This window comes from Martinezella sp. CNPSo 3732 (genome assembly GCF_057784515.1).
The window spans coordinates 57,672-114,005 of record NZ_JBXSOO010000001.1; the positions used below are offsets into that span (position 1 = coordinate 57,672).

Genomic DNA, 56,334 nt, shown 5'->3' on the forward strand with positions numbered 1-56,334 from the left:
GTGGCACCTGCGCCACCTCTGTTCCCGTGCGGGTTTCGTAGATCGACAGCCCGAGCGACAGTGCGCCCGCCAGAAGCCCGCCGATACCGGCGATGATCCGTGTATAGAGCGCCTTGTTCGCTTTGCTGATGGCAGACTGGTTCATTGCCTGGTGCGATCGGGTGGTGACTTTCGCCGCCTGCATCTGAAGGACGAGCGGCAATCTCTATTTGGTTCAGCGGGTCGATACGGCAAGGGTGGGTGGTGTCTGAGCGCAGGAATTATGTGCTGATACTGCCGGAAAAATATGTCGTAAATCGATTTGCAAAAGCATTTGCAAATCGATTTACAATGCCGTAACCTACTCCCATGACCACAATCGCCAAAGTTGCCAAGCGTGCCGGAGTGTCGCCGACCACTGTGTCGCATGTGCTGAATCACGCCGACCGTGTCTCGGCGGACTTGCGCAAGCGCGTTCAGGAAGCGATCGCCGAGCTTGGTTATGTGCCGAACCCGCTCGCTCAAAGCCTCAGGACCGGCCGTACCAATCTCGTTGCCATGCTGATCCCGGATATCCGCAACCCCTTCTATCCGGAAATGGTGCAGGCGGCGCAGTCCGATCTCGAGGCGATCGGGATCGATCTCCTGATCTTCAATACCGATGTTCCCGGCGGCCATTCACAGGAGCACGGCAAGCACTATCTCCGCCAGATCCGCAGCCGGCGCATCGATGGCCTCATCGTCGGCGATTTCGCTCTCCACGGCATGCATGACGCGCTGCTCGAAATCGATCTTCCCACAGTGTTTATCGGCGACCTGCCGAACAAGGCGGTCGACAGCGTCAAGATCGACGATTTTGGTGGCGGCCATCAGATGGGAACCTATCTGGCCCAGAAGGGCCATCGCCGGATCGCACATCTGACCGGCCCTTCCTTCTTCGCCGAAGCCATGGTGCGCGCTTCCGGATTCGAGCAGGGCCTGCGTGACAACGGCGTCGAGCCGATTGCCGAACTGCGGCGGGAAGGAAGCTATCTTGGTCCGTCAGGGGAAGAGGCGGTCGATTGGCTCCTGGCGAACTATGGCGACAACCTGCCCTCGGTGATCTTCTTTGGAAACTACCTGATGGCCGCGGGAGCGCTTGCCGCCTTCTTCGACCGCGGCATCAATGTTCCGAAGGATATCGGCATTGCCGTCTTCGGCGATCAGCCGCAGCTCGAATATATCAGGCCGCGGATTACAAGGGTCGGCAACACGCCGTCGCTGCTGGCCCATCGCGCAACCGAGATGCTGCTCGAGAGGCTTTCGGGAGCTTATGCCGGACCTGCGCGTTCGGACGTGATTCCCTGCAATCTACACGCCTTCGATACCGCATGAATTGAAGCTCCGTCACCCTGTAGGAGAGTGGTGGCGGTAACGCAAAATGGGAGGAAGTCATGACCGGTAAGGATAAGTTCATCACCCCCGCAACCCGTCGCAGCGTGCTCAAGGGCGGCGCGATCCTCGCCGCCGGCGCGGCTGCCGGGTTGAGCGGTTTTCCCTATATATCGCGTATGGCCGTCCGTGCGCAAAGCGCGCCATTGAAGTTCTGGCAGTTCTATGCGCCAGGCGGCCCGGTCCAGAGCCAGATCGACTGGTTCGAGAAGGCGGTCGCGGCTTGGAACGACAACCATCCGCAAAAGGTCGAACTCGAATATGTACCGAACGCGGAATATATCAACGGACCGAAGCTCGCGACCGCATTCGCCTCCGGCGAAGGGCCGGACATCTTCCTGATCTCGCCGGGCGATTTCCTGCGTTATTACAATGGCGGCGTCCTGCAGGACCTCACGCCCCATATCGATGCCAAGGAGGATTTTCCGGAGAGTGTGATCGCCAACCGCATGGTCGATGGCAAGATCTACGGCATTCCGATGGAAGTCGAGCCGATGGCGATGTACTATTCGATCAAGGCTTTTGAAGAGGCGAAGCTGAACGAGAACGACGTTCCGAAGACCTGGGACGATCTGCTGGAACTCGCGAAGAAGCTGACGACGCCGAAGCGTTTCGGCGTGCTGTTCGAGACCCAGCCGGGCTACTATCAGAATTTCACCTGGTATCCTTTCCTCTGGCAGGGCGGCGGCGAATTTCAGGGCAAGGACGGCAAGAGCGCGTTCGATTCTCCCGCCACGGTGCAGGCTCTGAAGTTCTGGCAGGATGCCGTCAATTCGGGAGCGGCACCCCGCCAGGTCATGGGCAGCGGCGCGAACGACACGGTCGCGAACCTCGCATCGGGTTACTGTGCCATCCAGAATGTCGGCATCTGGGGCATCTCGCAATTGCAGAGTAATGCGAAGGATTTCAAATATGGCGTCTTCCGCCTGCCGACACCGCCAAACGGCAAATACGTGACAGTCGGTGGCGGCTGGGCCTTCGTCGCCAATGCCAAGAGCAAGAACCCGGACGCAGCCGCGCAGTTCTGCGCCTGGGCGCTGGCTTCCAAGGACAAAGGTTCCGTACAGCGCGTCGCTGACTGGTGCACCAAGGGCAAGTCGGACATGCCACCGCGCGAAAGCGCGCTTGCGGCCGGCGGAGATGCTTTCAAGACCGGCATGATCGGCAAATTCGCCTCCGATGTCTATCCGGGCGCCCGCGCCGAACCGCGTGTGCCGCCGGAGGTCTACAAGATCATCTCCGATGCGATCCAGCAGACGCAGCTCGGAGGCGCCGACCCTCAAGCGACGGCAACCTCGGCCTCGCAGCAGCTCGACGCGTTCCTTGGTTCCTATAGCGGCGCGCCGATCCTTTAAGAAGAAACGTCGGCCGCTGCGGCAATCAGCCCAAGCGGCCGTCTCTCTTTCCGGGACGAGATCATGACGACAATTGCAGATGTGACGACAAGCCATGCGAATGGCGGACGCAAAGGCCTTTCCGCCCGGCATCGAGAGTGGATCGCGGGCTACCTCTTCGTGCTGCCCGATGCACTCGGCCTCTTCCTGTTTCTCGGCGTGCCGATGCTTCTTTCGCTCGTGCTGAGCGTCTACGAAGTCAACGGCTTCGGCGGCTACAATTTCGTCGGCGCCAAGAATTATATCCGCATGTGGCATGATCCCCTGTTCTGGAAAGGGGCGAGAGTAACCGCCCTTTATGCCGTCATGCTCGTGCCGTCGCTCTATGTCACGGGCCTGGGGCTGGCGCTTCTCGTACTGCAGACCAATCGCTTCAATGCGGTCGTCCGTTCGATGTTCTTTGCACCGAATATGGTGAGCCTCGTCGTCGTCGCGCTTGTCTGGCAATTCATGGTGATCGACAAGATCGGCGTCGTTGGTCAGACCATGGCGAACCTCGGTCTTCCCGCTATTTCATTTCTCGGCGATCCGAATTTCGCTTTGATCACCGTCGTGCTTGTCAGTGTCTGGTTCCTGATGGGCTTCTATATGCTGATCTTCCTGGGTGGCCTGCAGGACATACCGAAGGAGTATTATGAGGCGGCGATGATCGATGGTGCCGGCCCTGTCAAGCGCTTCCGCTACATCACGCTGCCGCTGCTGAAACCCACGAGTTTCTTCGTTGTCATGGTCTCGATGGTTGCCGCCGTTGCCGGTGCCCAGGCCTTCGATATCATTTATGTGATGACCAAGGGTGGTCCGGCCAATTCGACGGCGGTGCTGATCGTCTACATCTATCAGCAGGCCTTTTCCTTCGGTGCCTTCGGTTATGCGGCCGCAATGTCGTCGATCCTGGTTGCCGCGCTCATGGCCGTCACCGCGATTTTCTTTGCCGTCACGCGCGGAGGACGTTTCGATCATGCGGAATGATGCTTCCAATGCCTATTTCGCGCGATCGCAGGTCACGCTGGTCCGCTGTCTGTGGATGCTGATATCAGCGACCCTGGCACTGATGACGCTGTTTCCGCTGCTCTGGATGGTCTCGATCGCCTTCAAGCCGGCAACCGAATCCTTCTCCTCATCGCTGATACCGGAAGCACCGACGCTCGACAATTTCATCTATGTGCTGACCGGCATTCCCTTCATCCGCTACATGCTCAACAGCTTCTTCGTCTCGGCGACGGTGACGATCGTCGCGCTGTTCTTCCATACCATGGCGGGTTATGCGCTGGCGCGTCTGCGCTTTCCCGGGCGCGAGATCATCTTCCTTGCGATCTTCTCGACCTTTCTCGTTTCGCTGCCGGTCGTGATCGTGCCGCTTTTCATCATCGTCAAGGCGATGGGCATGATCAATTCCTATGCGGGGCTCATCATTCCCGCGATCTTCAATGCCTTCGGCATCTTCCTGTTGCGGCAATATTATCTTTCATTGCCGCGCGAGATCGAGGAGGCAGCGGTGATCGACGGCGCCGGCTATTGGCGCATCTATTGGAGCGTCATTCTGCCCTTGAGCCGGCCGATCATGTCGGCGCTCGCTATTCTGTTCTTCCTCGCCAACTGGAATTCCTTCCTCTGGCCGTTGACGATTACCTCCAATCCGAACCTCTGGATGGTGCAGGTCGGCATCGCCAACTTCAAAAGCCAGTATTCGGCATCCTGGAACTACATGATGGCTGCCTCCACCATCGTCGCCATTCCTACTCTCATCCTCTTCGTGATTTTCCAGCGGCAGATCATGGATTCGCTGAAGACCAGCGGCCTGAAATAGCCGCCTTCATTCAAGACAGGAGACACTTATGAGCAATCTCGGCCTTTCACCCCTGCGCGGGCTTGCGAAGCTGCGCGAAGCAAGAACGCGCCGCTTTTCGAGCTATGATCGCACCGGTGGCAACGACGATCGCTTCCATATCGAGCCGGGAAAGACGGAGGTGATCGCCGAGCACTCGGGCGCCGGCATTATCACCCATATCTGGGCAACGCTTGCCTGCGAGAGCGAGAATTTCCTGCGCAAGATCGTGTTGCGCGCCTATTGGGATGGCGAGACGGAGCCGAGCGTCGAAGCGCCGATTGGCGATTTCTTCGGCATGGGCCATGGCCGCACGGCAAACTACGCCAGCCTGCCGATGCAGGCGAGCCCTGAGGACGGCAAGGCGTTCAACTGCTACTTTCCCATGCCCTTCGGCTCGCACATGACGCTGACGGTGACGAACGAAGCCGAACACGACCTGCTGTTCTACTACTATGTCGATCTCGAGCTTCATCAGACGCTTGAAGAGGACATGGGACGTTTCCACGCGCAGTATCGCCAGTCGCAGCCCCAGGGCATGAGCGATACGGGTCTCACCAACGAGGAATATCTCTTCGGCGGCGAGAATGTCGACGGCAAAGAGAATTATACGATCCTGGAGGCAGAGGGCCGCGGTCATTATGTCGGCGTTCTCTACAGTGTCTATTCCCGCCGCCGTTCCGAGGTATGGGACTGGTACGGCGAAGGCGACGACATGATCTTCATCGACGGCGAGCAGGGGCTTTCCGTGCCTGATACCGTGCGCAAGCCCGATCCGCGCATCGGGCCGAAGGCAGCGCTGATCGAACCTCGGCCGGAATCTGCGCCTGGTGCCAATGACGCCTGGCCGCCGACGCTGCACGGCACCGGCACGGAGGATTATTTCAATACGGCGTGGTGCCCGACACAGGAATATAGCGCGCCCTATCATGGCATCATCGCCGCCGGTGGTCCGAACTGGACCGAGCCCGTCACGCTCTACCGCTGGCATATTGAAGATCCGGCGATCTTCCAGAAAAGCATCCGGGTGACGATCGAGCACGGCCACGCCAACCGCCGTTCAGACGATATTTCCTCGGTCGCCTTTTGGTATCAGGCCGAGCCACACAAGCCGTTCGGCGCGTTTCCTTCTGTTGCCGAGCGCGTGCCCACCTTTCGCCGTCCGTTCAAGGAAATGGAGATAGCGGTCAAGAAGGCGAGGGGATGAGTGGCGGGTTTCTTTGCTCCGCGTCGATGGCAGCGATGTGAACGTCACGGCAACCCATGTTCCTCGCCTTGATTTTATACAAATACGCTCCTAAAAGTAGTCATAAGTAACCTCTTTTAGGAGCTTACCATGACAACGATCAGCTTAAAGGATGCCAAGGCATCGTTCTCTCATATCGTCGATCAGGCTGCGGCCGGCGAGTTCGTGACGATTACGCGCCACGGGCGTGCTGCCGCCGTCGTTGTCAGTGTGGGGGTGGCCGAGGCGGCAAGAAAGGCGATTCGGAGCGGCCGGCCGAGCCTGGTACAGTACCTGAAGACTTTTCCGGCCGATTTCGATCCTACCGACGATGTTTTCTCAAGAAATCCTGCTCCCTCTCGTGAGGTCGATTTGTGAGCTTTCTTCTCGACACCAACGCGATCTCCATGTTCGCCCCGTCCAAGGCAAGTGCATCGAACACTTTTGCCGAATGGGTGGATGAACAGGATCGACGAGACGCAATCTATCTTTCCGCGTTGACTATCCACGAGATCGAAAAGGGCATTCGGTTGTTGGAGGCAAAAGGTGCGAAGGCAAAGGCAGCGGGGATTCATACCTGGCTACAAGGGCTAATTGCCGGGTATGGTGATCACATCCTGCCCGTCGACAAGGATGTTGCGCTTGAATCCGGGAGGCTGGAGGCGAAAGCGGTCATCGCCGGGCATAATCCAGGCGCGGCAGATGCAGTCATCGCAGGAACGGCAAGTATCCATAAGCTCATCGTGATTACAGCCAGTCTCAAACACTTCCTGCCGTTTGACATTCCCGTCCAATCGCCGGACCAAATCGCGCGCTAATGCTCCGGTTTGAATAGAGCGCCCTGGTGGTTGCGCAAACAGCAAGCTGGAGCACATGGCTTTGGTAAGCATGCGCTACCGGCATTTCCCCCTCCTGCATCGATGAGACCCTGTGGATTCAACCTGAAAGCGGGATGCTTTCGTGCGAATGGATGAATTGAAAAGCTGATGTGTTAGGGCGCTTTATGTATCGGGCGCGAAACGTAAGAGGACGGTTTCTTTCGCCGCGCCCGGTTAATGCCATAGGCGAGTTGCTGTTCTCATGCGTCTCATACTTGTCAATGATGTTTCGACCGTTCGCGGTGGCGCAACCAAGGTGGCGCTGCAATGTCTTGAGGCAAGCAGAGATGCCGGGCTGACATGCGCCATACTGGTCGGCGATGATGGCGAAGGTCTCAAGCCGCGCTTTGCCGGTATCCGGACGGTTGCCTTGGGCGAGCGTGCCCTTCGAGAGGGGCCGGCGACCGCCGATATCCTTGCGAAGAACTACAATCGGCGGGCTTATGAGGCGATGGAAGGCCTGCTTCGGGAATCGGATGAGGAAACCGTTGTCCATGTGCATGGCTGGTCACAGATCCTCTCGCCCTCGATTTTCTATGCGCTTGCCAGGCATCGGGTCAAAGTCATCGTCACGGCGCATGATTTCTTCCTGACCTGCCCGAATGGCGGCCTTATCAATTTCCGCAGCGGCGAGGTTTGTGACATCAAGCCGCTATCTCTCGTCTGTCTGACGACCAATTGCGACAAGCGCAGTTATCTCCATAAGCTTTGGCGCTTCCGTCGCACCCTGACACAGCAGGGAGTCGGCGAGGGATTTTGGAGCCGGGTGGGCATCGTCCTGGCGCATGAGAGCATGGAAGCGTTTCTGCGCACCGGCCCCTTCCAGCATTTCACGACACTGCGCACGCCGACGCAGCCATTGACGCCGGCGCCTGTCGAGGCGTGGCGCAACCGCCGCACTGTTTTCCTCGGCCGCATGTGCTGGGAAAAGGGGGTTCATACACTGGCGGATGCGCTCAACAAGACGGGCAGGACGGCAACGCTGATCGGGCGCGGGCCATTGCTTGCCGAGATGCAGCGGCTGTTGCCGCATTGCTATGTGCCTGGCTGGCTAAGCGACGAGGAGGTGACCGAGATCGCCGGCACAGCGCGCGTTTTCGTCATGCCGTCGCGCATGCCCGAGCCTTATGGCCTGGTCGCCGCCGAAGCATTGATGTCCGGCATTCCGGTCATCGTCAGCAGCAATGCGCTGATTGCGACGGAGGTCGAGGAGAATGGCGCCGGTCTGATATTCGATAGCGGCGATGCGGATTCGCTGGCCGAGAAATTGATGGCGACGGATGACGACCGATTGATGCGGCGGCTGAGCGAAGGGGCGCTGGCCCTTGGCCGCCGCATCGCGCCGAGCAGAGCGGAATGGGGGCGCCGCATGGTGGATATCTATCTGGGACGGAGCGATTTTTCTGCATAGTGGTTGGGGGAGACGATGGCACGCGCATTGGTGACTGGTGGTTGCGGTTTCGTGGGCCGGCATCTTGTCCGGCGACTTCTTGCCGAGGGCTTGGATATCGTTTGCGTCGATTCACTGGTCGCGGGAACGGGCGCGCTGCATCCGGAACTGTGGCAGCGGCTTCAGCGTTCCCGCTTCACCTTTTGGGAAGAGGATTGCCGGACGTTCTTCGCACGGCCTCCCGAGCATTTCGACTATGTCTTCCATCTTGCCGCGCTCGTTGGCGGTCGCTTGACGCTCGAGACGCGCGCGCTCGACGTTGCCGAGGATCTGGCAGTCGATGCGGAACTGTGGCAGTGGGCATCACGCGCCAAACCCGGTTCAGTCATATTCTTCAGTTCCAGTGCGGCCTATCCGGTGTCGTTGCAGACTATCGCCAATCATCGGCTGCTGTCGGAGGAGATGATCAATTTCGACGCCGCCGTCGGTGTTCCCGATCTCAGCTATGGCTGGGCAAAATTGACCGGCGAATATCTGATGAAACTCTATGTCGAACGCTATGGCCGGCGGGCCATCGCCTACAGGCCGTTCAGCGGCTATGGCGAGGATCAGGATCTTGCCTATCCTTTCCCGGCGATCTGCCGTCGCTTGCTTGCGGAAAAGGGTGCGCCGGAAGTCTTCGTCTGGGGCTCGGGCCATCAGTGTCGGGACTTTATCCACATCTCGGACTGCATCGACTTCATCTGGCAGACGAGGGAGCTGCTTCCCGACGGGGCAAGCCTCAATCTATCGACCGGCACCGCGACTTCCTTCATCGCGTTGGCCGAGGCGATCAGTCGGCAGATTGGCTGGCAGCCGGCCGTCACCGGGCGATCGAACCACCCGGAAGGTGTCTTTTACCGCTGCGGCGACACGGCCCTGCAACGCTCCTACGGACTGACCCCCTCGGTCGGTCTGGAGGAGGGGATTGCACGGACGCTCGCATATCTTCAGGCCGAGCGGGCGTCATACGCGCTCGCCATGTAACCCATCACCAAACATACCTGTCGCGTCCCGTCGATGAGGTCCGAGGCCGACCGGCTCCGCCCATCTGAATTCGGCGACCCTGCTGCAATCGTTCAGGTCATGAGTTGGCGCGGGTCAATTCAGTATCGAGATCATCCACAGATCCGAGAGTACGAAATAATGCTTGCGCGTCTCCTATAATTAGGTAAGTTACCTAACAAATGGATTGGGACGCATGATTGCTGGAATTGATATTGGCGGAACCAAAACGCAGCTTATCGCCGAGATGAATGGCGAGACGGTCGGCGAAAGGACCGTCCACACAGCCGAATGGCGCGCTCGCGTCGACCATGATGTGGATGCGCAAGCCCTCGTTTCGCTGCTTGTCGCAACGACCGCAGCGGCACCGAAGATCACGGTCGTCGGCGCGCATGGCTGCGATAGCGACGAGGATCGGCTTGCGCTGCAAACAAGGCTTGCCCGGCACTTGCCCGGCGCCGTGCTCGTTCTCAACGACTCCGAGCTGTTGCTGCCGGCGGCGGGCAAGTCGAGCGGCATTTCCGTTATCAGCGGCACCGGTTCGATTGCGGTCTCGCGCGACGCTGCGCGCAGGATGATCGCATCCGGCGGCTGGGGTTGGTATCTGGGCGACGAAGGAAGTGCGAGCGGTCTTGTGCGGGAAGCAGCCCGAACAATCCGCTTTGCGCTTGACCAGGGACAACCGCTTGATCTTCTTGGTCGCAACCTCATCGAAGCGCTCGGCATATCGTCGCCGATCGAGATTGGGCGGGCGTTGGGCGAGATCGGATCGGCAGCCGGCATTGGCCGGCTCGCACCCTTGGTATTCGACGCAGCGAATGCAGGTTCGCGATATGCCGACAAGGTCATCACGGAGGCGGGTGCCTCACTTGCCGTGCTCACAGCGCAATTGCTGGAACGCGGCGCGCCGCGTGGCGATGTCGTCACTGGCGGCGGCGTCATTGCCCGTCAGCCGCGGCTTCTCGCGGCTTTCAAGACCGCCCTCGGCGACCGTCTGCCTGATCTGACGCTGACCCTTCTCAACGAGGCGCCGGTGGCGGGGGCGATGGTGCTCGCCCGCAAGCTCAGCCGTGGTGACCTGCCGGCCACCTTGCCGCCGCCGCATATCGACGGCGAGTTGAAAACTGCCGATGATTGGAGAGCCGCATGACCTCCCAAAAAATCATTCCCGCACGAAACTGGGGGCAGCGCGTGATCGCGGTCGTGCTGATCGCTGTCGTCGTATTGCTGGTGTTCATGGTCGCCACCAGCCGCCACATCGCCTGGTCGGCCATACCTCAATATATCTTCGACGAGACGATCCTGGATGGGATCAAGCTGACTATCCTGTTCACCGTCTTGTCGATGATCATCAGCATCGTTGCCGGTGCCATCCTTGCCACGATGCGGCTCGCGTCCAATCCGGTGCTGTCCGGTTTCGCAAGCCTCTATATCTGGTTCTTCCGCGGCACGCCGCTGCTGGTCCAGATCATCTTCTGGTTCAATATCCAGCTTTTCATTCCGAGCATCGATATCGGTTCCATCCACATCGACACCAATTCGATCGTCACGGCTTTCGTCGCAGCGCTTCTTGCCCTCAGCCTCAATGAGGCGGCCTATATGGCGGAGATCATTCGGGGCGGACTGCTCGCTGTCGATAGCGGCCAAAATGAAGCCGCCAAGGCGCTCGGTTATACGCCCGCCCAATCGATGCTGCGCATCATCTTTCCCCAGGCGCTACGCGTCATCATCCCGCCGATCGGCAATCAGACGATCTCGATGCTGAAGACGACCTCGCTCGTTTCCGTCGTCGCAGCCCAGGACCTGCTGACGCGCGCGCAGAATATCTACGCCCGGAACTTCCTGATCATCGAACTGCTGATCGTTGCCAGCATCTGGTACCTCGTGATGACCACGATCGCCTCCGCGATCCAGCTCGTCATCGAAAGCCGGCTTGGAAAATCCACGAACCAGGCGCCCGGCCTCCTGCAAGGCGCCCTGCGCCTCATGGGCGCGGAAGGGAGAAACGGATGAGTGCTCCTGCAACATCGTCCTCGGCAAGAGCCCTCGTCCAGGCGATCGACGTCCACAAATCCTTCGGTTCGCTGGAAGTGCTGAAGGGCATCAATCTCTCCGTCGACAAGGGCGAGGTCGTCTGCCTGCTCGGTCCCTCGGGAAGTGGGAAATCGACCTTCCTCAGATGCATCAACCACCTGGAACGAATGACAGCGGGCCGCATTCTCGTCGACGGCCAGTTGATCGGCTATCACGAGCGGGGCGATGCCTTGCATGAGATGAGCGGCAAGGAGCTTGCCGTGCAGCGCCGCGACATCGGCATGGTGTTCCAGCGCTTCAATCTTTTCGCCCATCAGGACGTGCTGACGAACATTTCGCAGCCGCCGATGCTCAATCGCGGAAAGTCGCGCGAGGAGGCGGTAGCTAGAGCACGAGAGCTCCTGAAGATGGTGGATCTCGAAGGCCGCGGCAGCGCCTATCCTTATCAGCTCTCCGGCGGGCAGCAACAGCGCGTAGCGATCGCCCGGGCGCTGGCGATGAACCCGAAGCTGATGCTCTTCGACGAGCCGACATCCGCACTCGATCCCGAACTCGTTGGCGAGGTGCTGAACGTGATGCGCAAACTCGCGGCGGACGGAATGACGATGATCGTGGTGACGCACGAACTCTCCTTCGCCCGCGATGTCGCCGATCGAATCGTATTCATGGATCAGGGCGTCGTCGTCGAGGAAGGGCCGGCGCGCGACGTGCTCGACAATCCGCAACAGGAAAGAACGCAGGCGTTTTTGAGACGGATGCACTGACTGGCAGGCACCGCAATGAGGCCGCACGTCCTTCACGTGCACCAGGAAAAAAGGGGAATGACAATGACAGGGAAGATCAAACTGACAATCGCCTTCGCCTTGGCGACGATGCTCGCAACTCCCACGGCCTGGGCCGCGGGCGTCGACCAGAAACTGCACGCCATGCTGCCCGAAAAGATCCAGGCTTCGGGAGAGATCAAGGTGGGCACGGAACCGCAGACACCGCCTTACGATTTCTACGGCGAGGACAACAAGACGATTATCGGCCTCGAACGCGAGCTTCGCGACGAAATGGGTGCCCGTCTCGGCGTGAAATTTACCGACGTGCCGGCGCAGTTCGCCAGCATCATTCCCGGCATCCAAGCCGGCCGTTTCGATATGGGCATGTCCGCCTTCGGCGATTTTGCCGAGCGCGAGAAGATCGTCGATGTCGTCAACTACATGCTCGAGGGCACCAGCATCATCGTGCTGGAAGGCAACCCGAAGAGCGTGCACAAGCTGAAGGACGCCTGTGGGCTCAATGCCGGCGCGGTCCAGGGCTCGATCCCGCTTCAGCTCCTCGACAAGCAGAAGACGCTCTGCCCGGCCGATAAGCCGCTCAACGTCATGCAGTTCCCGTCGAACGACCAGATCAAGATCGCCTTGCAGAGCGGTCGCGTCGATCTCTCCATGGACACGACGGGGGTAGCGGCCTACAGCCTCCAGCATCAGCCGGCGGGTAACAAGAAGCTGGAACTTGTCACGGGCGCGCAATACGCCGTCGGCTACCAGGCAATGCTCGTCGGCAAGGACGATCCGAAGCTGCGCGATGCGTTGGCGGCCACCATGCAGTCGATGATCGACGATGGCTCCTATGCCAAGATTTTCGAGAAATGGGGCCTTGGCGAAAACAAGCTCGACAAGGTTACCATCAACGATGCCGCGCGATTTGCCGACTACATGAAGCTGGATTGAGATCGGCCAAACCTCGGGCGGCCGTTATTTGCGCGGCCGCCTTTCCTTACAAAGATACGGGAATGATCATGACAGACAGAGTGCCTTACCGCGAAGCGATCGCATTGCAGCCCGCTGCCCTCAACACCTGCTTCAGTGCCGTCTCCAGGCGGCTGGAAACGCTCGACCTGGAGCCGGTAAGGCGTGGACCGACGGTCCTCGTCGGGATCGGTGCCAGCCTCTATGCGGCCGTCGTCGCCGCGGCGCAGATGCGCACGCAGGGCCGGCGCGCCTTCGCCCTGGCGGGTACCGATCTCTATGACCCATCGGTCGATGCCGGCGAGGCCTATATCGCCTTTTCCGCCTCCGGCCGCAGCGAAGAGCCGGCGCGCGCGATGGAACTGCGTCCCAACGCCCATTCCTACGGTATCGCCAAGGCGGACGGCACGCCGATTTCGCGGGTCGTGAAGCATATGATCGCAACCGAGAGCGGCGCGGATAGCGGCCCGAACACGACAAGTTATCTCGGATCGCTGCTGACTGCGGCCTTGCTCATTGATACGGCCGGTCGCCCGTCCGGCACGAATTGGCAAGAGCTTTCAGGTCGCGCCGAGGCTGTATTGACCGAAACGCGCGCTCAGGCCGACAAGGCCGCCAAGTTGCTGGCCGGCAAGACGTCAATCGACTGCGTTGGCGCGGGCACGGCTCTCGGCACGGCCGGCTATGCCGCGCTCCTGATCCGCGAAGCCGCACGCGTCGCTGCCCAGGACTGGGATACGCTGAACTTTCTCCATGGGCCGATGGAGCCGAACGACAGGGATAGTGGCGTGCTGTTGTTCGGTAATGGCCGCGAGGTGAAGCTGGCGCAGGATCTCGCCGGCTTCGGTATTCCCTCGGTTCTCGTCACCGCGCGGACCGATATCGCGGATGCCGACAACCTCGTCGTCATCCATGTGCCAACCTTCTCCGAAGGCATCGGCGATGCCATTCTGCAGGCTATTCCCGCACAGTTGCTGATTGCGACGCTCTCGGAGGATGCCGGCCTGCCGGTCTGCGAGTTCCGCTACCGCCAGACCGATACCAAGCGCGACATCTGAGCCTTGCTCAGATGCTGATTTGGTTGACGGCGAGCGCGCTCGGATAGAGGAAGGCAGTCTTGCCTTCCTCTCCCAAAAGCCTCGCCATTGCAAAGTCGATGGCGAGGCGCACGGCGCCAAGAACGGTTGCCTGGTTCGATAGCTGGCCATTGACGACTTCCACCGGCCAGCACAATTCCTTCACGATATCCCTCACACCTGGCAGCAATTGCGGGTTTTGCCCGACGCCGCCGCCAAGCACGATCAGTTGCGGATCGAGCACGCTGACGCAGGCGGCAGCGAGGTTTCCGACATCGCGGGCATGCTGCTCGACAATGGCGCGCGCCGTCGGAGATTGTTCCACGCGGGCAAAAAGTTCGCTGGCACTCTTCGGTGGGGCGCCCTCACCGGCGGGCCATTTTGCTGCGGCGCGCTCTAGGAGGGCTGCAGATCCCATATAGGTTTCCACCTGTTGCCATTTCGGCCGTTCGTGTTCCGACCATGGAAAGGGCAGGTGGCCGATTTCGCCGGCGCCACCCTTGAAGCCCCGGAAAAGCCTGCCGTCCAGCACGATGCCCATGCCGGTCTTCACGCCGATCTGCATGTAGATTACGAAGGAATACTGCTTCGCCGATCCTTCGTGATATTCGGCAAGGGCAGCGCAGTTGACGTTGTTTTCAAGCAATACAGGCGCGCCGTAGGTGGCTTGCAAATGCTCCAGAACGGGTGTCAAGGTCTCGCGGCCGAACATTCGCTCCAGCGACGCGGAAATGATGTTCGGCAGGGCGATCGCGATTGCGCGCAACGGCGTCGATCGCGTTTCGAACTGGGAAAGCAACCTTGCGACAACATCTTCTATCAGAAGAAATCGCTCATCGGCGGATTTGTCGACAAGCGGCATTTCGACGGTTCCGAGTGTGGTGCCGTCGAGGCCGCGGGCAATGGCGTTGATATGGGTCGTGCCGCAATCGACGCCGATGACGAAGCCCGCCTTTGGCCCTAGGCCGTAGGTGACGGAGGTTCGTCCGACCGAGCCGCGATTGATGCCGGCCGGCGCGAGCAGGTCGTGCCGTTCAAGTTCGCTGACGGCCGCCGACATGGTGGGTTTCGAAAACATCAGCGACGCGCTCAATTGCGGTCTCGTCGCAGGGCCGCTGCTTGCGATGGTTCGCAGCACTGCCCGCGCACTCTCCGTCAGCGGCGGCGCCTCAATTCCGGTCTGTTGCCAAGCTGTACTCAAAGGACACCCGGGGCAGTGAAGTCATTCGTAAAGCTCCCTTACCATCGGAGTTACGAAATTGACAGCCATATCCTATTGAAAAATATCAATTTGCTCGGATGATCGCATGCGGATGCTTTTCTGTCAGATGGCGGTAAAGCCGTTGTCGACGAACAGGTGGATGCCGTTGACGAAGTTGGACTCGTCGGAGGCTAGATAGAGGGCGGCGCGGGCCACATCCTCGGGCTCGCCGATGCGCCCTTGCTGGGCCGCGATTGCCGCATCCGAGACATCGACGCCGAGAGCCTGCAGCTCGGCGACCTCGCGCAGTCCGTGCGGCGTGCGGATGAAGCCGGGGCAGACGGCGTTGCAGCGGATATTGCGATCGCGGAACTCGACTGCGATGGCGCGGGCAAACATATGCACCGCCCCCTTCGTCGTGTCATAGAGCACTTCCATCGGGGTTGCCGCAACGGCAGAAATCGACGAAGTGCAGACGATGGAACCGCCGCCGGCAGCGATCATGCCCGGCAGCACCGCCTTGGTCATGAGGAACATCGAGCGGACATTGACGCCGTGCAGCCACTCCCATTCCTCGAGCGTCGTTTCGAGGAACGGCTTGATGACGATGGTGCCGGCATGGTTGAAGAGCACGGTCACGGCGCCAAAGCGGCCCTCGATGTCCTTGACCGCGGCATTGACGGCCGCTTCATCCGAAACATCGGCAACCCAATGGTCGGCGATGCCGCCGGCATCGCGGATTTCGCGCACGGTCTCAGCCGCCGCATCGCCATTTCTGTCGATGATCGCGACCTTCGCGCCTTCGGCCGCAAACAGGCGCGAGGCCGCACCGCCCATGCCAGTGGCGCCGCCCGAAATGATTGCGATCTTGCCCTTGAGCCTGTCTGTCATGTCTTCCCCCATCCGCCGCATGCCAAAGACCGGCCTTGCGATCTTTTGCCGATGCCCTTCAAAATCCTCGAGCCTGTCGAGCTTATCGCGAAAGATGCGCTCCGTTCCATGGCGAGGCAAGGGCAATCAGGGGGCCGATTCCGGATGATCTCATCGTAGATAGTGGATATGCGGCCGGGAGTGGTGAGGAGAGGTTTCGACCCTTGCCTCGACAGCAAAGACGTTTCTCAGCAGATCTTCGGTCAATACGCCTTCCGGAGTGCCGGAGGCGACTATCCTGCCTTGCTGCATGACAATCAATTGATCGCAGAACATGGCGGCGTGATTGAGATCGTGAAGAGCGATGATGCTGGTGACCGGCAGGCCGGCGACTAGCCGCATCAGGCTGATCTGATGCTGGATATCGAGGTGGTTGGTCGGCTCGTCGAGGATCAGTTCCTTCGGCGCCTGTGCGAGGGCTCGCGCGATCTGGGCACGCTGCTTTTCGCCACCCGACAGGCTCTGCCATCGGTCGTTGCGCTTCTCTCTCATGCCGGCGCGTGCGAGAGCATCTTCGACCGCCTCGTCATCTGCCGACGTCCAGCCGGAAAACATCGATCGGTGCGGAAACCGGCCGAGCTTTGCGACATCGATGACCTTGAGATTGGCGTTGGTGGTGCTGTGCTGCTCGACGAAGGCGACGCGCCTTGCGATCGAACGGCGGGACATCCGCTGCAGATCCTTCTGTTCGAGCGTGATGCGACCGGAATTCGGCCGTTTCAAGCCGGCAAGCAGACGTAGGAGCGAGGTCTTGCCGGAGCCGTTCGGTCCAAGCAGGCCGAGCATTTTACCCGCGGGCGCCTCGAACGAGACGCCGTCGAGGACGGTCTTCGCGCCGATTTTCCAGGTGATGTTGTCGGCCTTGATGCTCATGATGCGCGCTGGAACCGGTAGAGAATAATGGAGAAGAAGGGAACGCCCACCAGCGCCGTGACCACGCCGATCGGCAGAACCTGCTGCGGAATGAGCGCGCGCGAGGCGATATCCGCCAGCACCATGAAGATCGCTCCGACAATGGCGCAGGCCGGCAGCAGCCGGATGTGTAGCGGACCGACGAAGAAGCGGGCCGCATGCGGCACGACGAGACCGACGAAGCCGATCGATCCGACCATGCTGACGATCGTCGCAGTCATCATCGCAGTCAGCGCGAAGAGCCAGATCCGCGCCTGCCCGACATTGACGCCGAGAGACGAGGCGGCCTCATCACCAAAGGCGAACGCATCCAGCACGCGCGCATAGAGCAGACAGACCGCGAGTCCGAAACCGACAATGGTCGCAACCAGCATGAATTCCGGCCAGCGGACGCCACCGAAACTGCCGAGCAGCCAGAACATCACATCCCGCGCCTGCTGTGCGTTTCCCGATGTCGTCACGATATAAGATGTCGCAGCGTTGAACAGCTGGGAGGCGGCAACACCGGCAAGGATCGTGCGGTCGGCGCCGCCTCGCGTGCCGTTTGAAAGCAGAGCGACGAAAAAGAAGGCCGCGAATGCGCCGGCAAAGGCACCAGCCGAAAGGGAAATCGCTCCGGCACCGATGTTGAGTATGACGATAGCGACCGCGCCGGTCGAAGCGCCCGCCGAGATGCCGAGCACATAGGGTTCGGCAAGAGGGTTGCGAAGGAGCGACTGCATGATCGCGCCTGAGAGCGCCAGGCCCGCTCCGCAGAAAGCGGCCACGAGCGCTCGGCTGAGGCGATAGTCCCAGATCACCGTTTCGTGGATGCGGTTAAGTTCGATCCCCGTCCATCCCAGCCTGTTGGTGATGGCGTAGAAGGTCGTTGAAAGCGGGATCGGCAGGTCGCCGATGCCGACGCTGACACCGATCGTCAGGCTGATCGCCGCGAGAGAGGCAAAAAGCAGCAGGCCGATGATGGCCAGCTGCCTCAGGGTTCGATATGTGTCGGTCACTTCAGAAGACCAAGCGCCTTGAGCTGCTGGGCGACCTGCTCGGCGCCATAGATCGTCCGGATGGTCGGGTTCATGGCCTGGCCGTCCATGACGACGATCGCCTTGTTCTTGACCGCGGCTAGCTGGCTGACGGCGGGATCTGTGGTGAGGAACTTGATCTTGGCTTCCGGCTTGTCGAGTTCCCAGCGATTGCGATCGAGGCTGGCAACGACGATGACATCGGGGTTGGCGGCGATGATGCTCTCCCAGCCGAGTGTCGGCCATTCCGCTTCAGTGGTAATGGCATTGCGGCCGCCAAGCAGGTCGGCGATATAACCCGAGGGGCTGTTTTTGCCGCCGACATAGGCATCCGCGGATGGCGATGGGCTGGAGAACCAGAAGACATAGGAGAGCTTCTTGCCATCCTTCGGCGCATTTGCGCGCAGTGCCTCTTCCCGCTTTTTGAAATCCGCGATCAGCGCCTGGCCCTTGTCGCGGACATCGAAAATCTGCGAGAGTTCGTCGATTTCCTGGTAGAGCGTGCTCATGTTCCAGATCTGGCTACGGGCGGCATTGCCATATTTGTCTTGAGAGGCGCCTTGGGCCGGGCAGATACTGGGGGAAACATAGGTGGGAATATTGAGCTTTTCGAAGTCCTCGCGCTTTGCCACCTTGCTGCTCGGTCCCATCAGGGTCGGTAGTGCGGCGGTGACAAAATCGGGATTTTCGGAGAGGATCGATTCAAAGGTCGGGAACTCGACCGTCAGCAGCTTGACCTTGGAATTGGCTTCCGCAAGCTGCGGCAGAACCTTGTTGGGCCAGAAGGCGGTGCCGACCATTTTGTTTTCGAGGCCAAGCAGTAGAAGAATTTCGGCGCTGTTCTGTCCGAGCCCTACCGCCCGTTCCGGAGCCTTCTGGAACGTGACCTTGGTGCCGCAATTGTCGATGGTCAACGGATAGCTGGTGGAGGCGGCGGAAGCTGCCGTTGCGGCAAAGCCGAGCGCCGCGCAAAGAGCTGAAATGGTCAAAACTGATTTCAATATGGTCACGAATATATCCCGGTGGCTATTGTCAGCGCGATCGGACGAAAGCGCCCGCGCGATATAGCCTTGTCACTCGGTCAAAAACAAGAGAAAAAAAGTCATATTTCTCTACGCCAAAAGCCTCTTGTCAGGCGATGTCTGGGGCAAGCATGTTGTACAAAGGCATGTAGCGGTTTCGCGGCATTGACATGCGCAAAAGACGATTTTGAAGTCGCGATGCGGTTTGACCGGCATCCGAAGGGCAGACGCCGGTCATTGCACGCCGAAATGGCGACGAAGAGGGTGGCGAAATGCGATCTCGCGCCTATTTCAGCAATTGGGAAACGGAGAGCAGGAGGATCAGAGTAATGGCGAAGAACACAATTTGCTTGTGGTACGACAAGGATGCAGAAGCCGCGGCCAACTTTTATGTCGAGACTTTTCCCGATAGCGCCATGGGTGCCGTCATCCGCGCGCCGGGAAACTACCCGGAAGGCAAGCAGGGCGACGTGCTGGTCGTCGAGTTTACGGTCGCGGGTGTTTCTTGCGTCGGCTTGAATGGCGGTCCGGTGTTCAAGCACAATGAAGCCTTTTCGTTTCAGATCTACACCGAAGACCAGGAAGAGACGGATCGCTATTGGAACGCCATTGTCGGCAATGGCGGCCTGGAAAGCGAATGCGGCTGGTGCAAGGATAGATGGGGCGTATCCTGGCAGATCACGCCGCGTGTTCTGATGGAAGCGCTGCGCGAGGGCGGCGATCCGGCAAAGCGGGCTTTCGACGCGATGATGACCATGAGGAAGATCGATGTGGCCGCGATCGAAGCGGCTCGGCGTGGCTGAGGACTGAAACGGCTTGCCCGGCGCGCATTCCCATCCCAAGGTCGCCGATGCCATGGTGATTTGGGATGGCTGTCGTGCGCGGGGCCATGATTGCTTTTATTCAAGACTCCATTAAATATGCATTCTCGCATATGAAATCGGCTGTTGTGGATCGGATAATAACAACTTATCCTTGATCGAATGCAGAGGCAGGCCAATGGCGGTTGACTGGTGAGGTTTGCAGAGTATGGCCGCACGGAACGCCGCCAGCTGGAATCATTGCAAGGTCACCGCCGTCCTCAGCGGGCGACGTGCACGATCGCGTTATGAACGCCTTGGCCAAGGAATTTGGCTGATCGAACCTGCTAGTCCCCACAAAAGTCGCTTTCCACGCAAAGATTGGCCGCAGGCTGCCATGTGCTTGCGACTGCCTCGGTGCGGGCGGGTTTCTGATAGAATTGCCGTTAAATCCCGTTGCGCCGACACCGATAGAATTTCTCCCGACCTGTTCCCGAAGAGTAGAGCTGACACTCATGATAAAACGCATGATCATCATGCTGATCGTCATAGGCCTGATCCTTGGCGGGATCTTCGGCTTCCAGGCATTCAAGAACCGCATGATTGCGGCCTACCTGGCTAATCTCAAGTCGCCACCGCAGACCGTCTCGACAATCACCGCGGCAATGAGCCCGTGGCAGACGACGCTGCAGTCGATCGGCAGCTTCAATGCCGTCGAAGGCGCCAATCTTTCGGCGCAGGTCCAGGGTATCGTCCAGAAGATCGGCTTCGAGGATGGTCAGGACGTCAAGAAGGGCGATCTCATCGTGCAGCTGCTTGCCGATCAGCAGATCGCGACGCTGGAACAATACAAGGCGACGATGGCGAATGCGCAGATCGCCTATGATCGCGATTCCAGGTTGATCAAGGCGAACACCATCGCGCAAAGCCAAGTCGATAGCGATCTGGCGACGTGGAAGGCGGCGCAGGCGCAGGTCGCGTCACAGCAGGCGTTGATCGATCAATATTCGATCCGCGCGCCCTTCGATGGCCATCTCGGCATCAGGCTGGTCAGCCTCGGCCAATATCTATCGGCGGGAACCGCCGTCGTGACCTTGCAATCGCTCGATCCGATCCAGTTCGATTTTTCGATGCCGCAACAGGCTCTGTCGCAACTGAAGGTCGGCCAAACGGTAACGGCGACGGTCGATGCCTACGGCAACCAGACTTTCGACGGCAAGATCACGGCGATCAGCCCTCTCGTCGATACACAGAGCCGCAACATCACCATTCGGGCAACCTTCCCCAATCCTGACCGCAAGCTGTTGCCCGGCATGTTCGGCAATATAACGGTGGTGGTCGGGGAGCCGAAGGATTATATCTCCCTGCCTCAGACCGCCGTCACCATCAATCCCTACGGCAATGTCGTCTATGTGGTGACTGACAAGGGCAATGGCGCGGACGGAAAGCCGCAGCTCGTCGCCAATCAGAAGTTCGTCAGCACCGGGCAGGCGCGGGGTGATCAGATCTCCGTGACCAAGGGCTTGAATGCGGGTGAAGTGGTGGTCACGTCAGGCCAGCTGAAACTCAACAACGGCTCGCCCGTCATCATCAACAACGAGGTGCAGCCGTCGAACGATCCTAATGCGAACCCGGCAAACCCCAACTGAGGTGTGGCGATGAATATCACCGATATCTTCATCAAGCGCCCCGTTCTTGCTCTCGTGGTCAGCGCGCTGATTATCGTGATCGGCTACCAGTCGTTCCGTTCGCTCACCGTGCGGCAGTATCCGCAGACCCAGAATGCCGTCGTCACGGTGACGACCACCTATCCCGGTGCGGCGCCCGACGTCATCGCCGGCTTCATCACGACGCCGCTTGAAAACGCCATCGCGCAGGCCAACGGCATTGATTACATGACCTCGACGAGCACCAGCGGCACGTCGACGATCACGGTAAATCTCCGGCTCAACTACAGTGCCGATGCGGCGATGACCGAAATCAACGCCAAGGTATCCTCCGTTCTCAACCAGCTGCCCACGGGCACGCAGCAGCCGATCATGACGGTTTCCATCGGCCAGTCGATCGATGCCATGTATATCGGCTTCCGCAGCGACGTTCTGGCCAGCAACCAGATCACCGATTATCTGACGCGCGTGGTCCAGCCGAAATTGCAGGCGGTCAACGGCGTTCAGACGGCCGAAATCCTCGGCGCGCGAACCTTTGCCTTGAGAGCCTGGCTGCAGCCGGACAAGCTTGCCGCCTATGGCCTGTCGGCCGGCGATGTCTGGACCGCGCTCAGCGCCAACAACTACATCTCCGGCATCGGCACCACGCGCGGCCAGATGACTCAGACGGTGTTGACGGCGCAGACCGACCTGCATTCAGCGGATGAATTCAAGGAAATGGTGGTCAAGCAGATCGGCAGCACGATCGTGCGGCTGAAGGATGTCGCGACCGTTGCCCTCGGATCCCAGAACCCCGACGTCCAGATCGGTTTCGATGGGCAAGACGGCGTGTTCATGGGTATCCAGATCGCCCCGACGGCCAACCTGCTCGACGTGATCGCCGGCGTGCGCGCAGTGTTTCCGAGTATTCAGGAGCAATTGCCGCAGGGGCTCGAAGGCTACATCGTCTATGATTCCAGCACCTTCGTTACCACCTCCATCGATGAGGTCGTAAAGAGCCTAGTCGAGGCTCTTGTGATCGTCATTTTCGTGGTCTTCGCCTTTCTCGGTTCGCCACGATCGGTCGCCATTCCCGTCGTCGCCATACCTCTGTCGCTGGTCGGCACTTTCGCGATGATGCTGATCTTCGGCTTCTCGATCAATCTTCTGACGCTGCTTGCCCTGGTTCTGGCGATCGGCCTCGTCGTCGACGATGCCATCATCGTGGTGGAGAACGTCAACCGTCACATCGAAGAGGGATCGACGCCCATGCGGGCGGCGCTCGATGCGGCGCATGAACTGGTGGGGCCGATCCTGGCCATGACGGTGGTGCTGATCGCCGTTTACGTGCCGATCGGTTTCCAGGGCGGCTTGACGGGCGCATTGTTCACGGAGTTCGCCTTCACGCTGGTCGGCGCCGTTACCGTGTCCATGATCATCGCGCTGACGCTGACGCCGATGATGTGCTCGCGCATCCTGAAGCCGCATTTGACCGATCGCAGCGGCTGGGAAGAGCGTATCTCCGACTTCATCGACCGCCGCTTTTCGGAAATCCATCGGCCCTATGTGCGCATGCTGCACGGCAGCCTGAACACCGTGCCGGTGGCGTTGGTCTTTGCCGTGATCGTGCTCGGCAGCATTTATTTCCTCTATACCAGCGCCAAGACCGAGCTGGCTCCCAACGAAGACCAGGGCTTCCTGGCAGCCCAGGTGACGAACCCTCCCAATGCAACGCTTCAACAGAAGCTGCTCAATTCCAACCAGGTCACCAAGATCTTCCGCAGTTTCCCCGAAACCGACAAGACCCTGCAGGTCGAGGTGCCGGGCACGTCCTTCGAGGGCATGGTGCTGAAGCCCTGGGACCAGCGCACGAGAACGGCGGACCAGCTGCAGCCACTGGTGCAGGCAGATCTGGCAAAGATCGCCGGCGGACAGTCCGTGGTCTTCCAGATACCGCCGCTGCCCGGCGCCAGCGGTCTGCCCGTGCAGTTCGCCATCGGCAGCACCAGCGGCTTCGAACAGCTCAACGAGGTTTCCACCGCCTTCCTGCAGGAAGCACAGAAGTCAGGCGAGTTCATCTTCCTGACGAAGGATCTTTACGTCGATAATCCGCAATATTCGATCCAGATCGACCGCAGCAAGGCTTCGGCTCTCGGCTTGTCCATGAACAATGTCGGTTCGGCGCTCGCCTCCATGCTGGGCGGTGGCTATGTCAACTACTTCAGTATCGACAACCGCTCGTATCAGGTCATTCCACAGGTCGAGCAGCGGTCGCGCCAGACCATCGACCAGATCATGAACTATCCGATCGCAAACGTGAACGGCAACAAGATCCCGCTTTCGGCGATCGCGACGGCGAAACTCCAGGCGACGCCACGCTCGGTTGCGCACTTCCAGCAATTGAATTCGGCCACCATCTCCGGCGTGCCGGCACCGGGCGTGGCGGTAGGCGATGCGCTGAATACGCTCAAGTCGATTGCAGCGCGGACATTGCCGCAAGGCTACTCAGTCGACTACGGCGGACAGTCGCGTCAATATGTGCAGGAATCGAGCGGCATGGCGACCACTTTCGCGCTCGCCCTGATCATCGTGTTCCTGGCGCTTTCGGCGCAGTTCAACAGCTTCCGAGACCCGTTCATCATCCTCGTGTCCGTGCCGATGTCGATCGCAGGCGCGCTCGCCTTCATCAGCCTCGGCATCGGCGGCGCGTCGATGAACATCTATACGCAGGTGGGATTGGTGACGCTGATGGGGCTGATCAGCAAGCACGGCATTCTGATCGTCGAGGTAGCGAACACGCTGCAGGCCGAAGGAAAGACCAAGCGCGAAGCGATCGAAGGCGCTTGCGCCATCCGCTTGCGGCCGATCCTGATGACGACGGGCGCCATGGTTCTCGGCGTCGTGCCGCTGATCCTGGCGACCGGAGCAGGGGCTGTCGCCCGCTTCAACATGGGCCTCGTGATTGCCGCCGGTCTTGCCATCGGAACGCTGTTCACGCTCTTCGTCGTGCCGGCGGTCTATATGCTGCTCGCAGCCGATCATCACAAGAAGGATGCACCCGAGGCAGAAGCAGAGCCGGCTCCCGCGCACTGAGTGCGCCGGCCGGCGGGCCGCGGGTTACAATCAAACCCGATCGGGTTCATTGGGAGTTCGTGTCGACCCTGGTATCTCTTGCGCGAGCGCTACTCTCGGAAAGTGCAAGCAGGCGCGCAAGCCCGGCTTGTTGTCTTCCAGCATGGCGGATGCACCATGGAGATCGGCGATTGCCTTTACGAGACTGAGTCCCAATCCATTCCCCGGCGTTGTGCGGCTTTTATCCAGGCGGTAGAGGCGCCTGAACACCAGCTCACGTTCTTCCTCGGGAATGCCGCTGCCGTTATCTGCTACGCATGCGCGATAATGTTGTTCTTCAGGCATCAGCGATAGGGTAATGATCGTGCCGGCCGGGCAGTGCGTGATTGCGTTTTCGATGAGATTGACGAAGAGCTGCGTGAGCAATTCCCGATCGCCATTTATCGTGTAGGAGCCCGCCGCCGATGGCTCCAATGAAAGGCTTTGCCCGTTATCTTCGGCGACATCAGCGTAGATTTCAGCGACCGCCGTCATGACGGCCTGGAGATCGACCGATTTGAAACGTGTCTTTCGGGCGCCTGCCTCGATCTGCGAGATGCGAAGCAGGGCTTCGAAGGTTGCGTTGATCCTGGCCGTCTCATCACTGGCGTCAAGAAGCAGGTCTTCTACATTTTCAGACCGCTCCAGACGCTGCAGCGCTCGTTCGATGGTCAATCCGAGCCGATTGAGGGGTGTCTTCAGATCGTGTGCTATATCCGTGCTGACCTGCCGCATGCCTTCGACGAGCGCGGAAAGCCGGGCAAGGGCCTGGTTCATATGCGTGGAAACGACGTCGATATCGTCGCCATTGCTGCGGATCGGAATTCGCCGTGCCAGGTTCCCCGCGGAGACGTCAATCAGAGTTCGCTCGATCGCTTCCAGTCGGCGCTGCGTACGCGTCGCAAGCACGGTTCCGCCCAGGACAATTGCCCCGACGATGATGACCGAGGCCCAGGCGAAGCTCATCAAAGCAATCTGCTCGATCCGATCGGTTTCGCGGTAGCTCTGGCCGACGATCAGGCTGTTGCCGCCGACATTGCCGGCGACGAGACGTACCGGATCGTCGTCACCAAGTCCGAACAGCGCTGCGGGAACGGTCGAAAGTCCGGGTTTGACAGTTGCGGCACGAACATTTCCGGCGAGCCTTGCTCCCTTGTCGTCGAGCAAAAGGAAAACCTGGTCTTCCGGGCGCTTGAGGATCGAATAGGTATCGACCGCCGCGATGAGGTCCTCCAGGTCGTTCGAGGAATAGGTCGAGGCGACGACCGAATATGTGTCCTTGATGGATACGTCGAGCGACCTCGCCAGTTCACGCGTCATCAGGCCGTAGGCGACAAAACCGGCGATGAGAAAGGCGACGATGAAGAAGAGCCCGAAGGATATCGCCAGCCTGAGCGGCGTGCTGCGCAACAACCTATCGCGGTGCATGTAGGCAATAGCCGGTGTTGCGAACCGTGTGGAGCAGAGAAACATCGAACGGCTTGTCGATCTTTGCTCGCAGCCGGCTGATATGGGTCTCCACCACGCTCGTCTTCGGATCGAAGTGAAAATCCCATACGCTTTCCAAAAGCATCGTGCGCGTCAGCACGCGGCCTTCGCCCCGCATGAGCGCCTCCAGCAAGGTGAACTCCCGCGGTTGCAGATCGATGGCAATTCCGCGCCTATGCACCTGGCGCTTCACCACATCGAGCTCGAGATCGGCGATCCTGAGTACCGTCTTCCGATCCTGGACCGGCGGCCGGCGTGCCAGGGCATTGACGCGCGCCAGAAGCTCGGAGAAGGCAAATGGCTTGGTCAGATAGTCGTCTCCGCCGGCTTCAAGCCCTTCGACCCTGTCGTCGACGCCGCTGACCGAAGTCAGGAACATTGCCGGCGTCTTGATCTTTGCCGCTCTTGCAGCCTTCACTAGGGAAAGGCCATCGAGCCCCGGAACCATCCGGTCGATAACCAGCACGTCATATTGCTCCCTGGTGACTTGAAAGAGCGCATCGGTCCCGTCTCTAAGGACGTTACAGATATGGCCGGCTTCGCTGAGCCCGCGCGCGATGTATTCGGCGGTCTTTAGATCATCTTCCACCACTAGGATCTTCATGCCAATCCAGGCTCCGTCAATTCACCACGACTGCCTAGATGCCTCAAGAAGGTGTCTGCAACCTGAACGGCTTCTTACAAATGCGTAAGGATGAGCGGTTGGCAGCGTCGGCATTTCTTACGAAACGGTATTGTTCGAGCAAAGGCCGCGTAAAGGCGACCGCATAGAACATGGAGGCGTTGGTTGCATGTTCGATGCGGCCGACGACCAACCCAAGCGGCAGTCCGGCCGCCTATCGGAGCCCCTCCCATGACCAAGCGTAACGTGATCCGCCTCTTGAACGCCGCCGTTTTCTCCTGTCTGGTCGCACTTCCCGTTGCCAGCCACGCCGCCGCCGCCCGCCCATGCGAGGACGCGCTCAAGGAGATGCGCACGGCGAAAGCATCCGCAAAATTGACGTCCGATGCCAAGTCGAAGGTCGATGCGCTGGAGGCGAAAGCCGTCGAGCGCTGCAATGCAGACGACGACAAGCGCGCCGATGCCTTTCTCCAAGAGGCAATGACGCTGATGGGCAAGTAAAACGGGGGTATGTCATGAACTCGCTGTCATATGCCATAGGAAGCAATGTCCTCAATCGGGTTCCGCGGGTCACCGGAGACTTCTGGTTGATCAAGCTGCTCGCCGTCACGATGGGAGAAACGGCCGCCGACTATCTTGCCGTCAACATGGGCCTCGGGCTGGTCGCCACATCCGCGATCATGACGGCGGTGCTCATCGGTGCGCTTACCCTGCAGTTTCTGCAGCGGCGCTACGTGCCATGGGCCTATTGGACCGCCGTCGTGATGATCAGCGTTGTCGGAACGCTTTTGACCGATAACCTGACCGACAATCTGGGGGTACCTCTTCAGGTGTCGACCATCGGCTTCACCATTGCGCTCGCGCTCACCTTCTTCATCTGGTGGAAGAAAGAAGGCACGCTGTCCATTCACTCGATCTTCACGGCAAGACGCGAGGGGTTCTACTGGCTGGCGATCCTCTTCACCTTCGCTTTGGGCACGGCGGTCGGCGATCTGATCGCGGAAGTCTTTGGCCTGGGATATGTCATGACCGGGTTGATCTTCCTCGGCATCATTGCCGTCATAGCGATCGGCCATTTCAACTTCGGCATGAACGCTATTCTGGCTTTCTGGCTGGCTTATATCTTCACGCGGCCGCTCGGTGCGTCTTTCGGAGACCTTCTTTCCCAGCCGCTGGAATATGGCGGCCTGGGATTCGGAACGATCTATACGAGCGCCTTGTTTCTGGGGGCAATCATATTGACCGTCATGTATATGACGGCCACTTACGAGCCCGAAACCGCATCGGACGCCGAACAGGATCGTTTCTAGAGCGGAACTCGTGAGGCACACCGTCGAAGGAGGGGCCGCTCGTATCTTCGTTGCGGCAAACGGCTTCAGGCAGGAAAACCTTTTGATGTTCCCCGGCTCCATTTGCCAGCGGATCGTCGGAGGTTTCCTGCCTGAATTTGCGCTGTCTGGGCAAACTTTGCCAGACGAAGACCAAAATCTCTACCGATGTCTAATTTGTAAGAATCCGGCAAAGTGCAGGGAAGGATCACTGCTTAGCTTTCCAAGCGGCCGACGATGTCGGCCAATGCCCAATCAGGCCCCAAACACGCTTGCAAATCAAAGGAGTGAATTATGCGGAAGAGATATTTGGCGATCGGCGTTCTTGCGACCTCGACCCTGGCTGCGGGTATGGCGCTTGCTCGTGATGAGACAGGAACCATCACCAATATCGATGCGAAAGCGGACCAGATCACGCTGTCCTCGGGAACAACGGTAAACTTGCCGGAAAATATCGAAGTCGAATCTTTCAAGGTCGGCGAGCGGGTTGCTGTCCATTACAGCGTCCAGAAATCCGGCGCGGCGCTTGCATCGAAAGTGAGCCCGGTGAAATAGCATGGCTCACCAGGGCCGTTGCCTCCCGGCATGGCCTCGACGGGACTGGGCGACATTCGCCCGGTCCCGGTCGCGCAAGTCGATCTGCCCCTTATGGTTTTCCAGTGCCGGGTGGTGGCGATCCGGGATTGCTCAGCATCGAGTGGCTCCAATCATCTATGAAGCGACGCCGTTGCGCCTCGTCCTGGGCGGCAAGCAATGCGGGGCCGATGCGGATCGGCTGAACGAAGCTCAGTTCACCGAGGGTCGACGGCCCGTCGACCCCTTCGGGAATATTGCCTTTCTCGGTAAAGAAAAAGGCCTTGCGCCGTGCCAGATCCTGGCCGCGTTTGGAGAGGAGATAATCGAGAAAGCGTCGGGCAAGGTCCGGCCGCCGTGCTGTTTTCGGTATCAGCACGCCACGGCTCAGGATCAGCGTATAGTCGCGTGGAATGATGACCCTCAGATCGGGGTTGGCCTGAGCAGCGGCATAGGAGTAGGACCCGATCATGTTGTAGGCGAGATAGATCCTTCCGCTGGCGATCTGCTGCAGGATGGTCCCGGTGCAACAGCTGACCTTCACATCGGCACGGCTCATGCTTTCGAGAAGACGGCCATAGGTCGCGGTCGCCTGACGGGCATCGCTGAAGGCGAGGAGATAACCGACGCCTGACGTCCTGATGTCGAAGGTACCCACTCGCCCCTCGTAATAGTCGAGCCTGCGCCGCAGCAGATCGGCAAGCTCGGCGCGGGTGCGCGGTACGTCGCTCGATGGTACGTAGCGCGCGTTGTAGACGAAGACCGCCGGTTCGAAGGTGAAGCCGAAGACCTCGTCGCGCCAATTGGCCCATTTGGGCACCTGGGCGGTTTCCGATGAACTATAGGCCGAGGCGCAGCCATTATTGGCCAGGCTGACCAGCTGATCGAGCGATGAGGAAAGCCAAAGGTCGCCAAGCGACGTGTTCTGCTCGCAGGCAGCGCTTGCCTTCCGATGCAGCTCATTCGTGACATAGTCGGAATAGTCGATCGTAATATCCGGCGCTATCTCCTGAAAATCCCGGATCAACGGCTCCATGGCCTGGAGATCGGCAGCGCCATGGATCGACAGGCGGGCCGTCTCGCCATTAACAGCTGGGAAGAGCTTTGTCGTGCCCTCGACAGCTGTTACCAGGGTCGGCGTAAAGACGAAGGCCGCAAAGCTCAGCCAGGAGGCGAAGAGGAGCCGCGGTTTCATTTTCCCTCCCTATGAATGCGCGGAAGAGCAAGAATGACGGTGAAGCCATGCGCATCCTCGTCCTTGGCGCGAAACTGCAGCGCGCCACCATGCGCGGCCGCGACTTCCGAGGCGATGGCAAAGCCAAGCCCCGCACTTCCTTCGCCGGCTTTCGATGTCTGAAAGCGCTGGGTGACACGCGGCCACTCTACGGAGGGAATGCCAGGACCATCATCCTCGACTTCGACATGGGCAAGGGGGCCTGCATCGCGCACGCGTACCTCCAGCCTGGAAAGGGTTCCGTGGCGAAGCGCATTGTCGATGACGTTGACGATCGCCTCCCGCAGGCTGACCGGATCGCCGAGAACCGCAAGCTCGACATCGGCCTCTTCGAAGGAGACGACGATATCGGGGTCGACCGTGATCGGCACGGCCACGCGGAAGGCACGCCTGGCGATTTCATTGAGATCGACGGGTTCGAGTTGCACGGATTCGGCGCGGTGGATGACCATGGCATGGCTCAGGAGCTGGTTGGTCAATCTCGCCAGCTCATCGGCGCGCTGCTGGACGCGTCCGAGATGCTGCCTGTCCGCCTCGTCCAGCTTGTCGTTGTTCAAGAGGTCGAGCTGTGCTGTCAGTGCCGTCAGCGGTGTCCGTATCTGGTGTGCCGCATCCGCGATGAAACGCTGCAGCAGCACGACGCGTTCGTTGAGGCGACCCATGAAGTGATTGATGGAGCCAACGAAGGGGCGAAGCTCACGCGGCACGGATACGGAAAGAGGCGTGAGATCCTGTGGATCGCGGCGGCGAAGAGCTCCGCCGAGCTGGTTGACCGGTCGCAGCGCCTGGCGGATGGAGAGGATCATGACCACCAGCGCTAGGAAACACATGATGACGATGGTGATCGCGGCGCCGAGCGTCAATTCATGCGTCAGTCCGCGGCGCGCTCCGACGGTCTGGGCGAGGATAACATGCGCCCAGCCCGAGGCCGCCGGGTCGGAGAGGGCTCGCCCGACGACCGCGATCCGCACGGCTTCACCCTTGTAGAGGCCGGAACTCAGGACCGGCTCTCGGCGAACCGTGCCGAGATCGACGTCGGTTTCCAGATCGCGATGACCGGTGAGTGTCTTTCCGGAGGGGTCGAGGATGCGATAGAAGATGCGGTCGCGGTCGGCGAGCCCCAGCATCTCGAATGCGGAAGCCCTCAGATCGACGATCAGCGCGCCTTCCTGAACCGCAAGACCATCGGCGATCTGCAATGCTGCGCCGACCAGAACCCGATCATAGGCATCATCGGCTGCGGTGCGTGCCGAATACCAGCTCGCGGTTATGAGTATTCCAGCGCCGGCAGTCAGAAGAACCGACATGACGACCGCCAGGCGGGCAAAAAGCGAGCGATCAAGCGTCATCGGAGACCAGCTGATAGCCGATGCCGTGAAGCGTGACGATGCGAGCCTTCGCCCCTTCCAGCTTCTTGCGCAGTCGCCCGACATAAAGCTCGATCGCGTTGGCGCTGACCGCTTCGTCGAAGCCGTAAAGCTGGTCGAGCAGCTCCTGCTTGCTGAAGACGCGTCCGGGCCGGGAAGCAAAGATTTCCAGTAGCGTCATCTCCCTGCGCTTCAGCTGCACCTCACGCTTGCCGACTTTGACCGAGCGGCTGGTGCGATCGAGCACGATGTCGCCACAGGTGACGAAGTTGGTGGCGTCCCCACTGCGCCTACGTAACAGCACCCGGGCGCGGGCTTCAAGCTCGCGAAAGTCGAAGGGTTTGACGAGATAGTCGTCGGCGCCGAGATCGAGGGCACCGACGCGATCGTCGACCTCGGAGCGTGCCGTCAGCATCAGGACGGGCGTCGTCACCCGGGCGCGCCGCAACCCTTTGAGGATTTCGAAGCCATTAAGACCGGGCAGCATCACGTCGAGGATGACGAGATCGTAGTCGGTGAAGGCAAGGATCTCGGCCGCGACGCCGCCATCCGTCTGCCAATCGACGGTGTGGCCGGTCGCCTGGAAGCGCCGGCAGATGGCTTCGCCGACATCCTGCGTATCCTCAACGAGCAGAATGCGCATGGCGTTCGTCTGGCCCGATCCTCATGAATTGCAGATGCAACGTTCCTCCCTTTCCGGAGCGGTCCGGCTCTTCACGGAAGCTCCGAACCGCTTTCCTATTGCTTTAGGCCGCTTCCGGGTACAGCCAAACGCTCTCGCGCGGTATCTCGGCCCAGACCGTGCCCGCCGCCATCATTTTCGGACCGAAGGCCTTGGCCTTGAATTCGCCGTAGGACAGGCGGTACTCCCAGCGGTCGCCGAGGAACAAGCATGCCTCCAGCTGCATCTCGATGCGGCCCGGTGCCGGCTGGTCGAAAACGGCCACCTGCTCGACGCGGATGACGGCCTTGCCCTCGCTTTCCGCCCCATCCCCCATCATCACGCCATCGAGCTGCCAGTTGCTACCATGGATGCTGGCGATAGCGCCATCGCGTTTGATGCGCCCGGAGGCAACGTTGTTCGCGCCGAGAAAATCGGCAACGTAGAAGCTTGAGGGCTTCGAATAAATATCCTGCGGCGGACCTTCCTGCGCCACCTTTCCGTTGCGCAGCAGTAGGATATTGTCGGAGGCTGCGAGCGCCTCGGCCTGGTCATGGGTGACGAGAACGCCGCAAATGCCGAGATCGAGAACGAGCTTGCGGATCCAGTAGCGGGCCTCTTCGCGCAGTTTCGCATCCAGATTGGACAGCGGTTCGTCCATGAGCAGGATCTTCGGCTCATAGACAAGGGCGCGGCAAATGGCGACACGCTGCTGTTGTCCGCCTGAAAGCTGATCCGGATAGCGCTCGGCGAGGTGGCCGAGACCGATCTTGCCGAGCGTGTCGAGGACGCGCTTTTCGGCATCCGCCTTGTTGACGCCTCTGAGCTTCAGGCCATAGGCGACATTTTCCGCGACGGAACGATGCGGCCACAGCGCATAGGATTGGAAGACCAGCCCGATATTGCGGTTTTCCGGCGCCATGGTCAGCCGTTTGTCGCCATCGAAAACAACCGATCCCGCGATATTGATCTGTCCGACCTCGGGTTGTTCGAGACCGGCAATGCAGCGCAGCAGGGTCGTCTTGCCACTGCCTGAGGCACCGAGCAGCGAGACGATCGAGCCGCGATTGGCGGTAAAGGAGGCGCCCTGGAGAATATGCAGGCCGCCGAGATATTTATGGACGTTTTGAACGATGAGATCAGTCATGGATCTTGGCTCCGAGACGAAGGGCAAGGGCAAGGCCGCTGCCGGTAAGAAAGATGCTGACAAAGGCGAGGGCGGCGATCGTATCCATGGCGCCGGACTGGAGTTGCGCCATCATGAGGGAACCGATGACCTCGGTGCCGGCACTCATCAGATAGATGCCGGTGGCGTAATCGCGCAGGAACACGATTATGATCAGCGCCCAGGCGCCGACCAGACCCGGCCGGATGATCGGGATGACGATGTCGCGCCAGCTCCGGCCGATGGTCGCGCCCGTGGTGCGCGCGGCCTCTTCCAGTTCGGGGCTAACCTGGATCAGCGTGCCCTGCAGCAGGCGCAGACCATAGGAAAGGCCGACGATCACATAGGCGGCGAACAGGCTGATCAGCGTCGTTCTGAGTGGAATGAGGAAGGGCACGAACAGGAACAGCCAGAAGAAGGCAAGGCCGATGATGAGGCTCGGCATGGCGCGGGGCAATAGCACCATATAGTCGAGCACGGTGTTCGAGAGGCCCCTGTGGCGGTGCCCGGCAAGCCCGATCAGGAGATAGATCGCGACCGCCGCCGCGCCACCCACCACGGACAGGATGACCGTGTTGATGATGCCGCGAAACAGCGTCGGCACTTCCAGGAGCGTGGCGAAATGCGCGACGGTCAGATGCGCCAGCGGATTGACGCCCTGGCCCCAGGCATCGACGAAGGCGCGAAGCACAATGCCGCCGATCGGCAGCAGCACCGACACGAAGAGCCAGAAGCCGATGAAGGAGAGCGCGATGATCTGGCCGGTCGGTCCAAGACGCATCACGGTCGTTCGCGGCCCCTTGCCCCCGAGCGCGGCATAGCGGCGGCTGTGGCGCAGCAGGCGGCGCTGATACCAGACGAGCGGCAGCGTCAACAGCACGAGCAGGACAACGACGACGGCCATCAGCTGATAGGTCGGCACGCCGAACAGCGTCGTGAGCTTGTAGACATAGGTTGTCAGCACGATAATGCCGCTCGGATCACCCAGGACATAAGGGACGCCGAACATCTCGAAGCCGATCAGCAGGTTGAGAGCGGTCGCAAAGACCAGTGCCGGCAGAACCATAGGCAATGTCACGTCCAGGCAGACCCGCCAGATCGGCGAGCCCATCGACCGTGCCGCCTCTTCCAGATCGGACGGCAGATTGCGCATGGCGGCTGAGACATAGAGATAGACATGCGGCACATGGGCAAGCCCGGTGACGATGACGATCCCGGTCAGCGAATAGAGGTTCCAAGGTGCTGCCCCGAAGAGATCGCGCGACAGCATGGTGAGGAAGCCCGCCGGGCCGACGGCGACCGTGTAGCCGAAGGCAAGCACGATGGCCGAGATGAACATCGGCACGAGGACGACGACTTCGAGCGCCTTGCGGAATTTGACGTCCGTTCTGGTGAGCAGGAAGGCGAGGGCGGCTCCGAGAGGCACCGCGATCGCCACCATGCCGACTGCCATGATGACCGTGTTCCAGAGCGCATCGTAGAACATTTCGTCGGTCAGAATATAGCGATAGGCCTCGATGGAGAGCTTGCTTTTCGATGCGAAGAACGGTCCGTCGAGCAGGCTCTGGTAGATGATGAGCGCGATCGGTGCCAGCACGACAACGGCAAGCAGACCGATGACGATGCGCCTGAAGCCGAGGGCATTGGCCGGCTGTGGGATCGGGGTGAATGTTGGGCTCGCATGAGCCGCTGGTCGCCCGGCGTGAGACAGGGTCGATACTGGCGTCGACGGTGCCGACATCGGCGCTCCTCCTTCTCGATGATTGCTGTTTGCGAGCATTCCCGCTTCCGCTCGGCCGCGGGAATGCTCTCAGGTGATTGGGTGTGGCGTCAGCTCTTGACCGATCCGCGCCACTTCTTCAGGAAATCGAGGCGCTTCATGGGATCCATGAACTCCAGGCGCGAGTCGTCGAGCGCGATGGGCTTGAGGTTGCCGCCGACCAACGCGTTGATGGTATTGAGGTTGTAGCCCTGGTCGACATCGGTGCGCAGCGACGGCATGCCCTTCGAGGCAATGGCGTTCTGACCTTCCTGGGACAGCATGAAATCGAGGAAGAGCTGCGAGGCGTTGGGGTGCGGTGCGTTCTTGATGACGGCGGCGACGCGCGAAAAGGCTGGCGTATAATCCTGGCCGAAGGCGACGCCGAGATTGGAGGCGCTCTTGACCCAATCGAGCGCATAGGAGCCGATCAGGTTGAAGGCGATGACGTTCTCGCCGGAGACCACCGTTTCGCGCATGGAGCCGGTCGAGGAATAGGTCTTGCCCTTGGCCATGCCGAAGGCTGCGACCAGATCCCAATAATCGCTACGCTGCTTGGAGTCGTTCGTCTGGATCATGAAGCCGACGCCGGACTTTTCCGGATCGAAGGTGGCGACCTTGCCGGCGACATCCGCCTTGCCGAGGAATTCGATCAGAGCTGCGCGGGTGCGGGGAACCTCGTCCTCCTTCAGGGCAAGCTTGTTGTAGATCATGCCGATCGGCTCGAGCGTGGTGGCATAGACCGTCTTGTCGTAGACCGCCCAGCTGGGCAGCGCGCCGATTTCCGTCGAGGCATAGGAAGCAAGATAGCCATCGGCTGCGAGCTTCACGGTCTGGTCCATCGCCGACGTCCAGACAAGATCGCCTCCAACCTGGCTGGCTGCGGCTTCGGAAATGATGCGGTTATAGACGCCGTTGGTGCCGATATCGTTGTAATCGATGCGAATGCCTGGATATTTCTTGGTGAAGGCATCGAGCAGGGCCTGGGCCTGCGACAGATCGGTCGCGGCATAGATGGCGATCACACCTTCCTTCTTAGCGGCTGCGATCAGATCTTCGCTTGCCGCGAAGGCCGCGCCGTTGATGCCGATGGCGAAAGTGGCTGCGATGCTGAGTTTCTTGAATAGCAGTGACATCTGAATCCCTCCCGTTGACTGCTGTATGGTTTTGGTAGCCGCCTGCATCCCCGAGGGACGCGTATAGACGGCGCGGCTCTCCTGGCGGAAAGCCGGCGAATAGGATGTGATTGGCTGATGGTTGCCGGCGCCGATTGCCGGATGGCAGGCGCTAGTCGCGGCCGAGCGCGGTTTTCATGATATCTCCTCCCCGATGGCTAGCCGGCTCACGAGCCGACCGTCTCTGTCCTCTACAGATTGCAGCCAAGGTGACATCGATTCCTGTCAGGGAACTGTCACGGCGGAAGAAGATGTATAATCAGGCTGCCGTGTTGGCGGCCGGCTTCCGGCAGAAGTAGCGATCCTTACGCAGGGATCGCCATATTGAGTTCTGTCTGACGTCCGAGATGCGTCATCCAGTCGACAAAGTCAGGCCGCCCCTTGATCTGCCGGCCATAATGACGGGCAAGTGCCACGTTCAAATCGCCCTTCCGGCCGAGCTGTTCGTCTGCAAAGCCGATCATCTGGGAGTTCGGCCAGGCCTGCGGGCGGATGGCTACCAGACGAGCAAACAGGCTCTCGCCGGGCTCGTCGGGGTTGGCTTGAGCCATCAATGACAGCATGGCGGCGGTGGAGCGCGATACGCCCATATGGCAATGCACCAGCAGATGACTTGAGGCCTCGAGATCTTGTTGCGCCTGAAACTCGGAGCCGAATTTCAGGATCGCTTCGACATGTTCCGGCTGGGGCATGACCCGCCCTGGAGCGGTCGCGATAATATCGTGGAAACGAAGCGTCGTGCGATGATGCTTGGCATAGGAGTGGAAGACATCGAGCTCGGGATATTCCGGGTCGAGAAGGGAAAGCACATGGGTGACGTTTCGTGCGCGTTGATCGGGCAACTCCTCAATGCCACAAACCGTGAGTTCCGGAGAGAGAAGCACGCTCATTGTCATATCCTTCAAATCAGCTGGCGATTCCGCAGTGCTCCGATACGATATTTGTCATCGCCCTGAAGTGAAAGTGCTTTTTCCCCCGTTGCCACGAAGTGGGGAGCCAAGGCATCCGCGCCGGCTAGCTCTTTGAAAACAAGACGACCTGCGTTTTGATCTCTTCTTCGTCAATCTCCAGAATGCGATAGCCGAATGCCCCGGTGTCGGCCTTCAGACGTTCGGATTGCTTGACGATCTGATAGGAGACCGCTGGCGAGACATATTGCCTGATGTTTGCCTCTCGGGCTTCGTCGATCATGTGATAGTGACCGCAGAACAGCGATATCCGGCAATCCATGCCGATCAGAAGCGACCTGACCTCATCCCGATCGCGCAGGGCTGCACCGGTTCGATCTATCGGCGTCTCGAGCGGCAGGATCGGATGATGCAGAAAGATTGCGGCCCGCTTCACACCCTTGAGTTCGCGGGCGAGCCACTTGCTCTGGCCGTCGCCGACGGCGTTGTCGGACGTATCGAGGAAAATCCGTTTCAGATGCGGATCTTGCTGCGAGTAGCACAGCTTCCCCGCCACGGTACTGCCGCCCATGTCGTAGTACGGCGCGACATTGCCGTATGTATCGTGGTTGCCGAGGATGAGCGACACATTGAAGGCATAAGCGCGCAGGAGTTCGAAAAAGCCGCCGACCGAATGTGCGGTGCCGATGTCGCCGCCGAAGACGACCTTGGAAATGCCCTTGCGAGCGATGTCGTCGAGGACCAAGCGGAGGTGGTGCTCGTGCTCTTGCGGCGTCTCTTCATAGCCCATTTTCTCGCCGGCAATTTCGTTCTTGCCGACCAACTTCTGGCCGAGATGCGTGTCGGTGAAAAAGGCGAGGATGGTCTTCGTCATGGGTCGGTTCCGTGGCCATTGCTTGAGCGTTCAGTCTAAGACGGCCATCTGCCCCAATGCTTCGATGCGTGTCGAAACATGCGAACTATTTCGGTGCTATGATGCTGCCTGACTTGAAGAGACCTAGACATGACGACCCAGCCGAACATAGCCGCCGTTGCCTTTCTGATTGCCGATCCTGCGCGGGCCGCCATGTTGTCGGCGCTCCTCGATGGCCGGGCGCGGCCAGCCGGCGAGCTTGCCTACGCGGCCGGCGTGACGGCACAGACGGCCAGTTCCCACCTGGGCAAATTGTTGGCCGGCGGGCTGCTGGTCGTGGAAACCGAGGGGCGGCACCGATACTATCGTCTCGCCGGTTCCCATGTCGCGCTGGCGCTCGAGACCCTGGCCTCGATCGGTCCGGCGGAGCCCGTGCGCAGAAAGCCGCTGACCCGGGATGCGCGGAAGCTTCGGTTCGCACGCTGCTGCTATGATCATCTGGCCGGCCGGGTCGCGATCGCCGTGACTCATGGGTTGTTGGAGAAGGGGTTCCTTGTCGCGGCCGAAAAGAAACGGTTCGAGCTTACGTCGGCCGGTGCAGAGTGGTTCGACCGCATGGGCATGAACACGGCCAGTATCAGACCCACGCGCTACGGGCTTGCCCGGCAATGCCTCGATTGGACGGAGAGAGAACATCATCTTGCCGGACCCCTTGGCGTTCATTTGACCAACCTCCTCTTCGCGGAGGGTTGCATACGGCGGGCGCCTTCGTCCCGCGCCGTTGACGTGACGCCGAAAGGCTGGAAGGTGTTGAAGGAGCATTTCGGCATTCAAGAACAAGCCTTGCTCTGACGGGCGCTCTGCTGCATTGACTTCATTTCGACAATAGATGATTTTGGTAGGCCATATTATGGTATCCGAAGATCGAGGGTGCGGAAATGAATGATGATGCGCAGGGCGCCGCAATTCGCGTGGAGCGTCCGACGAAGACGCTGCGGGAGCTCGCTCTCGACAAGGTGCGAGAGGCGATCATCAACGGCTATTTCCGCCCGGGCGACCGACTGGTCGAACGCGATCTTTGTGCCCAGCTCGGCGTCAGCCGCACGATCGTGCGCGAGGTCCTGCGCCATCTCGAATCCGAAGGCCTCGTCGCCAATCTTCCGAACAAGGGACCGATCGTCGCCCAGCTCAATCACGACGAAGCCAAGCAGATCTACGAGATCCGTGCCGCACTCGAAGGGATGGCGGCACGGCTTTGCGCCGAGCAGAACAATCCCGCGATCGCCGATGCCCTGGACAAGTCGCTCGAGGACATAAGACATAGCTACCGCGAGAAGGACATGGCCGGCGTGCTCGCTCACACATCGTCCTTCTATCAGACGCTGTTCAGCATGGTCGACCGCCATGTCGCCTGGGGCGTCGTCAACCTTCTGACCGTGCGCATCAACCACCTGCGCTCCATGACGATCAAGACGCAAAATCGCGATGTCCAGGGGCCTGCGCAGATGGCGCGTATCGTCGATGCTATCAGGCGTGGTGACGGCGATGGTGCCTATCAGGCGGCGATGGATCATGTCACCAGCGCAAGCGCCATTGCCCAGGCCGTGCTTTCCGGGCGGCAACCGATCGATTGATTTCTCGCCAAGGCTATGAAGATGACGGCTTCCTCTTCCTTTCTCGGCTTCCCGGACCGCTTTGACGAGGGTCGTCTGCCGCGTGTGGTGATCTTCGGCGCCGGTCACGGCAGCACCTATCCCGGCAAGGACAGCAGCGGCTATGCCCTGTCGGGCGGAGCGATCCGCGCTGCCAGCCAAGACGATGCCGGGCTGGTCGAACACTGGGATTTCGATCTCGGCGGCCCGCTGTTCGCAGGCAAGCCCGCTTGCTGCGTCGATGCCGGAAACATCGAGACTGTCATGCACGACAACGCCGGCAACCGGGACCGGATCGAGGCGAAGACGCGCGAGGTGCTGGCATTGCCGGTCGTGCCGATCCTGCTTGGCGGCGATTGTTCCGTCACGATCCCCTTCATCGCCGGCTTTGCGGATGAGGGGCCGGTCTGGATCTTGCAGATCGATGCCCATATCGACTGGCGCGACGAGTTGCATGGCGAGCGCTACGGTTATTCAAGCCCGATGCGGCGGGCAAGCGAGATGCCGCATGTCGCCGGAATGGTGCAGGTCGGTCTGCGCAGCGTCGGCAGCGCCCGTCCTTCGGATGTGGAGACGGCACTGCGCTATGGCAGCTGCTTTGTCACGGCCCGCGAGATCCACGCCCAAGGGGTCGAAGCCGCTCTTCGGCATATTCCGGAGGGAGCTCGGGTCGTCGTCACCCTGGATTGCGACAGCATCGATCCCGGCATCATGCCGGGCGTGGCGGCGCGGACCCCCGGCGGTCTCACCTATACGCAGGTTATCGACCTGATCGCCGGCCTAGGCCGGCGGGCTGACATTGCGGGCTTCGATCTGGTGGAGCTCTATCCCCCCGCCGATATCGACGGCCTTTCGGCCCTGACCGCCGCGCGCATTGTCGTCAATGCAATCGGCGCTATCGTCCGCCAGGGGTAACGCTGGCGAAATTCCCGCCGTGTGAGGGGCCGACTTGCACGACGCCGGACGATACCGGTGGGCGTCACACCTCATCACATGTCGTTTGCCTGGTGAAGCGGGTTGACTCTCCCACGCCTTCGATATGACGGTATACCATAATAACAATACAAAAGCGGAACATCGACAGCTGAAGATATGCGACGACAAGCACTGCTTTCGCGGGTGCTTGTCGCCTCTATCGATAAGGCGCTGAGACAGCTGATTATTTCTGATGTGCGGCAGGTTTTTCAATCCGGTCGCTCAAAGACGCTTGACAGTCTTATATTATGGCATACCATCATACGTAATCTTAGATGAGAGTGAACCATGAGCCTTCAAATCCGAAAAACCGTCCTGCAGATCGAAACGACGCTTGTCGAAGGGGGGAAGGCGGCAGTGACGCCGTTGAAGCTCTTTTCGGCCTGCGCAATCGTCAAAAATCCCTGGGCCGGCCGCGGCTTCGTTGCGGATCTAAAGCCCGAGATTCATACCGCTGCGCCTGTTCTCGGTGAATTGCTCACCAGGATGATTATCGATGCGGTCGGATCGGGCGAGGCGGTCGAAGCCTATGGCAAATCGGCAGTCGTCGGTCTCGATGGCGAAATCGAACATGCATCCGCGCTGATCCACACCCTGCGGTTCGGCAATCACTATCGCCATGCCGTCGGCGCCAAATCCTATCTCGCTTTCTGCAACACGCGCGGACCGGCCAATGCACCGATCATGATCCCGCTGATGGACAAGAATGATGAAGGCCGTCGTTCGCATTATCTGACGATCCAGACGTCGGTCCCCGATGCGCCTGCCGCCGATGAGATCGTCGTGGCTCTCGGCGCCTCCGTCGGTGGGCGGCCGCACCATCGCATCGGCGATCGTTACCAGGACTTCAAGGATCTGGGGCAGGACGCCTCCAATCCGGCCGGCGTGTAAGGATCGGATGTCTGGATGCCGGCGATGGAAACCATGGACCAGAGCAAGCCCGATCATCTGAAGACGGAAGGTTTGCTTCGCAAACACACGGCAGGCGGCACGGCCTATCATGAGGTTGGCAAAGGCGAGCCACTGGTTCTGATCCACGGCGTCGGCATGCGGCTTGAAGCTTGGACGCCACAGATCGAGGTTTTTTCTCGTAGCCATCGCGTCATCGCCGTCGATATGCCAGGGCACGGCGAAAGTGCTGCATTGCCGGCGGGAAGCCCGCTTGAAGCCTTCGTCGCCTGGTTCGGTGGTTTCCTTGATGAGATGGAACTCGGCAAGGTCAACGTTGCCGGACACTCGATGGGTGCGCTCGTTGCCGGAGGGGCTGCCGCCACCTTCGGTGAGCGGATCAAGCGGGTCGCTTATCTCAATGGCGTCTTTCGGCGCGACCCCGAGGCCAAGGCGGCCGTGCTTGCACGCGCAGCGGCAATACCGCTTTCAGGTGTCGACAAGGAAGGCCCGCTGCTGCGCTGGTTCGGGGATGATGCTCAAAGTGAAATCGCGCGGGAGCTTACGCGGAACTGGCTGAGCCTTGTGGATCCGAAAGGTTATGCCACAGCCTATGCGGCTTTCGCCGGCGGCGATGAGACCTATGCGGATCGCTGGCCGGCTGTCATGGCGCCGGCTCTGTTCCTGACGGGTTCGGACGATCCGAATTCGACGCCGCGGATGGCGGAGCAGATGGCCGCGGCAGCGCCTAATGGCTGGGCGCGCATCGTCGAAGGCCACCGCCATATGGTGAACCTGACGGCGCCTGAAATCGTCAATGAGCTGCTTGCCGAGTGGCTTTCATGCGGGGAGGACGCAAGATGACGACACAAGATTTCGATCCACGGGCGTTGCGTGACGCCTTCGGCGCATTTCCGACCGGCGTGACGGTCGTCACCGCGCGCGATGAGGCGGGTCTGCCCATCGGCTTTACCGCAAATTCCTTCATCTCAGTTTCGCTCGATCCGCCGCTTCTTCTCGTCTGTCTCGCCAAGACCTCGCGTAATTTCGCGGCCATGACGAGCGCGAAGCACTTTGCCATCAATGTGCTGTCGGAAACGCAGAAGGCCGTCTCCAACACCTTTGCGCGGCCCGTCGAAGACCGGTTCGCCGCCGTCGAGTGGAATTCGGGTGCCGATGGTTGCCCAATCCTTGCCGATGTCGCCGCATGGTTCGAATGTGCCATGGAACAGGTGATCGAGGCCGGCGACCATGTCGTCCTGATGGGACGCATCGTCTCGTTCGACAATAGTGGCCGCAATGGACTCGGCTATGCTCGCGGCGGCTATTTCACGCCGATCCTGGCAAGCAAGGCGGTCTCTGCCGCGGTGGAAGGCAATATCGAGCTTGGTGCGGTGGTTGAGCGCGATGGTGAAATCCTGCTGCTTGGCAATGATGTTCTTGCTCTTCCGAATTGCGAGGGCAGGGAGGGCAGCCCCGCCGATATTCTCGGCCATTATCTGCAGGCGCTGACCGGTCTTTCGGTAACGGTCGGCTTTCTCTACTCGGTCTATGAAGGCAAGAGCGACTGTAAGCATCACATCGTTTATCGCGCCTTCGCCTCGCAAGGCGAGCCGCGCGAGGGCAGGTTCCTGAAGCCGGATGCGCTGAAGACGGCGCGCTTCAAGACCAGTTCGACGGCCGATATCGTCGCCCGCTTCGCTCTGGAAAGCCAGATCGGCAATTTCGGGGTCTATTTTGGCGACGAGACCTCCGGCATGGTGCGGCCGGTTTCCGGGAAGGCGGTGCAGGCATGAAATTCTCTCTCTTCGTTCACATGGAGCGCCTCGACGCGAGCCAGACGCATAAAAGCCTCTATGAGGAATTCGTTGCGCTGTGCGAGATCGCCGACAAGGGTGGCATGCACGCGATCTGGACGGGCGAGCATCACGGGATGGATTTCACCATCGCGCCCAATCCCTTCGTGACCATCGCGGACCTGGCGCGCCGGACATCGCGGGCAAGGCTCGGCACGGGAACTGTGATCGCGCCGTTCTGGCATCCGATCAAGCTTGCCGGTGAAGCGGCCATGGCCGACATCATCTGCGACGGCAGGCTCGATATCGGCATTGCCCGCGGCGCCTACTCTTTCGAATATGAACGGCTGCTACCGGGTCTCGACGCTTGGGGTGCCGGCCAGCGCATGCGCGAGCTCATCCCCGCCATCAAAGGCATCTGGCAAGGGGACTACGCCCATAATGGCGAGTTCTTCAAATTCCCGTCGACCACTTCGGCGCCGAAGCCGCTGCAAGAGCCGAACCCGCCGATCTGGGTTGCAGCGCGCGACCCGAATTCGCACGAATTTGCCGTTGCCAATGGCTGCAATGTCCAGGTGACGCCACTTTGGCAGGGGGATGACGAGGTCGAGACGCTGATAGGCCGTTTCAACGATGCCTGCGCCAAGAACACGCATATCGAGCGGCCGAAGATCATGCTCCTGCGGCATACCTATGTCGGCTCGTCCGAGGATGACATCGCGCAGGCCGCCCACGAGCTCAGCGTCTATTACAACTACTTCTTCGCCTGGTTCAAGAACGAGAAGCCTGTCCATCAGGGCCTGATCGAGCGCATTCCCGAAGAAGAGATTCTAGCCAACGCCATGCTGTCCGATGCTGTCATGCGCAGCAACAATGTCGTCGGCGATGCGTCGACAGTGATTGCCCGGCTAAAGACCTATGAAGCGATGGGTTACGACGAATATTCCTTCTGGATCGACACAGGCATGTCCTTCGAGCGCAAGAAGGCCTCGCTCGAGCGCTTCATCGCCGAGGTCATGCCGGCATTTGCGGAGTAAACGCCATGCAGCGCTTCCGGTATTATATCGACGGTGAGTTTCTGGAGGGGGAAGCCCGCTTCCAGAGTATCGATCCCGCGACCGGCGACGTCTGGGCAGATATGCCGGAAGCGCGGGAGGCTGATGTCGACCGCGCCATCGATGCCGCCGAGAGGGCGCTTTATGATGGTCCTTGGGCGAAACTGACGGCGACGCAGCGCGGCAAGCTGCTCTACAGGCTCGCAGATCTCGTTGCGGCCAATGCCCAGAAACTTGCCGAATTGGAAACGCGCGACACCGGCAAGATCATTCGCGAGACCTCAGCGCAGATCGCTTATGTTGCCGACTACTATCGCTACTATGCCGGCATCGCCGACAAGATTGAGGGCTCCTATCTGCCGATCGACAAGCCGGACATGGATGTCTGGCTGCGCCGCGAGCCGGTCGGCGTCGTTGCCATGGTCGTGCCCTGGAACAGCCAGCTGTTCCTGTCGGCCGTCAAGATCGGCCCGGCGCTCGCCGCCGGCTGCACCATGGTCGTCAAGGCATCTGAAGATGGACCGGCACCGCTACTGGAATTCGCGCGGCTGGTCCATGAAGCTGGCTTTCCGTCCGGCGTCGTCAACATCATCACCGGTTTCGGCCCTTCCTGCGGTGCGGCACTTGGACGGCATTCCAAGGTCGCGCATATCGCCTTTACCGGCGGGCCAGAGACGGCGCGCCATGTCATCCGCAATTCGGCGGAGAACCTCGCCTCGACATCGTTGGAGCTCGGGGGAAAGTCGCCCTTCATCGTCTTTGCCGATGCCGATCTCGAGAGCGCCGCCAATGCGCAAGTCGCGGGCATTTTCGCGGCGACTGGTCAAAGCTGCGTTGCCGGTTCCCGCCTGATCATCGAAGCCAGCGTCAAGGAAGCATTTCTGTCGATCCTCAAGCGCAAGGCCGAAGCAATCCGCATCGGCTCACCGCTTGACATGGCAACCGAGGTCGGTCCGCTCGCCACCAAGAGACAACAGGATCATGTGGCCGCGCTTGTCCAAAAATCCATCAAGAGCGGCGCTCGGCTCGTCACCGGCGGGCAAAAGCCCGACGGCGTGGGTTACTATTTCCCGCCGACGATCCTCGATTGCGATGGTGTCAGCTCTCCGTCATTGGCCGAGGAATTTTTCGGGCCGGTTCTGTCGGTTGTCTCCTTCGAGACGGAAGCCGAAGCCCTGAGATTGGCAAACGACACCCGCTATGGTCTCGCATCCGGCGTCTTCACCCAGAACCTCACGCGCGCCCATCGCCTGATGAAGGGCATCCGCGCCGGCGTCGTCTGGGTCAACACCTATCGCGCGGTATCGCCGATCGCACCGTTCGGCGGCTTCGGTCTTTCCGGCCATGGCAGGGAAGGCGGGCTTGCGGCCGCACTCGATTACACGCGCACCAAGACGATCTGGCTGCGGACATCGGATGATCCGATCCCCGATCCCTTCGTCATGAGGTAGCGCCTATGTTTTACGAGATCCGCACCTACCGGCTGAAGAACGGCACGATCCCGCAATATCTGAAGGTCGTCGAAGAGGAAGGGATTGCCATCCAGAAGGCGCATCTCGGCAATCTTGTCGGCTACTTCCATTCGGAAATAGGTGTCATCAACGAGATCGTGCACATCTGGGCCTATTCAAGCCTCGATGATCGTGAGGCGCGACGCGGGCGGCTGGCGGCGGACCCCGAGTGGCAGGCTTTCCTGCCAAAGATACGCGACCTGATCGAACAAGCGGAAAACAAGATTATGAAGCCCGCCGGTTTCTCCCCCTTGGGATGAACGGGGGGGTGCGTAAGGCATGCCTCTAAAAACTGAAAAACAAGGACAAGGGAACATGAAAGCAAGAATTGCACTCGCGGCCTTTGCCGCAATGATAGCAGCATCCATGCCCGCCAAGGCCGATACCATGGTCTTTACGAGCTGGGGAGGAACGACGCAGGATGCGCAGAAAGTTGCCTGGGCCAACCAGTTCACGGCAAAGACCAACATCGGCGTCATGCAGGACGGCCCGACTGATTATGGCAAGCTGAAAGCGATGGTCGAAGCCGGCCAGGTGAGCTGGGACGTCGTCGACGTCGAGGGCGATTATGCCGCGCAGGCTGGAAAGGCCGGTCTGCTCGAAAAGCTGGATTTTTCGGTCATCGATAAATCGAAGCTCGATCCGCGTTTCGTGAGCGACTATTCCGTCGGCAGCTTCTATTATTCCTTCGTTATCGGCTGCAACGCGGATGCCGTGAGCGCCTGCCCGAAGACCTGGGCGGATCTCTTCGACACCAAGAAATTTCCCGGCAAGCGCACCTTCTACAAGTGGTCTGCGCCGGGCGTCATCGAGGCGGCGCTCTTGGCCGATGGCGTTCCCGCCGACAAGCTCTATCCCCTCGATCTCGATCGTGCCTTCAAGAAGCTCGATACGATCAAGTCGGATATCGTCTGGTGGTCGAGCGGCGCGCAATCACAGCAGCTGCTGGCGTCGGCCGAAGCGCCTTTCGGCAGTCTCTGGAATGGCCGCATGACCGCGCTTGCCAATAGCGGCGTCAAGACGGAGACCTCCTGGAGCCAGAACATCACGGCAGCGGATTCCCTTGTCATTCCCAAGGGTGCGCCGAACCTCGAAACGGCGATGAAGTTCATCGCACTCGCGACCTCGGCACAGTCGCAGGCCGATCTGGCGAAGGCCACCGGATATGCGCCGACCAACCTCGGCTCGGCGAAACTGATGGACCCTGAGATAGCCAAGACCTTGCCGGACCAGCAGACCGCCAGCCAGGTCAATGCCGACATGAATTATTGGGCTGCAAATCGGGATGCCATCGGCAAGAAGTGGTACGCCTGGCAGGCGCAGTAAGCGGCGGAGATGACCAGACCACCGCGGAAAAATCTCCGCGGTGGGGCAATGCGAGGTCCAGGCCCGCGAGTAGCGATCGCTGCTCATTGGCGCCCATAATGGGAAAGGATTGCCATGTCGACGTACATAGACGTTGCGGACGAGGCCGCACCGGCGCGCAAGGCGGCAAGACCCACCGGATTTGCCCAGGTGGCGCCGGCTTTCGCCTTCGTGGCGATCTTCTTCATATTTCCGGTCATCGCGCTGCTTTTGCGCAGCGTGATGGAGCCGGCATTCGGCTTCGGCAACTATGCAGAGCTGTTGGGCTCCGCGACCTATATCAAGATTTTTGGCAACACCTTCATCGTGTCAGGCCTCGTCACCATCATATCGCTTTTGATCGGCTTTCCCGTCGCCTGGACGCTGGCGATCATGCCGTCACGATGGGCTTCGGTGATCTTTGCGATCCTGCTTCTGTCGATGTGGACCAACCTGCTGGCGCGAACCTATGCCTGGATGGTGCTTTTGCAGCGCACGGGATTGATCAACAAGATGCTGATTGGCGCCGGACTGATTGACAAGCCGCTTGCGCTAGTCAACAACCTCACCGGCGTCACGATCGGCATGACCTATATCATGCTGCCGTTCATCATCCTGCCGCTCTACGGCGTCATGAGGAAGATCGATCCGGCCGTGCTGCAGGCAGCCGCCCTATGCGGCGCGAGCCGATTGCAATGCCTCACCCGCGTTCTGCTGCCCCTTGCCGCTCCCGGCATGATGGCGGGAGCCTTGATGGTGTTCGTCATGTCGCTCGGCTACTACGTGACGCCCTCGCTTTTGGGCGGCACTGCGAACATGATGCTCGCCGAACTCATCGCCCAATTCGTGCAATCCCTCGTCAATTGGGGCATGGGTGGCGCAGCCGCCTTCGTCCTGCTCGTCGTCACGCTGACGCTCTATGCCGTCCAGCTGCGGCTCTTCGGCGTTCAGAGCACGGGAGGGCGTTGAGATGCTGCTGAATTTCGATCGTCTCGGCTGGTGGAGATATGTGCTGCTTGCCATCACCGTCCTGACCGCGGCTTTTCTTCTGCTGCCGATCCTGTTCATCGCCGCCTTGTCGTTCGGCTCGTCGCAATGGCTGATCTTTCCGCCGCCGGGCTGGACCTGGCGCTGGTACGCGGAGCTGCTGTCCGATCCGCAATGGCTGGCTTCGGCCTGGACGAGCTTCAAGATCGCGGCGATCGTCACGGTGCTTTCGGTGTTGCTCGGCCTCGTGACTTCCTTCGGCCTCGTGCGCGGGAAATTCATGTTCCGCGATGCATTGAAAGCTCTGTTCCTGACGCCGATGATCCTCCCCGTCGTCGTCTTCGCCGTCGCTCTCTATGCCTTCTTCCTGCGGGTGGGGCTGGGGGGCACCTTGATAGGCTTCGTCCTCTCTCATCTTGTCCTGGCGCTGCCCTTCTCTATTCTGTCCATCTCCGGTGCGCTCGAAGGCTTCGACAAGTCGATCGAGGATGCGGCCGTGCTTTGCGGCGCGTCTCCGCTCGAGGCGAAGATCAGGGTCACGTTGCCCGCCATCAGCCACGGATTGTTCTCGGCCGCCGTCTTCTCGTTCCTGACATCCTGGGATGAGGTGGTTGTTGCGATCTTCATGGCGAGCCCAACGCTGCAGACGCTGCCTGTCAAGGTCTGGGCGACGCTCAGGCAGGATCTGACTCCGGTCGTCGCCGCCGCTTCCACTCTTCTCATCCTTTTGACGGTCATGTTGATGACGCTGGCCGCGGTCCTACGCAAGGTTCTGAAATCATGAGCGAATCTTTCCTGAAGATCAAAGGCATCCGCAAGGAATACGGCCCCGTCGTCGCAGTCCACGACGTCAATCTCGAGGTCAGGCGCGGCGAGTTTCTGACTTTTCTCGGCCCCTCCGGTTCGGGCAAGAGCACGACGCTTTATATCCTCGCCGGTTTCGAGAACCCGACCAGGGGCGATATCCTGCTGAATGGCGAGACGCTACTGTCGACGCCATCGCATAAGCGCAATATCGGCATGGTGTTCCAGCGCTATACGCTATTTCCGCATTTGACTGTCGGAGAGAATATCGCCTTTCCGTTGAAGGTTCGCCGCAAGTCGAAGGCAGAGGTCGACAGCCGGGTCAGGGAAATGCTGCGTCTCGTCCGCCTCGAAGGCTTCGAGGACCGCAAGCCCGCGCAAATGTCGGGCGGCCAGCAGCAACGCGTGGCTCTTGCAAGGGCACTCGCTTATGATCCGCCGGTGCTTTTGATGGACGAGCCGCTGTCGGCCCTCGACAAGAAATTGCGCGAAGAGATCCAGCACGAGATCAAAAGGATCCACGAGCAGACCGAAGTAACGATCCTCTATGTGACCCACGACCAGGAAGAGGCGCTGCGGTTGTCCGATCGTATCGCCGTCTTCTCCAAAGGCATCATCGATCAGATCGGCACGGGACCCGAACTCTACGCCAATCCACGCACCCGCTTTGTCGCCGAATTCATAGGCGACAGTGATTTCATCTCCTGTCACTTGCTGTCCTCGGACAATGGCCAGGCGAGGATCTCACTCGGCGATAAGACCGTTTTCGACAGCATCCCGGTTCACGGCCGGCCGACGTCAGGGAGCAAAGCGGCATTGATGTTGCGGCCGGAACGCATTCGGCTCGGGCGCAAAGCAGGCTCAAGCCAAAGCCTCAGCGCGACGGTCAACGATATCACTTTCCTCGGCAACAACGTGCATGTGACGACGCGGATTGCCGCCGGCGAAACCCTGTCGGTGCGCCTTCCCTTTGGCCACGAAGCCATCTCGGGCTTGAGCCGCGGCGATAATGTGCATCTGGAGTTCGATCCCGATGCTGCGCATGTCTTCTGCTAGCGCTGGCCATGGCCGGCGTTCTCGAAGCGCAATGAAGACAAGGGCTCCGAGGACGGGAGTCCTATTTGCGCCAGAGTGCATGCTATGACCATGCAGAGCTTCCTGCGTGTCGCGCAGCCGCCAGCCATTTTTCATCTATGAAAAATACCCTGCAGATTTGGTTGTTTCTCACTCAGGCATCTCTCCCTATGTCTGCCTGCAGCGATAGATGATCGTGGAGGACGATATGCTGACCAAACCCGCTAGCACGACCACAATGACACTCTGGAATGACCGGGAAATTCCACGCCTGGGCATGGGATGCTGGGCAATCGGCGGACCGTTTTACGCTGGCGATGTGCCGCTCGGCTGGGGTGAGGTCGATGATGATGAATCGATCCGTGCTATCGACCGGGCGGTGGATCTCGGCATTCGCTTCTTCGACACCGCCTCGAATTATGGGGCTGGGCACTCCGAAGAGGTAGTCGGCAGGGCGATCGGCAATCGGGACGATATCATCATCGCCACTAAATTCGGCTTCGCGACGGACGAGAAGACCAAGCAAGCCACGGGCGCTTTCTCTGATCCCGCCTTTATCCGGCGGTCTGCCGAGACATCCTTGCGCCGCCTGCGCCGCGATCGTCTGGATCTGCTGCAGTTCCATCTTAACGATTTTCCGCCCGAAGCGTCGGACGAGGTATTTGAGACACTCGCAACGCTCAAGGCCGAAGGCAAGATCGACGCTTTCGGCTGGAGCACGGACCATCCGGATCGCGCCGCACGGCACGTGCATCGCGCAGGGTTCGTCTCGGTTCAGCATACGATGAACGTCTTCGAGCCGGTCCCGGCGATGATCGACGTCATCGAGCGCAATGGACTGATTTCCATCAATCGCGGTCCGCTCGCCATGGGGCTGCTCAGCGGCAAGTTCACGCCCGACAAGGCTGTCGGCGAAAAAGATGTGCGTGGTGCAAGCCTCGACTGGATGGTCTATTTCAAGGACGGCAGGATTGCTCCCGAATTTGCTGCGCGCCTGGAGGCGGTCCGCAATCTGCTGACTGAGGGCGGCCGCACGCTCACACAGGGTGCGCTTGCCTGGTTATGGGCGCGTTCGCCGCGCACGCTGCCAATTCCCGGCTTCCGCACGGTTGCCCAAGTCGAGGAAAACGCCGGAGCCTTGGCCAAGGGACCGCTGCCGGCAGATGTGATGGCGGCGGTCGATCAGGCGCTGGCGGGACTTCAGCCGTCGCTCCACGGATAGGATGGCGGGGCATGATGTGTTAGGTCTGTTTGCCGCCGTGTCGCGGGTGCGATAACCCAGCGGCAATGTGTTCTCAATTGGAATTTCGTTTTGGCCGCGGCAATTGTAACCGCGAAAGATAACCTCGTGGATTTCAGCGGCTTGGTGATCTCGATGGAAGGGTCGTGCTGTTGCCGCTGCGCTCGAGCTTTAGGATGCGCCCACCGCGGCTGCGAACGATCGCCTCCAGAGCCTTCGTGAATTTCGACGAATTGCCGTCTCGCCTGTCGGGCAGAATATCCCGCCGGTGATCAGTTGGCGTGAGCCGAGCAGGGTCGGTTCGCGGCGGACGGTTTCAACGGCATCGGCGGCACGGATCTCCTGACCGTCGCTCTTCAGAAGCCGCATGTTGCGAATGCTGGTTTCGAGGGCCATTTTGTTCCGGTGAAAATAAATGATACCGGACTTTGTGCAGTCACAGACGATTGCTTCACGGGTGACGACATCTTGCAGGACCGATTGACATGCGCGGCCACGCACCGGCTACGATGCTGCCCAGTCGTGGCCAACCCAGATTGCAGCCTTGCGACCAAGGTTGTCATGGAGCTCCGCCATGTCCGCCACGATTTCCTCGATGGTATAAGCATCGTTGGCTGCAGGTGCGAAAGAGCTGCCAAAGCCGCGAAGATCAGGAGCGATGCAGCGCCACCCGTCGGCGGCGAATGCGTCCGTTTGGGCGCGCCACATCAAACCTATACTCGGCCAGCCGTGGAGGACGATCATAGTATGGTCTCCTGGAGGGAGACGAGTTGCTTGTTTCTTCTCAATCTCTTGATAGACTTCAATCACGGATACCAATCATAAGTCTCTGCAATCAAAAGGCGCCAAGAAGCAATTGAGGTCGGGATGGGGATTGTAACGCTGGATCATTTCGCCCGCTGTGTCGGGGAGGGGTTCGAAATCGATATGGCGGGAGGGGGCCTTGTCTTCACGTTGACAGAGGCGCGGCCCTTGCCGGAACGAGGTTTTGCCGGAATGACGCGTGCGCCGTTCGCGCTGTTGTTTCGCAGCGGATCAAAAGTTGTTTTTCCGCAGCAGATTTATAGGCTGAACAACGCCACGCTTGGAATTCTCGACATCTTCCTGGTGCCGGTCGCCAGAGATAAAGATGGGATCATCTATCAAGCGATCTTCAATTGATGCAGAATGATGAACCCCGTGGATCCGGCGGGAGCTGATGTCCGCCCCACTCCATGCTTATGTGGGTATCGGTGGCGTCAACAACCTTAAATCCCAAGGCCTGATAAAGCTCGTATGCGCGTCTGTTATTTCGATCGACATGCAAAGCGATTCCCGAGCTTTTGCCTGCCGTTGTCGCATCTTGAATAGCTTTCAGCGTCGCTGTGCCTAAGCCCAAAGCACGCCACTCCGGTAGAAATCCGATATCGATGATGTGCCAGATGTCCGTGCTGAGGTTGATGTAAAGGCGGCCGATGGAAATGCCGTCCTTTTCTATGATCAGGAAGTCTGTCTGCGGGAACCTGGCAATATAATAGCGATGTTGGAAATTGAATTGCTGATCCAAAAATGCCCGCTTGTCCTTCGGCGACCACGGCAACAGCGCCAGTTCATCCTCGCGAAACGAACGGTAAAGCTGGCGTAGAAACGGAATATCGTCCAGCCGTGCAGGGCGCAGCATGCAGGCGGGAACACGGAGCCGATGATGGCCAGTGCACGCTGGAAACTCCGGTAGCGGGCCGACTAATGCGCCAGACATCAACCGAAGGATGGAAATGTGCCGCTGAGCGCGATGCTGAAGTTGACCGCGAGATAGGGCTGACGGTTTTCGTGCGGCTGGCTCGCGCCAGCAACGCCGATGACGTTCTGCGCGAACTGCGCGTTCGGCTGGGTATTGGGCAGAAACGGACTGCTCGAATTCGGCAGGCTCAAGGCGTTTCCGGTGCTGGGCGTGCCTGCTCGCTTGGAAGTGTCGCCCTGATTAAAGAGGGTCAAGGAATGCGCGTGTGCTGGCATTTGCGCCTGCGTCAGAGTTACGCCGTTGCTGCCGAAGGTTTCGCCCTCGGTACGCGGCGTCAGGCCCGGCCCCTGGCCCTGATTGCAGCCTGCGCGATTGGCAAAGTTGGGTAGTTGGAATGAGGTGGTGCCGTTGCCGCCATACTGGGTGCCAAGCAGGGAAAAAAGCGCAGTATTCTGTTGTATGGGGATCATCGCGCCGTTGCAAAATGCCCAGTGGAGCGGTGCAAAATTGAAACCAAACAATTGGATCTCGCCGATAAAAGGTTGTGTCATAGCAATCTCCTTGATGGAAAAGGCGCGATTCAGCCCTGTGAGGGAAAGATGCCGGCCCATGCGATGCAATACTGCACCGTCAGCGTCGGCATCGTATTGTCATGCGGGGTCGTGGATCCTGTCATCTGCGTTGCTGCCGGTGATGTCGTGATCGGAGTGGCTCCGCTCGTATCCGTCGCATACATCGTATCGCCGCTCACCGCACCAAGCTCGACCGTTGGTCCCACGGTCATGCTGTTCGCGGCGCCCGTGGTGGCGAGATATGGATGTGTGTGCGACGGCATTTGCAATGGCAGCAGTGTGACGTTCTCGCTGCCTGCGGATTGGCCGATCACATAGGTCGACAGACCCAGGCCAGTACCTTGATGCATAGGCACGCGCCCGCATAGATTTGGCGTCGCAAATGTTGTGATGCCGTCACCGCCATAGATCGTACCGATCAACGTGTACAGTTCCTGATATATGGAGATGGACTGCAGGGAATTATTGCAGGGCAGCCATCCGTAGGGCACTCGGGAAAAGCCGAAAAGCCGGATTTCTCCGACATAGGGGGCGCTCATTGTTGATCCTCCGAGCAAAAGGTTGACAAGAGATGATCAGCTGCGAGACGGAAAAACTCCCTGCAGCGCAATGCAATAATTGATCACGTCGTAGGGTTGCATATTGTCGTGAGGCTGGTTGTTGCCGGCGGGAGTCACTGTCTGGCTCGACAGCACGACCTGGGCGCCACTGGAGGGGCCATAGATATTGGCGCTGTTGGTCCCGTAAAGCGCGTTGCTCGGGCTGCGCACAGTGCCGTTGCTGGTGGTCCCGGTCGCAATGTGAATGTGCTGGGGCAATTCCTGCTGCAGCACGGTCACATTTTCCGTGCCGCCGGTTTCACCTAGCTCGTATGGTTCGGGCTGCCACGCGGGATCGATGGAAGGTCCAAATCCGACCGGCGTGCGGCTCTGCATATCGGGTAGGCGAAAGGTTCGAATTCCATCTCCACCGTAATAGGTGGCTAATAGTGAGAACAAGGCTTGGTTCTGCGCGATGGGAAGAATCTGGCCATTGCACAGCGCAAAACCCCTAGGTGCAAACGGAAATCCGGTGAGCATAATCTGGCCAAGAAACACGTCTGACATCTCATACTCCTGAATATTCTAATTATATTAACTGCCATCATCGCTCAATCAATGCGATAGATGCAAGAACAAATTTGACCCTCATAGGTATAAAAATTCAGGGAATTTCTATGCTATTTTTTAAAAATCGAAGGTTGTAGTCGGATGTCATAAAATAAAAAAATCGAGATTTATCAGTGCGTTATATGGTTGTATAAATTAAAAATACAAAGACGCGAATACTCAAAATACCGGACCGCCCATTCATGGACAGCCATCTGCCGTAGGGATCGGCCTACTATTCGTTCCATGAGCACAAGTTACACAGATCGCCGTCGACCAAATGTTGTTTCGCCATGAAACCTCATCCTGTCGAGCGGAAGTTTTCTTCAAAGGTATATTTCGATTTTCCCGGGCCAGACGTAAGGGAGAAGCAAGGAAGATTATGCGATTGATCTTATCGAGGGCCAGAGCATGATCCGCCGAACCGGGTAATGTGAAATCGGACATGGAGTGGCCGCCCAAGGCGGCCTCAGGACTGCCCGACCCTTGCGAAGCGTGAGGCGCCTCTTAAAATTTCTTGCTTGCAGCGACCTTGGCGCCGACGGATTTCTGCCCATCGCCTTCGATGTTGAAGAGCAGGCTGGTGTCGAGCATCCAGAAGTTCATGGTCTGTATGGAGACGCCGGCGGTGACTGCACCGAAGGCACCGGCGCCGTCGAGACCGGAGAAGCCAGCGGTCAGCCCGAGCTTCGGCGTCAGCTTGGCGCCGTTTTCGAGTGTGAAGGACCTTGCGATCTCAGCGCCAAGACTGACGCGGAACTGGTCCTCGTTGAAGCCTTCGATGGTGATCGCATCGCCGGCACCGTTCTTGACAGTATAGTCGTCGACCTTTTCCGAGAAGTAAATCGCTCTGAGCTTCGGCGACAGCGTCGTGTCCTCGTCGAGATACCATTGGCCCTCGATCGACGTATCTGCCATCCACCGCGTGGTCTTGAAATTGCCATCCCAGAACTGGGTATCGATGGTGTTGTTCGAGCCGCCATAGCGCAGGCTGCCGTTCCAGAATACGCCCTTGCCGAGTTCGATCGAGGCGTAGGGTCCGGCAAGCCAGCCATTGCCCGTCAGTTTCGCATCCTCGTCGGTCGGATCGGTCATGCGGTCATAATGGAAGGATAACCCGATCAGCGCATGCTCGGAGATCAGATAATCCACTCCCATGTTGACCATGGCGAAGCTGCCCCACTTCGAGTTGTTAGTGTTCTTGCTGCCCTTGTCATTATGGGTCAGGAAGGCGCCGCCGATCCAGACGTTGAACGGGGCGGACGCCGCATCCGGATCGCCGCCTGCCGCCCGCATCTGCGTGAGGCTGGTGGAGAAGCTGAGCGTCATGCCCTCTTCCGATGGCGTCATGCGGGCGCTGATCGGGTCTGTCGCCTTCTCCATCTGCCGGCGCTGGAGAAGCCCCGGCACTTCGATCGTGTTGGCGATCATGTTCTGTCGGGATTGCACGAAGTCATGCACGAGATTGCTGATGTCTTCGGCAACCTTGCCGGCGTCGTAACTGACATTGTAGGTGACGGTGGCTGTGTTGGAGGTTCCAAGCGCGCTGACGAGCTTGTAGCCGACGCGGACCTGACCGGAATAGGCCGGGTTCAGCACATAGTGCAAGTACCAGCCAACGGGAGTGGTGACCGGGCCCGCCTGCGCCAACTGCCCCTGGATGATCGTCGCCGTGCCGGCATTGGCAGGCTCCACGAAAGCGAGGATCGCGGACGTGAACGGGCCGCCGGTTGCACCGCGATTGAGGTAGACGTCGGGAGGCGCGGAGCCTGCCGGTACGTTGAC

Annotated in this window: 58 protein-coding genes (2 of these 58 running past the window's edge); 35 read left to right on the plus strand and 23 right to left on the minus strand. The window is 59.8% G+C overall.

Features of this window, described 5'->3' with window-relative positions; genetic code table 11:
* A protein-coding gene (locus AC13RM_RS00250; protein ID WP_374823108.1) for a hypothetical protein crosses the window boundary here: on the minus strand, positions 1-145 show its start. Its footprint begins 446 nt before the window's first position; only the first 145 of its 591 coding nucleotides appear in the window; it begins with the start codon at positions 143-145; its stop codon lies beyond the left edge, outside the window.
* A gap of 203 nt (positions 146-348) precedes the next feature.
* Between AC13RM_RS00250 and AC13RM_RS00255 the strand changes: the two genes are divergently transcribed.
* The 14 genes from AC13RM_RS00255 (at position 349) to AC13RM_RS00320 (ending at position 13,994) form a co-directional block, all read left to right on the plus strand.
* A complete protein-coding gene (locus AC13RM_RS00255) occupies positions 349-1,353 on the plus strand; it encodes a LacI family DNA-binding transcriptional regulator (protein WP_374823111.1) in 1,005 nt (334 codons plus the stop codon).
* Positions 1,354-1,412: 59 nt separating this feature from the next.
* On the plus strand, positions 1,413-2,765 hold the full coding sequence (locus AC13RM_RS00260; RefSeq protein ID WP_374823114.1) for an ABC transporter substrate-binding protein: 1,353 nt from the start codon (positions 1,413-1,415) through the stop codon (positions 2,763-2,765).
* Between the two features lie 63 nt (positions 2,766-2,828).
* Entirely contained in the window at positions 2,829-3,773 is a 945-nt protein-coding gene (locus tag AC13RM_RS00265; protein ID WP_374823117.1) for a carbohydrate ABC transporter permease, read from the plus strand.
* On the plus strand, positions 3,763-4,611 hold the full coding sequence (locus AC13RM_RS00270) for a carbohydrate ABC transporter permease (RefSeq protein ID WP_374823120.1): 849 nt from the start codon (positions 3,763-3,765) through the stop codon (positions 4,609-4,611). The genes AC13RM_RS00265 and AC13RM_RS00270 overlap by 11 nt, the downstream gene beginning before the upstream one ends.
* Before the next feature lie 28 nt (positions 4,612-4,639).
* On the plus strand, positions 4,640-5,836 hold the full coding sequence (locus AC13RM_RS00275) for a glycoside hydrolase family 172 protein (RefSeq protein WP_374823123.1): 1,197 nt from the start codon (positions 4,640-4,642) through the stop codon (positions 5,834-5,836).
* A gap of 129 nt (positions 5,837-5,965) precedes the next feature.
* Positions 5,966-6,232: a type II toxin-antitoxin system Phd/YefM family antitoxin gene (locus tag AC13RM_RS00280; protein WP_113232242.1), complete on the plus strand. Its 267-nt coding sequence runs from the start codon at positions 5,966-5,968 to the stop codon at positions 6,230-6,232.
* The gene (locus AC13RM_RS00285; RefSeq protein ID WP_374823128.1) at positions 6,229-6,672 is read left to right on the plus strand and encodes a PIN domain-containing protein; all 444 of its coding nucleotides are present in this window, start codon (positions 6,229-6,231) and stop codon (positions 6,670-6,672) included. Before AC13RM_RS00280 ends, AC13RM_RS00285 begins: the two co-directional genes overlap by 4 nt.
* Before the next feature lie 262 nt (positions 6,673-6,934).
* The gene (locus tag AC13RM_RS00290; RefSeq protein ID WP_374823131.1) at positions 6,935-8,143 is read left to right on the plus strand and encodes a glycosyltransferase family 4 protein; all 1,209 of its coding nucleotides are present in this window, start codon (positions 6,935-6,937) and stop codon (positions 8,141-8,143) included.
* A 15-nt stretch (positions 8,144-8,158) separates the two neighbouring features.
* On the plus strand, positions 8,159-9,148 hold the full coding sequence (locus AC13RM_RS00295) for an NAD-dependent epimerase/dehydratase family protein (protein ID WP_374823134.1): 990 nt from the start codon (positions 8,159-8,161) through the stop codon (positions 9,146-9,148).
* Between the two features lie 214 nt (positions 9,149-9,362).
* Positions 9,363-10,316, plus strand: coding sequence for an N-acetylglucosamine kinase (locus AC13RM_RS00300; protein WP_113232238.1), 954 nt, complete (start codon positions 9,363-9,365; stop codon positions 10,314-10,316).
* Positions 10,313-11,179: an amino acid ABC transporter permease gene (locus tag AC13RM_RS00305; RefSeq protein ID WP_113232237.1), complete on the plus strand. Its 867-nt coding sequence runs from the start codon at positions 10,313-10,315 to the stop codon at positions 11,177-11,179. The genes AC13RM_RS00300 and AC13RM_RS00305 overlap by 4 nt, the downstream gene beginning before the upstream one ends.
* Entirely contained in the window at positions 11,176-11,964 is a 789-nt protein-coding gene (locus AC13RM_RS00310) for an amino acid ABC transporter ATP-binding protein (protein WP_374823139.1), read from the plus strand. Before AC13RM_RS00305 ends, AC13RM_RS00310 begins: the two co-directional genes overlap by 4 nt.
* 63 nt (positions 11,965-12,027) lie before the next feature.
* On the plus strand, positions 12,028-12,918 hold the full coding sequence (locus tag AC13RM_RS00315; RefSeq protein WP_374823143.1) for an ABC transporter substrate-binding protein: 891 nt from the start codon (positions 12,028-12,030) through the stop codon (positions 12,916-12,918).
* A 68-nt stretch (positions 12,919-12,986) separates the two neighbouring features.
* Complete coding sequence (locus AC13RM_RS00320; RefSeq protein ID WP_374823146.1) at positions 12,987-13,994, plus strand: SIS domain-containing protein; 1,008 nt, start codon at positions 12,987-12,989, stop codon at positions 13,992-13,994.
* Between the two features lie 7 nt (positions 13,995-14,001).
* On the opposite strand, the gene AC13RM_RS00325 is transcribed toward AC13RM_RS00320, so the two are convergent.
* From AC13RM_RS00325 to AC13RM_RS00345, 5 genes are all read right to left on the minus strand, one after another.
* On the minus strand, positions 14,002-15,105 hold the full coding sequence (locus AC13RM_RS00325; RefSeq protein WP_488554417.1) for an ROK family protein: 1,104 nt from the start codon (positions 15,103-15,105) through the stop codon (positions 14,002-14,004).
* Positions 15,106-15,336: 231 nt separating this feature from the next.
* Entirely contained in the window at positions 15,337-16,104 is a 768-nt protein-coding gene (locus AC13RM_RS00330; RefSeq protein WP_092717146.1) for an SDR family NAD(P)-dependent oxidoreductase, read from the minus strand.
* Between the two features lie 150 nt (positions 16,105-16,254).
* Positions 16,255-17,016 (minus strand): ABC transporter ATP-binding protein, encoded by a 762-nt coding sequence (locus tag AC13RM_RS00335; protein ID WP_374823153.1) that lies wholly within the window; start codon positions 17,014-17,016, stop codon positions 16,255-16,257.
* The gene (locus AC13RM_RS00340; RefSeq protein ID WP_374823156.1) at positions 17,013-18,053 is read right to left on the minus strand and encodes a FecCD family ABC transporter permease; all 1,041 of its coding nucleotides are present in this window, start codon (positions 18,051-18,053) and stop codon (positions 17,013-17,015) included. The genes AC13RM_RS00335 and AC13RM_RS00340 overlap by 4 nt, the downstream gene beginning before the upstream one ends.
* Positions 18,050-19,081 carry an ABC transporter substrate-binding protein gene (locus AC13RM_RS00345; RefSeq protein WP_374823159.1) on the minus strand — a complete coding sequence of 344 codons (1,032 nt, stop codon included), beginning with the start codon at positions 19,079-19,081 and terminating at the stop codon, positions 18,050-18,052. Before AC13RM_RS00345 ends, AC13RM_RS00340 begins: the two co-directional genes overlap by 4 nt.
* Positions 19,082-19,422: 341 nt before the next feature.
* Between AC13RM_RS00345 and AC13RM_RS00350 the strand changes: the two genes are divergently transcribed.
* The 3 genes from AC13RM_RS00350 to AC13RM_RS00360 all read left to right on the plus strand — a co-directional run bounded on the left by AC13RM_RS00350 (position 19,423) and on the right by AC13RM_RS00360 (position 24,632).
* Positions 19,423-19,896, plus strand: a complete 474-nt coding sequence (locus tag AC13RM_RS00350) for a VOC family protein (RefSeq protein WP_374823162.1) — start codon at positions 19,423-19,425, stop codon at positions 19,894-19,896.
* Between the two features lie 512 nt (positions 19,897-20,408).
* A complete protein-coding gene (locus AC13RM_RS00355; protein ID WP_285176799.1) occupies positions 20,409-21,542 on the plus strand; it encodes an efflux RND transporter periplasmic adaptor subunit in 1,134 nt (377 codons plus the stop codon).
* A 9-nt stretch (positions 21,543-21,551) separates the two neighbouring features.
* Positions 21,552-24,632, plus strand: a complete 3,081-nt coding sequence (locus tag AC13RM_RS00360; RefSeq protein ID WP_374823166.1) for an efflux RND transporter permease subunit — start codon at positions 21,552-21,554, stop codon at positions 24,630-24,632.
* A gap of 30 nt (positions 24,633-24,662) precedes the next feature.
* Here the strand turns inward: AC13RM_RS00360 and AC13RM_RS00365 are convergent, their stop codons facing one another.
* Entirely contained in the window at positions 24,663-26,060 is a 1,398-nt protein-coding gene (locus AC13RM_RS00365) for a HAMP domain-containing sensor histidine kinase (RefSeq protein ID WP_374823169.1), read from the minus strand.
* A gap of 4 nt (positions 26,061-26,064) precedes the next feature.
* A complete protein-coding gene (locus AC13RM_RS00370) occupies positions 26,065-26,742 on the minus strand; it encodes a winged helix-turn-helix domain-containing protein (RefSeq protein WP_374823172.1) in 678 nt (225 codons plus the stop codon).
* 249 nt (positions 26,743-26,991) lie between these two features.
* Between AC13RM_RS00370 and AC13RM_RS00375 the strand changes: the two genes are divergently transcribed.
* From AC13RM_RS00375 to AC13RM_RS00385, 3 genes are all read left to right on the plus strand, one after another.
* The gene (locus AC13RM_RS00375) at positions 26,992-27,261 is read left to right on the plus strand and encodes a hypothetical protein (protein WP_285176795.1); all 270 of its coding nucleotides are present in this window, start codon (positions 26,992-26,994) and stop codon (positions 27,259-27,261) included.
* Between the two features lie 14 nt (positions 27,262-27,275).
* Entirely contained in the window at positions 27,276-28,070 is a 795-nt protein-coding gene (locus tag AC13RM_RS00380) for a COG4705 family protein (protein WP_285176793.1), read from the plus strand.
* Positions 28,071-28,382: 312 nt separating this feature from the next.
* A complete protein-coding gene (locus AC13RM_RS00385) occupies positions 28,383-28,643 on the plus strand; it encodes a DUF1344 domain-containing protein (protein ID WP_374823177.1) in 261 nt (86 codons plus the stop codon).
* 91 nt (positions 28,644-28,734) lie between these two features.
* Here the strand turns inward: AC13RM_RS00385 and AC13RM_RS00390 are convergent, their stop codons facing one another.
* From AC13RM_RS00390 to AC13RM_RS00425, 8 genes are all read right to left on the minus strand, one after another.
* On the minus strand, positions 28,735-29,856 hold the full coding sequence (locus tag AC13RM_RS00390; protein ID WP_488554418.1) for an ABC transporter substrate-binding protein: 1,122 nt from the start codon (positions 29,854-29,856) through the stop codon (positions 28,735-28,737).
* On the minus strand, positions 29,853-31,244 hold the full coding sequence (locus AC13RM_RS00395) for a sensor histidine kinase (protein WP_440479610.1): 1,392 nt from the start codon (positions 31,242-31,244) through the stop codon (positions 29,853-29,855). Before AC13RM_RS00395 ends, AC13RM_RS00390 begins: the two co-directional genes overlap by 4 nt.
* On the minus strand, positions 31,234-31,905 hold the full coding sequence (locus AC13RM_RS00400; protein ID WP_440479609.1) for a response regulator transcription factor: 672 nt from the start codon (positions 31,903-31,905) through the stop codon (positions 31,234-31,236). The genes AC13RM_RS00395 and AC13RM_RS00400 overlap by 11 nt, the downstream gene beginning before the upstream one ends.
* A gap of 103 nt (positions 31,906-32,008) precedes the next feature.
* A complete protein-coding gene (locus tag AC13RM_RS00405; protein WP_440479608.1) occupies positions 32,009-33,070 on the minus strand; it encodes an ABC transporter ATP-binding protein in 1,062 nt (353 codons plus the stop codon).
* Positions 33,063-34,829 carry an ABC transporter permease gene (locus AC13RM_RS00410; protein ID WP_488554419.1) on the minus strand — a complete coding sequence of 589 codons (1,767 nt, stop codon included), beginning with the start codon at positions 34,827-34,829 and terminating at the stop codon, positions 33,063-33,065. The genes AC13RM_RS00405 and AC13RM_RS00410 overlap by 8 nt, the downstream gene beginning before the upstream one ends.
* Before the next feature lie 89 nt (positions 34,830-34,918).
* The gene (locus AC13RM_RS00415) at positions 34,919-35,983 is read right to left on the minus strand and encodes an ABC transporter substrate-binding protein (RefSeq protein ID WP_440479606.1); all 1,065 of its coding nucleotides are present in this window, start codon (positions 35,981-35,983) and stop codon (positions 34,919-34,921) included.
* Positions 35,984-36,327: 344 nt separating this feature from the next.
* The gene (locus AC13RM_RS00420; protein ID WP_440479605.1) at positions 36,328-36,912 is read right to left on the minus strand and encodes a tyrosine phosphatase family protein; all 585 of its coding nucleotides are present in this window, start codon (positions 36,910-36,912) and stop codon (positions 36,328-36,330) included.
* Positions 36,913-37,036: 124 nt separating this feature from the next.
* Positions 37,037-37,804, minus strand: a complete 768-nt coding sequence (locus AC13RM_RS00425; protein ID WP_440479604.1) for a metallophosphoesterase family protein — start codon at positions 37,802-37,804, stop codon at positions 37,037-37,039.
* 129 nt (positions 37,805-37,933) lie between these two features.
* Here AC13RM_RS00425 and AC13RM_RS00430 point away from each other — a divergent pair, with 129 nt between their 5' ends.
* The 14 genes from AC13RM_RS00430 to AC13RM_RS00495 all read left to right on the plus strand — a co-directional run bounded on the left by AC13RM_RS00430 (position 37,934) and on the right by AC13RM_RS00495 (position 51,091).
* A complete protein-coding gene (locus AC13RM_RS00430; protein ID WP_488554420.1) occupies positions 37,934-38,635 on the plus strand; it encodes an ArsR/SmtB family transcription factor in 702 nt (233 codons plus the stop codon).
* Positions 38,636-38,721: 86 nt separating this feature from the next.
* Positions 38,722-39,417: a GntR family transcriptional regulator gene (locus AC13RM_RS00435; protein ID WP_095438506.1), complete on the plus strand. Its 696-nt coding sequence runs from the start codon at positions 38,722-38,724 to the stop codon at positions 39,415-39,417.
* Between the two features lie 21 nt (positions 39,418-39,438).
* Positions 39,439-40,350, plus strand: coding sequence for an agmatinase (locus AC13RM_RS00440; RefSeq protein WP_374823209.1), 912 nt, complete (start codon positions 39,439-39,441; stop codon positions 40,348-40,350).
* A 348-nt stretch (positions 40,351-40,698) separates the two neighbouring features.
* Positions 40,699-41,301, plus strand: a complete 603-nt coding sequence (locus AC13RM_RS00445) for an amino acid synthesis family protein (RefSeq protein WP_488554421.1) — start codon at positions 40,699-40,701, stop codon at positions 41,299-41,301.
* Between the two features lie 24 nt (positions 41,302-41,325).
* Positions 41,326-42,162, plus strand: a complete 837-nt coding sequence (locus AC13RM_RS00450) for an alpha/beta fold hydrolase (protein WP_374823215.1) — start codon at positions 41,326-41,328, stop codon at positions 42,160-42,162.
* Positions 42,159-43,094 (plus strand): flavin reductase family protein, encoded by a 936-nt coding sequence (locus AC13RM_RS00455; protein ID WP_374823218.1) that lies wholly within the window; start codon positions 42,159-42,161, stop codon positions 43,092-43,094. The genes AC13RM_RS00450 and AC13RM_RS00455 overlap by 4 nt, the downstream gene beginning before the upstream one ends.
* Positions 43,091-44,131: an LLM class flavin-dependent oxidoreductase gene (locus AC13RM_RS00460; protein WP_374823221.1), complete on the plus strand. Its 1,041-nt coding sequence runs from the start codon at positions 43,091-43,093 to the stop codon at positions 44,129-44,131. Before AC13RM_RS00455 ends, AC13RM_RS00460 begins: the two co-directional genes overlap by 4 nt.
* Positions 44,132-44,136: 5 nt before the next feature.
* Positions 44,137-45,600 (plus strand): aldehyde dehydrogenase, encoded by a 1,464-nt coding sequence (locus AC13RM_RS00465; protein ID WP_374823224.1) that lies wholly within the window; start codon positions 44,137-44,139, stop codon positions 45,598-45,600.
* A gap of 5 nt (positions 45,601-45,605) precedes the next feature.
* Positions 45,606-45,920: an NIPSNAP family protein gene (locus AC13RM_RS00470; protein WP_174172767.1), complete on the plus strand. Its 315-nt coding sequence runs from the start codon at positions 45,606-45,608 to the stop codon at positions 45,918-45,920.
* Positions 45,921-45,975: 55 nt separating this feature from the next.
* Positions 45,976-46,986 carry an ABC transporter substrate-binding protein gene (locus tag AC13RM_RS00475; RefSeq protein ID WP_374823228.1) on the plus strand — a complete coding sequence of 337 codons (1,011 nt, stop codon included), beginning with the start codon at positions 45,976-45,978 and terminating at the stop codon, positions 46,984-46,986.
* Positions 46,987-47,100: 114 nt separating this feature from the next.
* Positions 47,101-47,973, plus strand: coding sequence for an ABC transporter permease (locus tag AC13RM_RS00480; RefSeq protein WP_113232206.1), 873 nt, complete (start codon positions 47,101-47,103; stop codon positions 47,971-47,973).
* A 1-nt stretch (position 47,974) separates the two neighbouring features.
* Positions 47,975-48,775, plus strand: coding sequence for an ABC transporter permease (locus AC13RM_RS00485; RefSeq protein WP_374823232.1), 801 nt, complete (start codon positions 47,975-47,977; stop codon positions 48,773-48,775).
* Positions 48,772-49,851, plus strand: coding sequence for an ABC transporter ATP-binding protein (locus tag AC13RM_RS00490; RefSeq protein WP_374823235.1), 1,080 nt, complete (start codon positions 48,772-48,774; stop codon positions 49,849-49,851). Before AC13RM_RS00485 ends, AC13RM_RS00490 begins: the two co-directional genes overlap by 4 nt.
* A 226-nt stretch (positions 49,852-50,077) precedes the next feature.
* Complete coding sequence (locus AC13RM_RS00495) at positions 50,078-51,091, plus strand: aldo/keto reductase (RefSeq protein WP_374823238.1); 1,014 nt, start codon at positions 50,078-50,080, stop codon at positions 51,089-51,091.
* 189 nt (positions 51,092-51,280) lie between these two features.
* Here the strand turns inward: AC13RM_RS00495 and AC13RM_RS00500 are convergent, their stop codons facing one another.
* Positions 51,281-51,505 carry a hypothetical protein gene (locus tag AC13RM_RS00500; protein WP_374823241.1) on the minus strand — a complete coding sequence of 75 codons (225 nt, stop codon included), beginning with the start codon at positions 51,503-51,505 and terminating at the stop codon, positions 51,281-51,283.
* Between the two features lie 108 nt (positions 51,506-51,613).
* Positions 51,614-51,853 carry an alpha/beta fold hydrolase gene (locus tag AC13RM_RS00505; RefSeq protein ID WP_374823245.1) on the minus strand — a complete coding sequence of 80 codons (240 nt, stop codon included), beginning with the start codon at positions 51,851-51,853 and terminating at the stop codon, positions 51,614-51,616.
* Positions 51,854-51,976: 123 nt separating this feature from the next.
* Between AC13RM_RS00505 and AC13RM_RS00510 the strand changes: the two genes are divergently transcribed.
* Positions 51,977-52,270 (plus strand): DUF6916 family protein, encoded by a 294-nt coding sequence (locus AC13RM_RS00510; protein ID WP_285176767.1) that lies wholly within the window; start codon positions 51,977-51,979, stop codon positions 52,268-52,270.
* Here the strand turns inward: AC13RM_RS00510 and AC13RM_RS00515 are convergent.
* The 5 genes from AC13RM_RS00515 to AC13RM_RS00535 form a co-directional block, all read right to left on the minus strand.
* On the minus strand, positions 52,263-52,769 hold the full coding sequence (locus AC13RM_RS00515) for a GNAT family N-acetyltransferase (protein WP_374823248.1): 507 nt from the start codon (positions 52,767-52,769) through the stop codon (positions 52,263-52,265). The genes AC13RM_RS00510 and AC13RM_RS00515 overlap by 8 nt on opposite strands.
* Positions 52,770-52,846: 77 nt before the next feature.
* Positions 52,847-53,380: a phage tail protein gene (locus AC13RM_RS00520; RefSeq protein ID WP_374823251.1), complete on the minus strand. Its 534-nt coding sequence runs from the start codon at positions 53,378-53,380 to the stop codon at positions 52,847-52,849.
* Positions 53,381-53,409: 29 nt separating this feature from the next.
* Positions 53,410-53,940, minus strand: a complete 531-nt coding sequence (locus AC13RM_RS00525; protein WP_285176761.1) for a phage tail protein — start codon at positions 53,938-53,940, stop codon at positions 53,410-53,412.
* A 36-nt stretch (positions 53,941-53,976) separates the two neighbouring features.
* The gene (locus tag AC13RM_RS00530; protein ID WP_374823255.1) at positions 53,977-54,507 is read right to left on the minus strand and encodes a phage tail protein; all 531 of its coding nucleotides are present in this window, start codon (positions 54,505-54,507) and stop codon (positions 53,977-53,979) included.
* Between the two features lie 549 nt (positions 54,508-55,056).
* Positions 55,057-56,334, minus strand: partial view of a putative Ig domain-containing protein gene (locus AC13RM_RS00535; RefSeq protein ID WP_488554422.1) — the 3' portion only. 3,582 nt of this gene lie beyond the right edge of the window; the window shows 1,278 of its 4,860 coding nt (coding positions 3,583-4,860); its start codon lies beyond the right edge, outside the window; its stop codon occupies positions 55,057-55,059.

Excerpts from the sequence above, each read along its gene's own strand:
- AC13RM_RS00255 (WP_374823111.1), top strand. The coding sequence starts at position 349 with ATGACCACAATCGCCAAAGTTGCCAAGCGTGCCGGAGTGTCGCCGACC.
- AC13RM_RS00260 (WP_374823114.1), top strand. The coding sequence starts at position 1,413 with ATGACCGGTAAGGATAAGTTCATCACCCCCGCAACCCGTCGCAGCGTG.
- AC13RM_RS00265 (WP_374823117.1), top strand. The coding sequence starts at position 2,829 with ATGACGACAATTGCAGATGTGACGACAAGCCATGCGAATGGCGGACGC.
- AC13RM_RS00270 (WP_374823120.1), top strand. The coding sequence starts at position 3,763 with ATGCGGAATGATGCTTCCAATGCCTATTTCGCGCGATCGCAGGTCACG.
- AC13RM_RS00275 (WP_374823123.1), top strand. The coding sequence starts at position 4,640 with ATGAGCAATCTCGGCCTTTCACCCCTGCGCGGGCTTGCGAAGCTGCGC.
- AC13RM_RS00280 (WP_113232242.1), top strand. The coding sequence starts at position 5,966 with ATGACAACGATCAGCTTAAAGGATGCCAAGGCATCGTTCTCTCATATC.
- AC13RM_RS00290 (WP_374823131.1), top strand. The coding sequence starts at position 6,935 with ATGCGTCTCATACTTGTCAATGATGTTTCGACCGTTCGCGGTGGCGCA.
- AC13RM_RS00295 (WP_374823134.1), top strand. The coding sequence starts at position 8,159 with ATGGCACGCGCATTGGTGACTGGTGGTTGCGGTTTCGTGGGCCGGCAT.
- AC13RM_RS00300 (WP_113232238.1), top strand. The coding sequence starts at position 9,363 with ATGATTGCTGGAATTGATATTGGCGGAACCAAAACGCAGCTTATCGCC.
- AC13RM_RS00305 (WP_113232237.1), top strand. The coding sequence starts at position 10,313 with ATGACCTCCCAAAAAATCATTCCCGCACGAAACTGGGGGCAGCGCGTG.
- AC13RM_RS00310 (WP_374823139.1), top strand. The coding sequence starts at position 11,176 with ATGAGTGCTCCTGCAACATCGTCCTCGGCAAGAGCCCTCGTCCAGGCG.
- AC13RM_RS00315 (WP_374823143.1), top strand. The coding sequence starts at position 12,028 with ATGACAGGGAAGATCAAACTGACAATCGCCTTCGCCTTGGCGACGATG.
- AC13RM_RS00320 (WP_374823146.1), top strand. The coding sequence starts at position 12,987 with ATGACAGACAGAGTGCCTTACCGCGAAGCGATCGCATTGCAGCCCGCT.
- AC13RM_RS00330 (WP_092717146.1), bottom strand. The coding sequence starts at position 16,104 with ATGACAGACAGGCTCAAGGGCAAGATCGCAATCATTTCGGGCGGCGCC.
- AC13RM_RS00335 (WP_374823153.1), bottom strand. The coding sequence starts at position 17,016 with ATGAGCATCAAGGCCGACAACATCACCTGGAAAATCGGCGCGAAGACC.
- AC13RM_RS00350 (WP_374823162.1), top strand. The coding sequence starts at position 19,423 with ATGGCGAAGAACACAATTTGCTTGTGGTACGACAAGGATGCAGAAGCC.
- AC13RM_RS00355 (WP_285176799.1), top strand. The coding sequence starts at position 20,409 with ATGATAAAACGCATGATCATCATGCTGATCGTCATAGGCCTGATCCTT.
- AC13RM_RS00360 (WP_374823166.1), top strand. The coding sequence starts at position 21,552 with ATGAATATCACCGATATCTTCATCAAGCGCCCCGTTCTTGCTCTCGTG.
- AC13RM_RS00370 (WP_374823172.1), bottom strand. The coding sequence starts at position 26,742 with ATGAAGATCCTAGTGGTGGAAGATGATCTAAAGACCGCCGAATACATC.
- AC13RM_RS00375 (WP_285176795.1), top strand. The coding sequence starts at position 26,992 with ATGACCAAGCGTAACGTGATCCGCCTCTTGAACGCCGCCGTTTTCTCC.
- AC13RM_RS00380 (WP_285176793.1), top strand. The coding sequence starts at position 27,276 with ATGAACTCGCTGTCATATGCCATAGGAAGCAATGTCCTCAATCGGGTT.
- AC13RM_RS00385 (WP_374823177.1), top strand. The coding sequence starts at position 28,383 with ATGCGGAAGAGATATTTGGCGATCGGCGTTCTTGCGACCTCGACCCTG.
- AC13RM_RS00390 (WP_488554418.1), bottom strand. The coding sequence starts at position 29,856 with ATGAAACCGCGGCTCCTCTTCGCCTCCTGGCTGAGCTTTGCGGCCTTC.
- AC13RM_RS00395 (WP_440479610.1), bottom strand. The coding sequence starts at position 31,244 with ATGACGCTTGATCGCTCGCTTTTTGCCCGCCTGGCGGTCGTCATGTCG.
- AC13RM_RS00400 (WP_440479609.1), bottom strand. The coding sequence starts at position 31,905 with ATGCGCATTCTGCTCGTTGAGGATACGCAGGATGTCGGCGAAGCCATC.
- AC13RM_RS00405 (WP_440479608.1), bottom strand. The coding sequence starts at position 33,070 with ATGACTGATCTCATCGTTCAAAACGTCCATAAATATCTCGGCGGCCTG.
- AC13RM_RS00410 (WP_488554419.1), bottom strand. The coding sequence starts at position 34,829 with ATGTCGGCACCGTCGACGCCAGTATCGACCCTGTCTCACGCCGGGCGA.
- AC13RM_RS00415 (WP_440479606.1), bottom strand. The coding sequence starts at position 35,983 with ATGTCACTGCTATTCAAGAAACTCAGCATCGCAGCCACTTTCGCCATC.
- AC13RM_RS00420 (WP_440479605.1), bottom strand. The coding sequence starts at position 36,912 with ATGAGCGTGCTTCTCTCTCCGGAACTCACGGTTTGTGGCATTGAGGAG.
- AC13RM_RS00425 (WP_440479604.1), bottom strand. The coding sequence starts at position 37,804 with ATGACGAAGACCATCCTCGCCTTTTTCACCGACACGCATCTCGGCCAG.
- AC13RM_RS00430 (WP_488554420.1), top strand. The coding sequence starts at position 37,934 with ATGACGACCCAGCCGAACATAGCCGCCGTTGCCTTTCTGATTGCCGAT.
- AC13RM_RS00435 (WP_095438506.1), top strand. The coding sequence starts at position 38,722 with ATGAATGATGATGCGCAGGGCGCCGCAATTCGCGTGGAGCGTCCGACG.
- AC13RM_RS00440 (WP_374823209.1), top strand. The coding sequence starts at position 39,439 with ATGACGGCTTCCTCTTCCTTTCTCGGCTTCCCGGACCGCTTTGACGAG.
- AC13RM_RS00445 (WP_488554421.1), top strand. The coding sequence starts at position 40,699 with ATGAGCCTTCAAATCCGAAAAACCGTCCTGCAGATCGAAACGACGCTT.
- AC13RM_RS00450 (WP_374823215.1), top strand. The coding sequence starts at position 41,326 with ATGGAAACCATGGACCAGAGCAAGCCCGATCATCTGAAGACGGAAGGT.
- AC13RM_RS00455 (WP_374823218.1), top strand. The coding sequence starts at position 42,159 with ATGACGACACAAGATTTCGATCCACGGGCGTTGCGTGACGCCTTCGGC.
- AC13RM_RS00460 (WP_374823221.1), top strand. The coding sequence starts at position 43,091 with ATGAAATTCTCTCTCTTCGTTCACATGGAGCGCCTCGACGCGAGCCAG.
- AC13RM_RS00465 (WP_374823224.1), top strand. The coding sequence starts at position 44,137 with ATGCAGCGCTTCCGGTATTATATCGACGGTGAGTTTCTGGAGGGGGAA.
- AC13RM_RS00470 (WP_174172767.1), top strand. The coding sequence starts at position 45,606 with ATGTTTTACGAGATCCGCACCTACCGGCTGAAGAACGGCACGATCCCG.
- AC13RM_RS00475 (WP_374823228.1), top strand. The coding sequence starts at position 45,976 with ATGAAAGCAAGAATTGCACTCGCGGCCTTTGCCGCAATGATAGCAGCA.
- AC13RM_RS00480 (WP_113232206.1), top strand. The coding sequence starts at position 47,101 with ATGTCGACGTACATAGACGTTGCGGACGAGGCCGCACCGGCGCGCAAG.
- AC13RM_RS00485 (WP_374823232.1), top strand. The coding sequence starts at position 47,975 with ATGCTGCTGAATTTCGATCGTCTCGGCTGGTGGAGATATGTGCTGCTT.
- AC13RM_RS00490 (WP_374823235.1), top strand. The coding sequence starts at position 48,772 with ATGAGCGAATCTTTCCTGAAGATCAAAGGCATCCGCAAGGAATACGGC.
- AC13RM_RS00495 (WP_374823238.1), top strand. The coding sequence starts at position 50,078 with ATGCTGACCAAACCCGCTAGCACGACCACAATGACACTCTGGAATGAC.
- AC13RM_RS00500 (WP_374823241.1), bottom strand. The coding sequence starts at position 51,505 with ATGGCCCTCGAAACCAGCATTCGCAACATGCGGCTTCTGAAGAGCGAC.
- AC13RM_RS00505 (WP_374823245.1), bottom strand. The coding sequence starts at position 51,853 with ATGATCGTCCTCCACGGCTGGCCGAGTATAGGTTTGATGTGGCGCGCC.
- AC13RM_RS00510 (WP_285176767.1), top strand. The coding sequence starts at position 51,977 with ATGGGGATTGTAACGCTGGATCATTTCGCCCGCTGTGTCGGGGAGGGG.
- AC13RM_RS00515 (WP_374823248.1), bottom strand. The coding sequence starts at position 52,769 with ATGCTGCGCCCTGCACGGCTGGACGATATTCCGTTTCTACGCCAGCTT.
- AC13RM_RS00520 (WP_374823251.1), bottom strand. The coding sequence starts at position 53,380 with ATGACACAACCTTTTATCGGCGAGATCCAATTGTTTGGTTTCAATTTT.
- AC13RM_RS00525 (WP_285176761.1), bottom strand. The coding sequence starts at position 53,940 with ATGAGCGCCCCCTATGTCGGAGAAATCCGGCTTTTCGGCTTTTCCCGA.
- AC13RM_RS00530 (WP_374823255.1), bottom strand. The coding sequence starts at position 54,507 with ATGTCAGACGTGTTTCTTGGCCAGATTATGCTCACCGGATTTCCGTTT.